Raw genomic sequence first — 57,671 nt, 5'->3', positions numbered from 1 at the left:
TCGCCGGTCAGGTAGTAGGGCTCAGATTCGTCGAGTGGATCGGCATCCTTAGCGAAACCGGGGATTTCTTCGGCTAGACGGTCGGCGGACCAGTTCGTTGTCGTGCCCGCCAGGTCGGGGGTCGCACCCGCATAAATTGTTTCGTGCAGGACCGCGTACATGGGTGTACCTGCAATTTCCGCCGCGATGCCTTCGAGGAACTGGTGTGACAGACGACGCTGCCCACGCACCGTCGTCCACGGGCCTTCGAGCAGGTAGTGCAACATGTCTGTGCGCGTTGTTGTTCCCAGGCCCATGCCGATCATGCGGAATCGTGCGGGGCTGAGGCGTTCTCCTGTTGGCAGTAGTTCTTCGGTGTCGCGCAGGTGAGCGGCGATTTCACGGATCGTGCGCTCGTCGGATGCGTAGCGCGAGAAGTAGGTCTGGTTACGCTTCGCCGTGGCGGCGTATGTCCGGCGATAGATTTCGTCAACATGTGTAAGGCCCGGCAAACCACCCGTAAGTAGTGACTTTTCGAGGCCCTCTGGGGCGAGCGACAGATAAGCGGTCGTGATGAATCCGCCGAAGCTCTGGCCCAGAGTCGACCACTGTGCGTCGCCAGCCAGCTCACGGCGAACATGCTCGGCATCCCAGACAATCTGATCCTGGCGGAAAAGCATCAGGTAATCAGCCAACGCCTGGTCGTTGATGGACCCATCCGGGTTATCGAAGCGACCGGACTCCACCAAACTGCGCGCATCAAGGCGTCCCGACTGGCCAGTGCCTCGTTGATCTAATAGAACCAAGCGGTGGTCGTCGAGCAGACGCCCAAGCCAGCCATCGCGGAAGTCACCCGAACGAGGCGCGCCAAAACCGGGACCCCCCTGCAAATACACCAAGTAGGGGAGGTTTTCGCCACCGGGGCGGATCACCTCGCGCGCGAAAACCTCGATCGTTTCCAGCGTCTGCGGAGTCGATGCGGGTGCGTTCAGCGTCTTCCGGTGATCCAACGGGACGACGAAACGGTGTTCATTGACGGTGCAAGAGTGCTGAATATACGAGTTCACGAGCATGAACCCACTGTATCGCGGGCGGGCGATCCAATTCGCATACCCGCAACGATGTCAGTGAACCGAGAGCAAGCTGGCTCTTTGCGGGAGTGCGGTTGCAGGCTGGACATCACTCAGCAAATCTTGCGCGTGGGTCGCTACTGCTCGTTCGAGGGACGCACCGTGGACGTCAGTGTGGCCTGCCTCTTAACCTTTCAAGGTTGTCTGATGATGAACCAGGCTCAGCCCACGCGAATTCTCACTTGGCTCCCAGACCGACAGCTCAACGCTGGCGCCGTTCTTCCATCGCATCTCGTAGCGAACAAGCCAAGCGCTTCCTGCGGGAGTCACCGTCATGCGACTGATCTTCGCGTCGAGGGGAACAGGGCCCTCCAACGTCGTGGTCACGTTCCCGTTCGGCCAAACGCGCGTGCAGTCCGAGGCTGCAATCTGCTTTAAAACCGATGATTCTCCTGTAAGCCAGGCGGTGAGGAACACCTTTTCATTCTCAATCAGACGCGACCTGTTGTCCGATCCGGAACCGTCACGCATCTCCATGAAAGAAGAGTCAGAAGAAGAAACCGCCGGCTCCGCGACTGCGCTCGCGGAATCATCGCCGAAATCACCGGTTTCGTTGGACTGCGAAGCGGGAGTTTCTCCCCCACTACCAGCAAATCCGGGGCCAGGCTTGGGGATGCGACCCGCCTGATATTCCTCGGCGCATCCGCGCGCGAAGTCATCGGCGAGCTCGTTCATGGTGTGCCCAGCGTGGCCTTTCACCCATTCGAAGGTTACGTTCCGCCCAGCGATGACACGGTCAATTTCTTGAATCAGTTCAAGGTTCTTGATCGGCTTCTTATCGGCTTTCACCCAACCGCGCTTCTTCCACCCGTGCATCCACTGAGAGATCACGTTGATCGCATACTGCGAATCGGCCAAGATATGGAGCTCACAGTCAGCAAACCCAGCAGCTTCCGTGGCCTTCAACAGCTCAAGAACAGCGGTGAGTTCACCCAGATTGTTCGTCCCCGATTCCCAGCCACCGGCATCCCAGCAAGTGGCGTCAACGACCCACGCCCAGCCGGCGGGACCAGGATTCCCAAGTGAAGAACCGTCAACGGCAGCAACGATACGGTTACCTGCAGGCGTCATCGCTGATCACCAGCCTTGTCCATTGCTTCGGATGCTTCAGACGTACCTAGTTCCGATGCTGCGGGCTCGCGAACTCCGACCTGCCCGAGCGCGAAAGCGAACTCTTCGGCGCGAGCCTTCCAGCGCCCTTCACGGCCAGACGGCCCAGCATGACCTGCAACCATCTGAGTACGCAGAACAATCGGACGCGAGGCGGCAAGGTCAGCATCTGCGTTCTGCCCTGACGCTTCTCGTAGGCGTTGGACCCACTTGGTCGGCTCAACAAATTCAACGCGTGTGTCATTCACTGACGTTGTTGCCATAACCGCTGGCAGAGTGACGTTTTCTGGCACGTTCTCGTACGGCGTGTAGCCCTTCATAATCCGGAAGATCTCCGGGCTTTCAATGGGGTTACCCCACTCTTCCCATTCACCGACCGTCAAAGGAAGACTCGGATCCAAGATTGTCGTCAGAGCGTCGACGAAAGGAACGCCAGCGATCACCGTTCGATACAGGTCGGGAGCCATATTCAACACGGCACCCATCAACAGACCACCGGCACTTCGTCCCTCAGCAATGAGGCGTCCGGGAGCAACCCACCCTGATTCGACCATCCAACGCCCAACGTCAATGAAGTCGGTGAAAGTATTCACCTTCACGGCTTCCTTCCCATCGTCATACCACGCGCGCCCCAGTTCGCCACCACCACGGATATGCGCGATCGCAAACACCACACCGCGCTCAAAGATTGGCAGGCGGAGCGTCTCAAACTCGGGGTCATAGGAGACCTCGTACGACCCATATCCCAATTCCCACCCGGGATGTGTGCCGTCAGGTCGCACATCAACCCCGTGAATCAACGTAACCGGGATCTGAGTCTTCCCATCGCGAGCCGTTACCCACACACGCTCTTCCACCATCGTGGACGGATCCCAGCCGGGAGCCTCTGCGACCTTCAGTACCGTCGTTTCGCCGCTGAATGGGTCAACTTGGATCGTTGTTTCCGGTTGAATCTGCGACTGAACACGCACGCGGAAGAAACGGTCATCAAAGCGCGGTCCCTCGACGGAGTTGATCGTGCGCACCGGAGCCTTTGCTTCCACGAAGTGCCCGTCGCCCCAGAGTTCGCACAGTTCGTCGCTCGAAAGGGGACGAGGCCGGACATCCCCGCTGACGTCAATAGCCGTGTTTCGGGTCCGGTACTCCACTTGTGTCAGAGCATTTGAACGCATAGAAAGCACGCAGAACGATGCCCTGGCTTCCACTTCGAGCAGGCGTTCGCCTGCGCCTGCTTCGCGCACAGTGACCCACGTTGACGGTGGAGCAAAAGGCACAGGTTCACCACCCTCAATCGCTGATCCAGACTCGCGATTACCAAGAACAGCGCGCGAATAGTCAGCATCGACGGGAGTTGCCAGCGACACAAGATCAGACGGATAAGAGGCAACGGCAAGCGTGCCCTCTTGCGACAGAGCAGTGTGCACCACAAGCAGGTGATCGCCAGCAGAATCCACCGCCACCATCACACGCTTTGCCAGACCGGTTATCGAGACCGGGCGCGTTGACGGATAATCCGGCAACCACACCCATGCCTGACCAGACGTCGACGACATGGAATGAATGAGGACATGGAACGGGTCCCCACCATCGGAAATCCCCATTTCAAAACGCTCGTCAGGGTCAACCAGAAGCAAACGATCCTGATCGCGACCTGTGCCAAGCTGGTGCCACCAGACTTCGCACGCGCGCCACGCGTCATCGACACCCATGTAAATAAACGAAGCAGAATCCGCTGCCCACGCCAGCCCATAACCAGCGTCAACGACAGCTTCATCAACGACTTCGCCAGTATCGGCAACCTGAACAACCCACGTGAAGCGCTCATCGCCAGCAGTGTCCCGCGCCCACGCGATCAAGCGACCATCGGGGCTCGGCTGAATATCAGCGACCTTAAAGAACTCCTGTCCCGTGGCCAGAGCATTCTCGTCCAAAATCAGCGTCTCACCAGGAAGAACACCATCAACACTGGGCTGAGGTGGAAGAATAGACGCATCAAAAATGCCCTTGCGATCGGCCGGCACACGATGATGCGTTGCATACGAATCGCCCTTATGCCACTTGTGGAAATACCAATAATCACCGTCCAAAACGGGAACCGAGACATCGTCCAGAGCCGTATGCCCCTTCACTTCGCCAGCAATCGCCGTAGCTAACGACTCAGTTGGCTTACACACGTGATCCGCCCAGTGATTCTCTGCATCCAGGTGCGCGACCACATCAGGATTCGACTCATCACGCAACCAGTCCCAGACATCATCAAAATGATCGCCGTGAATATCGCGGACGCGGTAGCCGAATCGACGTTCGGCCACGGGTGGAAGGGTGAATTCGCTCATGCACAGACTTTAACCCGCACCGTATACAAATGTTTTTACATACCCCGCACGGGTAAATGAGCCTGTGCCTCAACAAGCGAAAAACCTTAGAAACTCGCGCCAAAATACACGCCCCATGTCCAGAACGTCGAGCGTGGCCTCGTCAATAAAACCGCAGAACTACGACAAATTCGCGAGCGTCAACCGTGAGCGCACATGCTGGATCTCGGCGAGCATTTCGAACCGGGAGGGCATAGTCTGCAAACGTGCCTGAAATGCAAGAAACCACCGTTCCCACGCTGACGAATAACATCAACGACGTTGCCCTCGTCTTCGAAGGAGGCGGCATGCGCAACGCCTACACGGCGGCCGTCGTCTCGGAATTCGTGGAGCAAGGCCTGTTCTTCGACCATGTTTCCGGTATTTCCGCGGGCTCATCGCACACGGTCAACTACATTTCACGCGATCCGAAACGCTCCTACGAAACCTTCGTTGACGTCGCCGAATACCCTGAATTTGGCGGGCTCGACCACTTCGCCCGTGGCCGAGGATTTTTCAACGCCCAATGGATCTACGAAGAAATCGGCAAGCCTGACGGCGCCATGCCCTTTGACATTGACACCTTCAACGCCAACCCGGCAACCGCGCGCGTCGGCGCGTTTAATGCCTCCCGTGGCGAAATGCGCTGGTTCGGCAAAGACGACATGACGACGCTGGCTGACCTAGGGGCGCGCGTTCGCGCCTCGTCGACGCTACCGATTCTGATGCCGCCGGTCATCATCGACGGCGATACCTACGTTGACGGTGCGCTCGGTCCGAATGGTGGTATTCCACTGGATGCGCCCATGCGCGACGGCTACCGCACATTCGTCGTCATCGCGACCCGCCCGCGCGACTACGTCAAGGGAGCGATGCGCACCTCGGTCGGCGCAATGCTGAAGGCGAACTTCCGTAAGTTCCCCTCCATCTATGAAGGCGTCGCCCGGCGCCCGGTTCGCTACAACGCCACCCGCAAAAAGATGTTTGAACTGGAAGAACAGGGGCGCGCCTACCTCTTCTTTCCCGAAACAATCGACATTCAAAACACGGAAATGCGCCGCGAGCGCCTCGACGCCAACTACCAGGCAGGCCTTGAGCAGATCCGTCGCGAGATGCCCGCGATCAAGGCATTCCTCGGCTTCTGAGTTTCTCGCATCCGGCTTTCTGCCCTCCAGCTTCCGTCGGGGTTGTCGAGTGTGACTTGCTCACTTGTACTTTCTGCCTCGTCTGAATCGGGAGGAACGCCTGCGTATGTGATCTGCGAAATCGTCGCGACGAAGCCGATGAAGAAGAGGACACCCCTGAGAAGGACTATGGTGCAATGGCTGAGGGTTCTCACTGAAGGACTCCCTTGTCCTGCCCACGTCGGGCTGTGATAGTTCACCAATGTCCGGCGGATGAATATCTGTCGCGCATGGTGGGTGCGTCATTGACAGTCTGTCATGGTCCACGATGTGGATTGACGAGGTTCGGGCTTGAACGAAACTCGGGGTGCATCCGAATGGATGCACCCCGAGCCCCGTCACGGAGCCGTGTTACTCAGTCGCCAGTGCCTCCACGGGAGAGACCTTTGCAGCCTTGCGTCCGGGCAACCACGAGGCAATCAAAGCGGCCAACACGGACACAGCAACAACCGCAATCAGGGTTCCCCACGGCATGGCGATTGCAATGGTCACATCCTTTAAAGGCAGGGCGTATGTTCCCGCGATTCCAAAGATAATCCCCAGAATCACACCGATGGTTGACCCAGCCAACGCGATACAGACAGCTTCGACACTCAGCATTGTCTTAATATTCCGGCGGGTCATACCAAGAGCGCGCAACAGACCGTTCTCGCGGGTGCGCTCCGCAACCGACAGACTGAGCGTATTCGTCACACCGACCAGTGCAATCAGAACCGAAATACCGAGCATTCCGATCACGACCAGTAGGACTTGATCGATCATCCGGTTGTAGGTTTCGCGTTCAAGAGCAGTACCGTTCACCGAGTACTGGTCGTTGAGCGACAGCAGAGCGGACTGTACTTTGGTAGCACTCGCCTGGTCGTCCAGCTTCACTTGAATCGCGCTTAGGCCGGCTGATGAATCTAGTTTGCCGAGGGCGTTCGCAGAAATTGAAACGTAGCCAGCCTGGGAGTGTTCGTCGATGAGAGCGGTGAAGTCAGCACATTTTCCGTTCGAGGTACACACCTGAACCGTGTCGCCGGTCTTCACTGTGCTGCTCTGGAACTTTGCGGTCGAATCATCCAATACGTCAATCGTGGAGTGTGCGACCGGATTCAAGTCGGGCACGCCCTCGATGAAGACGTCGAGCGAATCAGTCCCCGCTGTCATCGTTCCGCTGGTCCCGTGAATCGCAACCGCCGCGGCAACACCTTGTGTCCCAGTGACCTCCGACAGAGCGGATGCGGGTAGCTCACCGCTGACAGACTGCACGGTCAGATCGTAAGGACGAGCAGAATCAACCTCGGAAGTGAGTGTCTCCCGCATTGATACTGCGCCCACGCTCATCATGGTGATCAGGGTGACGCCAATGGCGATAGCAACACCTGTTGCTGCGGTGCGACCAGGATTGCGAAGAGTATTTTCGCGTGCCAGCTTCGCCGTGGTTCCCCGTCCAAGACTGCCCCACAGACGTGCCAAGGCCGGGATGAAAACGATCGATGCGCACATCATGGCGACCAGCGCGACCATTCCGGAAAGGAATGCGAGCAGGAAACCGCTGGTCGACCCACGCATGAACAGGCCAACACCCATACCTGTGAAGGCAAGCGCCGCAATGATGAGAGAAACAATGAAGAACACGCGATGCGACTTCTGCGAGGATGTGGTTTCCGCTTGATTACCCAGTGCCTCGATCGGAGACATGCGAGCAATCGAGCGCGCGGGGCGCAGGTTCGCGGCGATCGTCATCAGCGTGCCAGCCGACCACGTGCCCGCCAAGGCGATCGGCGAGGCAGCCGAGGCAACTGCGTCAGAGAACGAGACAATCCCGAACCCGTTCAGGATTGCAAACCCGCCCAATGCGCCCACGGCGGTACCGACCGCCGACGAGATGAGGCCGATCAATGCGGCCTCGCGCATGACCAACGACCGAGTTTGCTTCTTCGTTGCGCCAATGGCGCGTAGCAGGGCGAGCTCGCGACGCCGCTGAGTCATTATCACCTGGAAGGTCGTCGCAACAACGATAATTGCGACAATCATCGAAATCACGGGGAAGACCAGGAATATCGCTGTGAGTGTTGCTGACCCGACGGCCAGTTGCTCAATCTCTCTTTCGTATGCCGCTTGGCCGGTCATTACTGTCAGACCGGTGTCATCGAGTGTCGTTGTCAGCGTGTTCGCCAACTTTTCTTGCTCAGCAATCGACGGGGAGGCGCTCGATGAGGCAACCAGAATGCTGGTCGTGTACTGCGAGTGATTGGACGCGGCAACCAAGCCGTCCGGTGTCATCATCGCAACACCTTGGCCCGTCGGCCCGGTTTTCACCAGGCCCGAAACGGTCAGGCTGGTCTTTGGAGCAGAAGCATCCTGCGTGTACGCAGCGCTTGCCTGAATCGTGTCGCCTACCTTCACGCCCAGGTTGTCAGCGGCGATCGTGTCGAGGAAGATCTCAGTGTCGCTGTTCGGAAGGGCACCTTCTGTTACTTCACTGCGGTGGAAAGGTTCCGGCTGGGTAGAGCGTGCCATGCGAACCGTGCGCTTAGCGCCATTCGACAGATTGAGGAAGGCCCGCTGTTGCGGTGCAATTGCCGTGACACCGTCGGTTGCCTTCAACTGATCGGTGACCTCTAAAAGATCCGAGTGGCCGGCATCGTAGAACTCGTCAGTAGCCTCGACCACCGTGGCAGCACCGTGGTAGGAATCGCGCGCACTCGCGGTCAGCGATGCGGTCATGCCGTTGCCGAGTGCCAGGAACACCATGATGAACGCGGTTGAAATCGCGACGGCGAGGCCGGTCGCCACGTAGCGATGACCGTGCGTCTTCACGTTGGCGCGGAGCAAGTGGCCAAGGGTTCCACGCGATGTGGAAGCGTCGGTACGAGGCTCGGATGTAGGGGCGAAATCGCTCGGTTGTTTAATGGAGCTCATCGTGCGGCCTCGCTCAGCTGAGCTTCGGTCGGCTTGGCCAGATCGGCCCGGATCTTTCCGTCGCGCATCACCAGGACACGGTCGGCAATCAGAGCGGCGTTTTGATCGTGCGTCACCATGATGACGCTCTGTCCCAGCTGATCAACGGTGGCGCGAAGAAGTTGCAGGACCTCGCGCGAGGAAGCGGAGTCCAGGTTGCCGGTCGGTTCGTCGGCGACGATCACTGCTGGCTTCGATGCGAGCGCACGGGCAACGGCGACGCGTTGCTGCTGGCCACCAGACATTTCCTGCGGGCGATGCTTCAAGCGATTCCCGATGCCGAGCACGTCGATGATCATGGAGAGCCAACGGCGGTCAGGCTTTTGTCCGGCCAAGTGAAGGGGAAGCTCAATGTTTGCGCGCGCATCAAGAGTGGGAACAAGGTTGAAGCTCTGGAATACGAAACCGATGCGGTCGCGACGAAGACGGGTCAACGCGTCATCATCCAGTTGCGACAAGGTTTTACCTTCGATCCGAACCTCGCCACTGGTCGCCAAATCGAGACCGGCAAGCATGTGAAGCATGGTCGACTTACCTGAGCCCGACGGACCCATAATGGCGGTGAAGGTGTGCTCGTAAAAGTCGACGCTGACGTCGTCAAGCGCTGCGACGCGCGTATCATCCTGACCGTAAATCTTGGATACGTGATCAAGCGCGACAACGGGCGCGGACGACGAAACGGATGAGACTGACTGAGATTGTGAAAGTGGAATGCTCATGCTTCAACTGTGCGCCGAGCAACGAGCTACGCACTATGGGGGAAGCGCCCATTTCCACCCCCATTTTCTTGTGGGGGATGTCCCCGATTAACCTCGAATAGAAGGGGGGTCAGTCCTTTTCCACGGAGTCGGTGGCGACAATACTGAGCCCGCGGAAACGGTTGATCGCGGCCCCAATGTCGACGCGTCGCGGGCGAGCCAAGAATGCCGGGTATGAGCGTGCCCCGAACTTTGTCAGCGCGTCCAAGCCTTCGGATGCGAACTGACGTTCAAGACGAGCAAGCAGTTCGACTAGCGCCATCTTGCCGGCAGCATAGTTTTCCAAAACTCCTCGGACCGCCCACGCGATTGCTTCGGTCTGACCCGGATCGACGATTTGCTCCACGTCCGTCAGGGTGATTGTCTGGCGGTCGATCGTGATTTCGTCCAGGCCCGCGGACTTTGTCTTCGGGCGGTCGGACGTGGGGCGCAGGCGATGGGGGATACGAGGCGCGGGCAACGCGAATTCCTGCTTGTCATTACGAGGCCGCGGCATTTGTGCAGCTACATCCTTGGCGCGGGCGGTGACGTCCACGCAACGGTAAGTGTCAAGCATGAGGACGCAGTCGGCAACGTCCAGATAGTCGCCAGAACCGCCCATGACCATAATCGTTGAAACATTCTGCTTTGCAAGAGCTCCGATACGGTCAACGAGGGGAGTGATCGGCTCTTTTTCGGTGGCGACGAGGGCGCGCATACGCTCATCACGGATCAAGAGGTTCGTTGCCGAAGTGTCTTCGTCGATCAGCAGAAGAGGAGAGCCGAGTTCCACAGCCTCCATGATCGCCGCAGCCTGAGAGGTTGAGCCTGAAGCGTTCGACGTCGAGAAGTTCGTCGTGTCCGCGCCGGCCGGCAAATGTGAAATAAAGGGAGAAACATCGACTCCGGTCACGGTACGACCATCGGCTGCGCGTACCTTCATGGCATCCGGAAGAGTTGCTACGAGTTCGCGACCGTCGTTTGGAACATGCGCGTACACGCCTCGTTGGATTGCTGATAATAGCGTCGACTTGCCGTGGTAGCCACCGCCGACGATCACGGTGACACCGGGAGCAATTGCCATGCCACTGACTTTGCCCGCGTGAGGAAGGTTCACCGTCTGACGCAGAGTCTGCGGGGACTCAAAAGTTACCGCGGTATCGGCGTCCATCGGAACCTGCGAAACCCCCGACTTACGGGCAAGCAACGAGCCATCGGCGATAAAAGACACCCAGTTGTTTTCCGCCAGAGAATCGATCAGAGCGCAATGATCCTCGTACGTTGCAATGTGGGTTTTCAGGGCAGAAGTCTTGGCGATGGTGATGTCATCGTCAGACACAAAATCAAACGTGTCCATCACAATGTTCGGAATATCCACGTCGAAAATACGGGCAGCTTCGCGGCCCATGATCGTTCGACCTCGCGCAGGCATCTGAACCTGGAAACGGATCTCAACATGATCGGGCATCACCTTCGCGCTTGAACGTTGCAGGATCTCTGGACCCGGGTGAGCGATCCGAATGGCACCACCACGAATGCGGTTTCTGATTGCTGCCTCGAAGGCTCGCGCCAGGAAGTCAGCCGTCGCCAGACGAGCCTGACCATTCGCCAATGCTTCAGGTGGCAAGCCCATTCGATCAGGTTTCGCAGTTGCGCGAATCTGCGACGGAGGAGCGTAAGGGTCGGACTGAATCCGATCGATGCTCAGCGAAAAATCGCCGTAATCCCAGTCGCCGATCACCGACTTATACGACCCGTAGGAGCGACCATCCAGACGGTCGAGGTCACGAATCAACTCTGCGTCAGAGCCAGAGCGTTTGTGGAACTTATCGTCGGTGTGAAAGCGAGGGACCATGCCCCTATCGTATCGGGTCGCTCCACCCCGGGCACAGGTCGCGCCGGCGGGCATTCCACGCACATAACGTGGTCGCTTTCCGATGCCCGCCGGCGCTATTCCTCACTCACACGGTTGAGGAAGCCTGCGCAGTACCCCGCACAGGGGCACCTCAGTCAGCCCTGCAAGACCTGCGTCGACAGGGGAGTGCGATTACCGAAACGATGGTTCGTGATCGACACTGCCTGCTCGTGAACGAACGGCAGAACCTCTACACGGCCAGAGTTTGTGACGGGGCCATCCCAGACGGCCACGTCAATCGAGCCGCCCACGGCGCAACGCAGGTCGTCGCCGGCCTCGTCAATGAGACGAATACGCTCGTCGTAGTTGAATTCCACCTGTGTCAGACGCATAGTGAACTGATCGAAGTCTTCGACAACAACCCCGATACCCATGTGCGCCAGTAGCGACGTGATCGACGTGGGTAGCGGTGTGGTCGTGGAAACGGTCAGCTCAACATCGCCCCAACCGCCGCCGGTGGTCTCGCGAATCATTCCCTCACCCAGTGGATTCGAAGCGAAGGAACCCGTTGCCACGCCAGCCGAGATGACGCGCAGAATATCGGTCAGCGAAGCGCCCGCTCCGGCACGAATCGTTGCACGTGCCGGAATGTAACGCAGAATATTGCGCTCCGCGGGCACCGCGCTCGGGTCATGTAAGACGTCGAATTCGGTGAACGCGGCCTCGTTATCCGACGAAATTGCCTTCGCCAAACGCTCCATCTCTTCGCCGTCAAGCACCTCGGACGCCGAATCGAGCAGATCACGCAACTGAGGCTTCAACGTGTGCGTCGACGGAGCGGAATCGAGTGGCGCGGACGCCAGCGAACCGAAGCCCAGCAGGTAGTTTGGGCCACCGGCCTTCGTGCCTTCGCCGACAACTGAACGCTTCCAGCCACCGAACGGCTGGCGACGCACGATCGCGCCCGTGATACCGCGGTTAACGTACACGTTGCCAGCTTCGACGTTGTTCAGCCAGTAGTTGATTTCGTCCGGATCCAGCGAGTGTAGGCCGGCGGTCAGACCGTACTCGACCATGTTCTGCGCTTCGATCGCCTCATCGAGCGTATCGACGCGGATAATGCCGAGGATCGGGCCGAAGTATTCGGTCAAGTGGTACTCGCTACCGACCTGGACACCCGAGCGGACACCAGGACTCCACAGTCGGTTCGTGTCATCGAGAGGCTTTGGGGTGATTTCCCACTTCTGACCTGGTTCCAACGTGGTCAGACCGCGCAGTAGCTTTCCGGTCGGCTCGGTCGCCAGCGGACCCATCTGAGCGCTCAGGTCATCCGACCAGGCGACATGCAGGGAACGAACCGCGTCAAGCAACTGGTTGCGCACGCGCTTCGAGAAGCCGACCGAACCGACCAGAATCACATAGGAGCAGGCAGAACACTTCTGACCAGCGTGACCGAACGCTGAGTTCACAACATCCTTTACGGCCAGATCAAGGTCGGCCGACGGAGTGATGATGATCGAGTTCTTACCCGAAGTTTCTGCCATGATCTTCATCGTCGGATCCCAGGAACGGAACAGTTCAGCCGTCCCAGCCGCGCCCGTCAGGACAACGCGACCCACGCGTGGGTGCGTGACGAGGTCCTTACCCAGCGTGTCCTCGCCGACGGAGACAAACTGCAGGACATCCTTCGGGACACCCGCAGCCCACAGGCACTCGGCAATAACGGCGCCACAGCGACCAGCCGGATCAGCAGGCTTCAAAATGACAGCCGATCCTGCAGCCAAAGCGGCCAGAACGCCACCGGCAGGAATTGCCAGCGGGAAGTTCCACGGCGGAGTAACCAAGGTCAGATCCACCGGAGTGAACTGGGCGCCATCGAGTTTTTCGAGCTCCAGAGCAAGCTGTGCGTAGTAGTGGGCAAAGTCGGTAGCTTCGGAAACCTCGACGTCAGCCTGCTCCAGGGACTTGCCCAGTTCGGAGCCGGCAACCTCGATCAGATCCGCGCGACGACGGGCCAGCTCAACACCTGCGCGGTGCAGGATATCGCTACGCTCTGCGGCGCTACGGGCCGCCCATTCCTTGCCGGCGTTCGCGGTCGCCTCGACGAGGGTGTCCAGGGTTTCGCGATCAGTGATCGTCCCCGCTTCAAGGGTCGAAGTTCCCAGAGTTGAGGTCGGGATACGCTCGGCGATTTCACGTGCCCACTGCAGGTTGACCGGAAGAGCCGGATCCGAATCCGCAGTGTTCGCGAAGACCCAGTTACCGTTCGAGTCCTTCAACGGTGCAGCCAGGTCGTCGGCAGTTTCCGACGTGCGGTCCTGGGTACGATTTGCGCCAACACGGCTGATTCCCTCGCGCTTCATCTGCTCAACTGCGGCAAGGAAGCGAGTCTTTTCCTTATCGAATGACACTTGCGAGGTGCCGATATCGAAGATCGACGCCATGAAGTTATCGTCCGCGGAGTTTTCTTCCAGTCGGCGCACCAGGTACGCGATGGCAACGTCGTATTCGTCGGGGTGAACGACGGGCACGTACAGTAACAGGTTGCCGACTTCCTGACGAACTGCGGCCGCCTGCTGCATCGCCATACCGGACAGCATTTCGAATTCAACGTGGTCGGTAACACCGCGTTCCTTCGCCAGCTCCCATGCGCAGGCGACTGTGAACAGGTTGTGTCCCGCGACGCCGATGTTGACGTTCTGAATACGATCGGGGTGCATCGCCCAATCCAGGACTCGCACGTAGTTCGCATCCGTCGACTGCTTCGAATCCCAGGTCGTCAGATCCCAGCCGTGCATCGCGGCATCGACGCGCTCCATTGCCAGGTTTGCGCCCTTCACGACACGCACCTTGATCGGTGCTCCGCCACGCGCTCTGCGTGCTGCTGCCCATTCCTGCAGATCCTTCATGACGTTCAGGGTGTCGGGCAGATAGGCCTGAAGCACGATGCCGGCACGCAGACCCAGGCATTCTTCACGGTCGAGGATTGTCTTGAACACGTCGACCGTCAGCTGAAGGTCGTGGTATTCCTCCATGTCCAAGTTGATGAACTTGCCACCGGCGCTGACCGCGTACTGGTAGAGCGGAAGCAGTTCGCGCACCGCGTGGTTAACGATCTGGTCGTATCCCCACGGGTTGTGCGGGCCGGTCACCGCCGAAACCTTCAGTGAAACGTAGTCAACATCCGGGCGCTCCAACAGACGACGAGTGTCGTCGAGGCGCTTGCGAGCTTCCTTCTCGCCCAGCACGGCTTCGCCGAGCAGATTCATGTTCAGGCGCGCGCCATCTTTACGAAGTCGCTCGATTGCTGGACCGAGCTTCTCGTCGGACACATCAACAACAAGATCACCAACAAGGCGTGCAAACACCTTGCGGGCGGCGGGAACAGCGATTGACGGAACTAGCGTGCCAACCTTACCGCCAACCAGTGCAGGGGTGCGCAGATACCACGGCAAGAACTTCGGGTTCTTCGCGCCGACCTCGGCAAGGTGGCGTGCGGCCACCTTCTGGTCTTCGGGGCGAACCACTCCGTCAACGAATGAAACGGTGTAATCCAAGCCCTCTTCGTCCTTCAACACGCCGGCCAGCAACTGTGCTGCCGGGTCAGTCGGGAACTGTGTCGATGATGTCGCCCAACGCCTCGCGGTAGCAAGCGCGCGGTCAACGATCGTTTCGAAATCCGTGGTGGGGTTTTCTGATTCAGACATTCTTCCTCGATTACTTTGTTCAGTGGTGTGTGAGTGAGTTGGAAAGATTCAGTGCGGTGATGTTCAGTCGACGAGGTCGCCCACCCCGTTTCAGGCCGTGGCGGTTCAGTGGGCGAGGTGGCCTCGTCAATTCTGAAATAGAGGGATCTGACTGCTTCGCGCCACCTGCATTCGTGGCGAAGTAGCGCGAAGCTGAGGCGTCAGATGCCCTGAGTTTCTGCGATTGTCTGGTCGAACTCGGCATCAATGTCCGGGTTTGGCTTCCACGTTGCACGCGACACGACGGCCGCAACGATGAGGTTCAGAAGGAAGCCGGGGACGATCTCGTACAGGTCGAAGATGCCACCCGAAATGTTGCCCCAGATGCCAACGACGACCGCGCCGGTCACCATGCCGGCGATTGCGCCTGCCGAGGTGAGTTTGCGCCAGTACAGCGACAGGATCACGATCGGACCGAATGATGCGCCGAAGCCGGCCCACGCGAACGCCACCAGACCCAGAATCGAGTCGGATCTTTGCCACGCCAGAAACGCTGCGATCAGAGCGATCACGCCAACCGCGATACGGCCAGCAAGAACACCGTCAGCGCCGTTCAGTTCGCGCTTCGTGTAGGCGCGGTAGATATCTTCGACCAGTGCGGACGAGGTCACCAGAAGCTGGGACGAAATGGTCGACATGATGGCGGCGAGGATCGCTGCAAGCATGAAGCCTGCGATGAAGGGGTGGAAGAGCAACTGCCCGAGGCTGATGAAGACGCCTTCGGGGTTCGCGAGCTTTCCTTCGTCATGCTGGTAGACGGCGATGCCGACAATTGCTGTCATGCCTGCACCAATCACGGACAGGAACATCCAACTGATACCGATGCGACGACCCTGCTTGGCCTCCGCGGTAGAACGCAGTGCCATGAAGCGGACGATGATGTGCGGCTGACCGAAGTAGCCGAGGCCCCACGCGAGCGCCGACACGATGCCGAGGATTGCTACGCCGGACAGAGCGCCTTCACCGTGAGTGAGCGAGAAGATCGTCGGATCGATGCGGTTCACTTCGCTCATCAGATTGGAGAAGCCACCAACGTGGATGACGCCCACAACCGGCACCAGGATGAGCGCGATCAGCATCATGATGCCCTGAACGGCGTCGGTCCACGATACGGCAAGGAAGCCACCGACCAGCGTGTACAGCACTGTCGTCGCAGCGATGATGACCATACCCAGGTGGTAGTCCATGCCGAATGATGATTCGAAGAACGCGCCACCGGCGACCATGCCCGATGAAACGTAGAACGTGAAGAACACGGTGATGACAAGGCCGGCAACGATACGAACAATATTGGAGGTATCGCGTAGGCGTTGGCCGAGGAACGATGGAACGGTGATCGAGTTCGATGCGATCTTCGAGTATGCGCGAAGCCTGGGGGCGGTGAACTTCCAGTTCAGCCATGCGCCGAGGGTCAGGCCAACTGCGATCCAGCCTTCGATGAGGCCGTTGAGGTAGAGCGCACCGGGCAGGCCCATGAGGAGCCAGCCGGACATGTCGGCTGCGCCTGCGGAAAGGGCTGCGACGCCGGGGCCAAGATCTCGGCCACCGAGCATGTAGTCGTCAAGGCTCTTAGTGCGGTTGTATGCGAAAAGACCGATCATGACCATCGCCAATAGGTAGATGATCATCGCCACGGCCTGGAAAGTAGTCTCAGTCATAAGGAGCTCCTAGCGTTGTCGCATCATCGGGGCCCGAGGTGGTGGGCTCGGATAGTGGTGCGAGTTGGGAGCCAGCGTGCTAGCTGGGATGCCCCGAAGCGCCGTTGCGTCGGGTTGTGTTGAGCATAACACCTCTAGGACTTTAGTCGCACATGTTTTTGGGACGAAATATTGCGCGAAAAAACGACCGCCCACTGCGACATTTTGGAGAATGCTTCCGAAATGTCGCAGTGGGCGGGAGAGTCAGTTCGGTGAATGCGGTGAGCTCACCAACAGAGCATCACGCAGCAAGCAGTGCGATGAGCGCGGCTATCAGGAATATCAACACGACAAACGCAATCGCAACGCCCCACAAGGCAACACCGACAATGCCGAGAATGCGACCGACCTTCGCGTTCGACACGATGTCGGCGCTGACCCCGTTTTCCTGAGCCTGGCGCAGGATCGAATTACCCCACAGCCACGCGGGAATCGAACCAAAGAGGCCGATGAGCACCAGTCCGAGAATGCCGAGGATCAGGACGATGGTCGAATTCGACTTCAATTCCTGCGCCAGAGGAGTCATCTGGAACGTCATCCCATACGGCGCCTGGCCAAAGCCGTTTGCCCCATACTGACCGCCGTTGTACTGGCCGTATGGTTGCTCGGGCTGGACACCCGGTTGCCCGTAAGGGTTCTGCTGATCGAACTGCGGTGCGGTGTAGGCACCCTGACTAGCGGTTGCCGGCTGCTCGCTTGTCGGCGATGCCCATGGATTCTGTTCCCACGTTGGCTGAGTCGGAGTTGAATCCTCGACTACTTGTGCTTCAACGTCAATCACTTCAGGGGCGGGTTCGCTGGCAAGTTCCGTCGTCTCAGCGGTTTCCTTAGCGGGAAGCACCGTGGTTTCCTCGACAGCGCCCACGGTGGAATCGCCAACGGGAAGCTCAGTCGTCTCCTCGGTCGGGAGCAGTTCGGTTGCCTCTTCTACCGGAGCATTGTTTAGTGCAACAGGCTCTGTTGAGTCAGTATCCGCAGGTGCTCCCTCTGCTTCTTCAGCGTTCGCTTCAACGACCTGCTCTTCAGCTGGGGTGCCTTCCTGCTTTTCGGCTTCTTCGGGGCTCGGCTGCTGATCCGTCATAATGTCTCCTCACCTTGATGTTGATACCAGTCTAAGAAAGGCGGGCGCACCTCGATAGTGGGGACTCCCCTGACTAACCCCCGATCAACCCCGTAATGTCCCCTTTCCGTCAGAGTGCAACAACCGAGCAATTCCCTAGTTGTCCGGGTAGCGCAATATGAAAGTGGGAAAAGAAATCCCGGCCTCGTGAATTCACATCAACGAGGCCGGGATTCTCAGTGGCCAACTACCACCGCGCCGGGGGACAGATGGCGGACTGAATGCTTAGAGCATGCAGGACACGCAACCCTGAACTTCGGTGCCTTCCAGCGCCATCTGACGAAGACGCATGTAGTACAGGGTCTTGATGCCCTTCTTCCACGCGTAAATGTAGGACTTGTTAATGTCACGCGTCGTTACGGTATCCGGGTAGAAGAGCGTGAGCGACAGACCCTGATCCACGTGCTGAGTAGCAACCGCGTAGGTGTCGATGATCTTCTCCGGGCCGATCTCGTAGGCGTCCACGTAGTACTCGCGGTTCTCGTTCGTCATGTACGGAGCCGGGTAGTAGACGCGACCGATCTTGCCTTCCTTACGGATCTCAATCTGAGAAACGATCGGGTGGATCGACGAGGTCGAGTTGTTGATGTACGAAATCGAGCCGGTCGGCGGGATCGCCTGCAGGTTCTGGTTGTACATGCCGTACTGCTTCACATCGGCGGCTAGAGCCTTCCAATCGTCAGCCGTCGGAATGTGGATCGTCGACTTTGCGAGCAACTCACGGCACTTGTCCGTGGTCGGTTCCCACGTGCCATTGATGTACTTTTCGAAGTACTCGCCGGACGCATACTGTGAATCCTCGAAGCCTTCGAAGGAGACGCCGCGTTCTTTCGCGATCAGGCAGGACGCCTTGATTGCTTCGTAGGCGACAGCCAGGAAGTACATGTTCGTGAAGTCCAGAGCCTCTTGAGAGCCGTACATGACGTGTTCGCGAGCAAGGTAACCGTGCAGGTTCATTTGGCCCAGGCCGATCGCGTGGCTCATCGCGTTGCCTCGAGCAATCGAGGGAACCGATTGAATATCCGACAGGTCGGAGACAGCGGTCAGACCGCGGATCGCCGTTTCGATCGTTGTCGAGAAGTCCTCAGAATCCATCGTCTTGGCGATGTTCAACGAACCCAGGTTGCAGGAAATGTCCTTGCCGACGTGGCTGTAGGTCAGGTCAGCGTTGTAGGTCGAGGCCTCGGACACCTGCAGAATTTCGGAGCAGAGGTTCGACATCGTGATGCGACCCTTGATCGGGTTCGCGCGGTTCACAGTATCTTCGAAGACGATGTACGGGTAGCCGGATTCGAACTGAATTTCAGCGAGGGTCTGGAAGAAACGACGAGCGTTGATCTTCTTCTTGTGAATGCGGCCGTCGTCAACCATCTCGCGGTACTTTTCAGAAACGGAGATTTCAGAGAAGGGAACGCCGTAGACGCGCTCGACGTCGTAGGGGCTGAACAGGTACATGTCCTCGTTGTTACGTGCGAGTTCGAACGTAATATCGGGGATCACAACGCCCAACGACAGGGTCTTGATGCGGATCTTTTCGTCAGCGTTCTCACGCTTCGTGTCGAGGAACTGCATGATGTCCGGGTGGTGTGCGCTGAGGTAAACGGCACCCGCACCTTGACGCGCACCCAGCTGGTTCGCGTAAGAGAAGGAGTCCTCCAGAAGCTTCATGACCGGGACAACGCCACTGGACTGGTTCTGGATCTTCTTAATCGGAGCGCCGGCTTCGCGCAGGTTCGTCAGCGACAGGGCGACGCCACCACCGCGCTTCGACAGCTGAAGAGCAGAGTTAATGCCACGGGCGATCGACTCCATGTTGTCTTCGATACGTAGCAGGAAGCAGGATACGAGTTCGCCGCGCGCAGCCTTGCCAGCGTTCAGGAAGGTCGGGGTTGCAGGCTGGAAACGGCCGGCCATGATCTCTTCCACGAACTGCTGAGCGAGCTTCACATCTCCGCGAGCCAAGTACAGGGAGACCATCGCAACACGGTCTTCGAAACGCTCCAGGTAGCGCTTACCGTCGAACGTCTTCAGCGTGTAGGACGTGTAGTACTTGAACGCGCCGAGGAACGTGGGGAAGCGGAATTTGTGCGCGTAGGCGCGCTTGAACAGGTCCTTGATGTCCTGGAACTCGTATTGGTCCAGAACAGCCTGCTCGTAGTAGCCCTCTTCAACCAGGTATTCCATCTTTTCTTCCAGGTCGTGGAAGAAGACGGTGTTCTGGTTGACGTGCTGCAAGAAGTATTGGCGAGCTGCCTTACGATCTGCGTCGAACTGGATCTTGCCATTGGCATCGTAGAGGTTCAGCTGGGCGTTCAGAGCGTGGTAATCGAGCTCTGGGTTACTGATTTCTTCTACGCCTGTGTCGGTGAGATTTTCTGCCAAAACTCTTTCAGTCCTTCTCGAACTCGTGAGACGTCCTCGGGGGTTCCGAGTAGCTCGAACTTATACATATGGGGGACACTCAGCTTCGTTGCAACGATATCGCCTGCGAGGCAGTACGCGGTGCCGAAATTCGTATTTCCTGATGAGATGACTCCCACGCAGTGAGACCTGTTACCCGGGTCGTTGAGGAAGGCGATGACCTGCTTGGGAACCGCGCCCTTGAGGTTGCCCCCGCCGTATGTGGGAACAATCAGCACGTAGGGCTGGTCGACGTGCAGGAACTCGTCGCTTTTCAGCAGCGGGATGCGCTGCGCGGGCAGGCCAAGCTTCTCAACGAACCGGCGAGTATTCCCGGTTGCTGAGGAAAAGTAAACGATGTTCACCATGATGGACCTGCCGTTTGTGCTGCTGTGGTGTGGCGCACCGTGCGCCTAGGTGCGATTCGATTGTATTGACGAGGCCGGACATCTCAGTACTGTTTGAGAATGTTGCCGGGGATCGTCATCGCGTTCGTGAAACTCTGTCCGTGAACGCAGTTCGCCCCGGCCACCTCTATCGGTAACCGGGACGGAAGAAAAGATCAGGCCTGGCCGACTGCGAGGGGCGTTGCGGCAGCTGCCGCAACTGCGACGGCCTTGATGCGGTCCGGGCGGAAGCCACTCCAGTGGGTGTCGCCAGCCATGACGACGGGAGCCTGCTGGTAGCCGAGGCCCTTGATGTAATCGAGCGCTTCGAGGTTTTCCGTCACGTCGATCTTCGTGTAGTCAAGACCCTGCTTGTCGAGAGCGCGGCAGGTTGCGTCGCACTGGGGGCAACGGGGCTTCGAGTAGACGGTGATCGTCATGGGATTCTCCTAATTAAAGAGATGGAAACGCGTATCTTCAGGGGGTATCCCGAAGACCTCTTAACACTACACCTTGTGGGTGCTTGAAGGAATAGGCACAACATGTTGTGGTCGTAACGTTGTGTGACTCAGACTGTGGATAGAGGGAGGCGGATCTGTGAATACGGTGTGGATGGGCTTACTGTTCATATAAAAATTGTCCGTTGAACCGTGGGTAAATCGTTTTACAGAGCACCTCGAAGAGGGCATGATTATGCGGAAATCACACGATTGTCATTCTTCGGTTCCAGGTCCACACGCATGTGCATGGAGGCGAACACATATGTGCCTACCTGTGGATAACTTCGGATGCGAATGGAAAAAACTGCCTCAAAATTCGTGTGCGTCATCGGCGTGTCGCATATGCCAGACCCCTACATGTAGGGGGTGGATTGCGCACACCCTCCCTATATGTAGGGGTCGTGGTAGATGAACCACTACTACTGGTGGCGCGCCTGTTGGGTACCGCTACGAGAGGTAAATGTCCCTATCGAGTGGGAGCAAATGATGTGAGCTCAGCATTCGACGACGTTCACGGCCAGGCCGCCCGTCGACGTTTCCTTGTACTTCGACAGCATGTCGTTGCCGGTTTGGCGCATCGTTTCAATGACGGCATCCAGCGACACCGTATGCCGACCATCACTCCAGAGGGCCATACGTGCCGCGTTAATCGCCTTCACCGCGGCGATCGCATTGCGTTCGATGCAGGGGATTTGAACCAGGCCAGCAATAGGGTCGCAGGTCAGCCCCAGTGAATGCTCCATCGCAATTTCCGCGGCATTCTCAACTTGTTCGGGGGTTCCACCCAACGCTTCGGCCAAGCCTGCGGCCGCCATCGCGGACGCTGAACCAACCTCGCCCTGACAGCCAACTTCAGCACCAGCAATCGACGCGTTCGTCTTAATCAGCGAGCCAATCGCCGTTGCTGCAAGCAAGAAATCATGGACTGCCTTACGCCTGCGCGCCCACGCCTCCCCGTGAATGTCGGAAGAGCCGAAACGCACATGAGCAAAAGGAGCCTCAGGTGAGTCGAACAGCGCCGGAGCCGATGCGGCACCAATCGTTGCACCAGCTTCAGGGCAGTAGGAGACCAGGTAGCCGAGGACCGCAGGAATCACGCCCGCAGCGCCATTCGTCGGCGCGGTGACGATGCGGTGGCCGGCAGCGTTCTCTTCGTTGACCGCCAGCGCGAACAGGTTCACCCAGTCCATCGCGCGCATCGGGTCGTCGGGACTCGAGGCCCAGGGAGCACCGGGAAGCGGTTCGCAGCTGGTACGAGCACGTTCGGACAGTTTTGCGCTCAGTGCTTTCGCGCGACGAGGGACGTCCAAACCACCCGGAAGAATGCCACTGGCACTGGTTCCGGCATCCACGCACTCAAACATCGTGTCCGCGATCGCATCCAAATACTCATCGAGATCTTGAGCAGTTCGCACAGCTTCTTCATTACGACGAACCAACTCGGAGATGCGCAAACCAGACTGCTTACACTCGTGGAGCAGGCGTGCGCTGGTCGTAAAGAGGAACGGCGCAGGAGCATCAATTGTCGCGGCGCTCATGCCGGTCGCCAGCGATGCGACCTCCGGATTATCCACGTCATCATTCATCTGCACCATCACGAAGCCACCGCCCACCGAGTAATAGGTGTGCTCCAGAATTTTCTCGTGGCCATCAGTTTCGCGCCACGCCGTGATCGTCAGAGCGTTCACGTGATACTTCAACACCGTGCGCGGAACGAAACGAATATCGCGCGCAATATCAAAAGGAACCTGACCGCACGGAGTCGGCAAGAAACCGGTCGCGGCAATCGCCGGGAAAATACCCTCAACCGTATCGATCTCAACGCTCTCCGGGCTGTAGCCCGCAAGGCCCAGCAAGACTGCGCGGTCAGTGTTGTGCCCGCGACCCGTCGCGCCAAGCGAACCAAACAGGTCGATCGTAATACGGCACGGCGCCTGCGACTCCGCCTCTTCTTCGGGGGAGCGTTGAGATGTGGAGGCGGCCTCGTCCCCTTTATCTCTGGCGAGCAACGACGCCAACTCGCCTGTAAACGCAAGACCGGCGCGCATCGGACCAACCGTGTGTGACGACGATGGGCCGATACCGATGCGGAACATGTCGAAAACCGACAGGGGGTGCGCAGCCTGAGAAGCGGGAACCTCACCGGAAAGCACGGCAGCGGGCGTTGCCTCGCCAGCGTCGAAACGATCTGGCGTCACCTGAGCAAGTGGAAGAGCGGTCGGAGAATCGGCGGCGTCAAAAGTCATGCGAACTATTGTGCGCTTTCATCACCGTAAGAGCGAACCGTAGACTGGGCGCTATGACAACCAGCATCGAATTTCCTGCTCGTCCGACCGTCGTCGCTATCATCCAATGCGCCATGGAAATGGAAGCGGCACCCCTGCGCGCCGCGTTGCACCCCTGCGCCGGTAGTGACACGGTCACCGAACTCATCGTCGGAATGGAGGGCCACGCACAACAGCGTTTTGCGCTCGGTGCTCTTGACGGTCACGACGTTCTGCTTGTGCAAAGCGGAATTGGTCTGGCGAACTCCGCGTCCGCGACCGCGCGCGCCCTCACGCTGGTTGATAGTCCCATCATCATCGCAGCGGGCACCACCGGTGGACTCGCCGCGGACATCAACGTCTCCACCATCGCTGCCGGCACCTCGACCATCTACTCCCAAGCCGACGCCACCGCCTTCGGCTACGCCATGGGCCAGATCCCGCAGATGCCCGAAGACTACCGATCCTCCGACGAAACCGTTGCTCGCGTCGCCCTGCTTGCCAAGTCCGACACCCTCACCGTCATGACCGGTCGCGTCCTGTCCTCCGACTCGTTCATCACCGCCCCCCTCGCCCAGCCCATGCGCGAAAAATTCCCGGACGCTATTGGCGCCGACATGGAAACCTGCGCCATGGCGGAAGTCGCCTGGTCCAGCGGTGTTGACTGGGTCAGCCTGCGCGCCGTCTCCGACTTGTGTGGCCCCGCTGCCGACCAGGACTTCCACATGGACTCCGAAAAGGCAGCCGGCATTAGCGCGCTCGCGGTCCGCACGTTCCTGACGCTCTGACCTGCATTTTTTAATTGGAAGGATCCCAGTGAAACGAGTTCTGATGGTCTGCACCGGCAACATCTGTCGGTCGACGATGGCTCACCAGATTCTGCTTGAAGCCGCGCGCGATGCCGGCGTTGACATCGTCGTGGATTCCGCAGGAGTTTCCGACGAAGAAGAGGGCAACCCGGTCGACCGTCGCGCTGCCCGGGTCTTGCGCGAATACGGCCACGAGGTCCCCAACCATCGTGCGCGCCAGATCCGCATGAGTGAACTGGCGGACTGGGACCTGATCCTTGCCATGACCGGCCATCACCTGTCTGCATTGAACCGCCTTCGCGATCGCGCCGGGCTTCGTGCCGATGCGGCTTCTGATTCACGAGGCTCCGCTGGGCCTGATATCCGTTTGTTCCGTGATTTTGATCCGCAGGCCACCCCGTCAGACCATGATGTCCCCGACCCGTGGTACGGCGGATATCAGGACTTCGTCGAGACGCTCGAGACGATTGAGCGCACGACGCCGTTCATCGTGGAAGAGCTGTCGAAGTAGCGAAGCGACTAGGCAGTGACTGGTTCATCGTCACGCTGAGTTGCGGGTTGCCCGCTCATCTTCAGGACCTCGCGGCCGGGCTCAGCCATGAATGACACAACCGTGAATCCGAACGCGACGATGCCACTGATGATGAAGATCCACTGAATCGAGAATCGGTCAGCAAGCGGCCCGAACGCGATCATGCCAATTGGCATACCCAGCACTGCAACGATGTTGATCAGCGAAAACACGCGACCCATGTACGTCTGTTCGACCGTGGTCTGAACCAGTGTCATGACCGGCGCGGAGAAGAACGGGATCAGTAGAGCGATGATGAACATCAGTACGAACAGGGCAAACAGGCCGACGGTCGTCCCCAGGAATGGCGTCAGGCCAAGGGCGGCGGACAACAGGCCGAAGCTCCCGCACGAATAGAGAAGCATCCGGCTCTGATTCCACTTCACGGCAAAGGTCGCGATCGCCAGACCGCCTAGCGCCATGCCCGCTGAGAATGAGGTTTCCATGACCGTCAGCGGCCAGACAGCGTCGGTGAAGTCGCGCGCGATCATCAGTGGCACCATGAAGTTCGGTGCGACGATCAGCGTGAAGATTACTGTGTAGAGGACCATCAGCCAGAGGATCGTGCGGTGTCCCGCAACGTAGCGCAGGCCGTCCATCAGATCGTGAGCGAACGACTTTCCATCTTCGCCACCGCTTCGCACCGTTGCAACGGGGATCGTCAGGACAATACCGACGCCGATCAGGGCAGTGACAACGTCGATCCAGAAGGTCGGAACCAGGCCACCCCAGCCGTAGACCGCGCCCGCGATCACCGGAGACAGCAGTGCCATCGCCGAGTTAATTGTCTGATTAATGCCGTTTACGCGCATGAGCTGACTGGTCGGGGTCAGCTGTGGTAGGAGAGCGCCAACCGCGGGTTGTTGGAAGCCGGCGCCTACGGAGCGAATGAAGACCGCGCCGTAGATCAGCCAAAGTGAGGTTTCGCCCGCAATCATTGCTATTGCCAACCCTAGGGTGACCAGCGCAATGATCGAGTCGGAAACGGCGATCACCGTTCGACGGTTCATTCGGTCGGCAAGCGTGCCACCAAACAAAGACAGAATCGCTTGGGGGACGAAAGCGACAACGGCGTACAGGGTGATGACCCACCCGGTCTTGAGCGTCAGCGTCAGATACCACATGATCGCGTACTGCACGATCGAGGAGCCGAACAGGGAAATCGCCTGCGCGATCAGGAATAGGGTGACGCGACGCTTCCAATGCGAGTCGGTTTCCGCGGGTGCGCTGGGGGTTTCGTTGATCGACGAGGCTACCTCCACGGGATCCGCGTTCTCCTGGTCTAAAGGACGGGTCTCATCGGCGTGAGGCGAGGTGAGGCTGTCAGTCATGTGATGAACGCTAGCAATACCAAGGGTTATTGTGTGCGCCGAGCGCACGATGTCACAGTTACTCTCCTGTTTGGGGCGAGACGATCGCATCGGCGCGCGATGCGCATTCGGCGACCAATTCAATGTTGGGGGCGTCCACGGTGCGCACCCAGTGGGCGGCATCTGCGCGGCATTTTCCGAATGCTTCGTGGCGGGTGACGAGGCGCCGCATGACAGCGTCTGTCGGCGTATCAATGTGGACGAGGAAGTCAATGTGCCCGCGAGCCTCGCGCCACCCCGGTTTGTCGAATGCCAGGTAGTTGCCTTCGGTGATGACGATGCCCTCAGTTGGAATCAGGATGGACGCTGCGACAGGTTCGTGCAGGCCACGGTTGTAGTCGGGAGCAAAAACGGGGTGCTCGCTCGCTTGAATGCGTGCCAGCAGGGTCTCGTACCCCCAGATGTCAAACGTGTCGGGAGCGCCCTTGCGGTCGTGGCACTCCAAGTCGTCCAGCACGGCATTCGACATGTGAAAGCCATCCATTGGCGCGATGCCAGCCACCGCAACATCGGCAGTTTCAAGGATTTCTGCGACAAGGGCTGCAACGGTGGTCTTCCCGGTTCCGGGAGGGCCGGTCAGACCGAGGACACGAATGTTTTCTCCATTTGCCAGCCGGTGAAGGACAAGGTCAACGACCTGTTGAGCGACGGACAGCGACGCGGACGCGCGTTCAGAGTAGATGGCGTAGGGTGCGGATCCGCTGATGGAGCCAGCGGGTTGATTGTCTGCGGTGTCAGTGTGTGTGCTCATGGCCGAAACCTCGTCGTTCTGGGGCGGAGCGGAAACGGTAAATGAAAGAGCCGGCTGCGACGCGCGCAACCGGCTCGACACAATCAGGCGTTTGCTGTGATCGTCGGCAGTGTCGACCAGGGGAAGTTGATCCACTTGTCGGTTTCTGCCCAGATGTAGTCGGGGGTGATGATCGAGCGTGATTTCTTGTAGATGCAGACGCTGCGCGCGTCAACTTTCACTTGGTTTTCACCGTCGAGGGACAGGCCGTCTTCGGCGATCATGTCCATGACCATCTTGAGGGTCTTGCCGGAGTCTGCGACGTCGTCAACGACCAGGACTCGCTTGCCTTCCATCGCGGAAATATCCATGAGCGGAGGAAGTAGGATCGGTGCTTCGAGGGTTTCGCCAACGCCGGTGTAGAACTCGACGTTCATGGTGCCGCATGCCTTGACGTCCATTGCGTAGGAGATGGCGCCCGCAGGGATCAGGCCACCGCGCGCGATGGCGACGATCAGTTCGGGGATCCAGCCGGAGTCAACGATCTGCTGAGTGAGTTCACGGCTTGCAACGCCGAAACCTTCCCACGTGAGAACCTCGCGATCTGCAACGTTGGGAACGTCCGTGGACTGAGCAGTGGTGGTGTTCGGCTGATCCGTCATGTCACTCCCTGGGTAGCGGCTTTATGGTGGTCGGCTATGGGTGGGCCGTCTCAATAAACCAGATAAAGAACTTAGGGACAAGAGTAGTACTCCGCGCGCGGTGGGTGATACCGAAATTGGGTGCGGAAGTGATGGTCTCGTCACTGTTCGTGTTCAGTTGCGCAACTTCGTGCGCGTGGGGGACGAGGCCGCGCTCGATTGCTCAGCCTGCCAGCGTGCTACCGGCGCGGTTTTGGGTGGTCTCAGGCGCGTTCGATGCGTCGCAGTTCTTTGAGGTAGGCGGTGCCGGGGTTACGTGGATGTCCTTTATATGTCCAGGTCAGAATGCGTTCGACGTCGAAGCGTCGCGCGCAGTGTCCGCAGGCGGTGACGCGACGCGGTGGCCGGTAGAGCTTGCGTTGTGCTCCGCATTTGGGGCAAGTTCCGACCCAGGGTTCGTCCGGGGAAGGCAGATGCGAGGGGAGCTTTGCGTCATCGGGGGCGCCCAGACCGCGAGCAACCTTCCGCCACGTTGCATCGTGGTGATGGTCTGGGCCGACAAGGGCGTGCGCGATTTCGTGGAGGATGACGCCACGAACGGTGTCCTGATCATAGAGATCGGTGAGCGGTCCGGACAGAGTGATCGTCTTCGTCCGGTAGGCGCAGGATCCTGCTCGGCGTTTTGCTGTGTCGAATTTGAATGTCCAGTCGCCCAGTTCGGCGGCGTCCATCAGCATGCGCGCTTCTTTTCGTGCGATTCGTCGATCCATTTCAGATCGTCTCAATCAGGCCGAGGACGCGTTTCGCCGACACCTTGTTGGGTGTGCCCAGCTGTTGGGCGAAGAAGGAGACGCGCAGTTCTTCAATCAACCATCGCACGTGCGAGATCGTTGTAGCCGACTTCGCGTTGTAAGGGCGCGCGCGAGCGCTCTCTTCGGCTTCGCCCAAAGCGTCGAGGATGTCGTGGATTCGGTCCCTATTCTCCAGATCGCGATCGAGTGCTCTGGGGGATGAGGCTGCGCGTTCAATACGCATCGCTCCGGCTTTCAGATAGCGCGCCAGGTGAGGCATCGCCGATAGGGGCGTATCAAGAACAAAACCCGGATACATCAGAGAATCAACGTGATCTCGCTCGTCAGCAACTGTTTCGCGCATGGATTCTTCCGTGTGAGAGCGGATCGCGGACTCAATATCGCCGTGGGCTTCCATGGCTCGTACAACGTAGCTGAGAATCTCGTAGACCCTGTCCTCGTGCAGGTTTCGTGCGCGATTGGCGAGGTCTTCGAATGAGGCTGCGTCTCGAATCGATCCGGGACCGGCCTGGCCTGACAATTCATCTACTAGCGAGAGGGCGGAAGCCAACTGAGTGTCCGCAATCAATGCAGTGGTATCCGGGTAGGGTGATGCGGCGAGCATCAGAGCTTGGCGTCCCGTCCAACGTGTCGTCACTCGAGTCTGTTGCAAGCGAACTCGGCGAACCAACAGGCGCGCAAGGCCCTCGCGGTGATGGCGGTCAGCGTCGCTCGAATTCGCCATGAGTCTTACGCCAGCGCTCGGATCTGTGGCGCTACCTTGAGCGACAAGCGCGGGGAAGCCGCGCAGTGTTATCACCTGGATACCTTGCGAGCTGGATGTTTGACCGGGAGAGTCAATCGACCGGGGAAGCGGGTCAGCTGGGAAATCTGTCAGCCCATCAACGTGCAGGTGGGTAGCAACCTCGGGGGAACCATCGGAATCTGAATGCGCATGACCAGCGTTGTTCTTCGCTTCGCTGAAGCTCGCGCGCGAACTATCTGTGCGCGAACTGGGGTGGCTTCGTCGATTGGAGCGATCCTGTGTGGCGTCGAGAAGAGCCTCGGCGACAGCGCCTCGCACCGCGTCACGAATCGCATTGTCTGCTGACGATGCCAACGTGCGTTGCAGGTATGTGAGGTCGGTGCTCGAACCGAGTTCAGCGCCGTGCGAATCAACAACGCTGAATGTCATCCGCAGATGCGTGGGTAGGTTGTCGTGAGCGTGTGCAAGGTGAGAATCGCTCAGATCGATTCCGCGCAGAATCCTCACTGCGGTGCGGAAAGCCTCGCTGAATGAAGGGCGTTCTCTCGACCAATCAATCACCGTCGACTGTGGTGGGGTCGCGGGTGTCTCTTCAGCCTGAGGTTCTGGCATCGGCGCAGGCTTTTTTCCACGATCCTTCTGCTTTGCATTCCCAGTCGTGGCACCCCAGCGAGCAAGACGATCCATCGCTGCCGTCAGGCTCATCGGATCGACCCCCGTAGAAGCCTCGTCACCGTTCTTGGACGACGTGGCTGCGCCGGAATGCTGCGAAGCGACGCCGGACTCGGCTTCGGTCAAGGTTCCTGCGAGCGCGCGCTCCATCCATGCTCCGGCCTGAGCGCCGACCTCGGGCGCGGGGGCAAGTAGACGACGCTGAGCCTTCGGCAGAGCGCGAATCGACTCAGTAATGAGCTCGATCAGCATGCCGGGAACCAACCAGTCCGTGCCAACATCATTGACGCGTTGCAGGACTTCGACCGGGATTATCATCGTGACGCCGTCGCGCGCACTGCCGGGCGTGAACGCATACGACAGATCAAGCTTCAGGCCATTCGATTCCCAGGTATCGGGGAAACCGTCAGCATCTTGGCTGATCCCTCGCGGAAGAAGCAGGGAAGAAGTGTATGTCAGCAGGTCAGGATGCTTTTGGCGCGTGTGTTTCCACCAGCGATTGAAGTGCCCGGCGGACACAATATCGTCGGGAAGCAGGTCGTCGAAGAATGCGAAACGCGCGTCCTGGTCAGCAACCAAACCGTGGGTGCGTGAACGTCGTTCGACTTCGCGCGCCTGCTCCAGTAGCTCATCGTTCGTCTTTTGGAAGCGGTGGCGTTCGCGCCATTCGCCGTTCACCAGCGCGTGGCGGATGAACATTTCGCGGGCGAGTATTCGCGCCGTCAGCGCAGTGTCAATGGTCGACGAGGCCGGGATCTCCACCTTATCGATCGGCGGGGTGGTGCTCGACGAAGATGCCCCATTCGACTGCTCGGGTGTTTCATTGCTGGGAGCCAAGTTCGCTAAGTCGTCACCATCGCTGGATGTATCGAAGCTGGTCGACGGCAGATTGAGGGCACCAGCCAATGCCATCGCGAGGAAGTCACGACCAATAGAGCCTATCTCGGTACGAGAACGACGATCCGACGTAGGTACACCCAGCAGGCCCTGAGCGATTCCGGCCAAGGAACCCGCCGTGACCACGCGAGACGAGCGCGAATCCGAACCCGCGTCAATCACGTGGTCACCCAAACGACCCAGTAAGACAGGACGGTCGGCAACTAAAGTCAGCCCGTAGAGAAGGACCTTTTCCTTCACCATTGCCGCACCCTTGGCGCTCGACCAGAAGGGCTCGGAATATACGCGCTTCAACAGTGGGCGAGCCACCGGCTCAATCCACGCCGGATCAATCCGCGCAACAGTGCGAGCAAAGAGGCGACTGGTCTCAACCAATTCAGCGGTCATCACCCACGCAGGATGTGAGCGCGCTAAACCTGAACCCGGCCAAATCGTGAAGTGAGTACCGCGGGCACCCTGATAATCACGTTTTGCCTGATCCCACGAACCCAAGTTCGACAGGAAACCAACAAGCAGTGATCGGTGAATCTGGTCGGCATCCACACTGCGCGAACCATCCGTGAACGCCACAACCGCACGCGCTACCGCATCAGTCAAACCGCCCGCTTCCGCCGCATGAACAACATCGCTAGACGACGGAATATCAATCGGATGCACATCCAACCCGAGCGGACGGGCCATCTGCTGCAACTGAACAACAACGTCACGCCACTCGTTAAAACGCAGGTAGTGCAGGAACTCGGCCCGACACATGCGACGGAACGCCGCACCCGATAGATCCCTCTGCTGGACTGTTAAGTAGCGCCACAAATTCAAGTAGGTGACGAAGTCAGACTTCGGATTCGCCAAGCGAGCATGAGCAGCATCGGCAGCCGCCTGATGTTCAGCGGGGCGCTCGCGGACATCCTGAATTGAAAGTGCTGCCACGATGACAAGGACTTCGGAAGCACAGCCGTTTGCGTCGGCTTCCAGAAGGATTCGTCCCAGCCTGGGGTCAATCGGCAACCGCGCCAAATCCCGACCAATTGCGGTCAAGCGGTGTCCAAAGGAACGCCTTGAACTTGCGCCACCAGCACTGTTTGAATCCGCGTCCTTTGCGCTCGAGGGCGAAGACATGTGCGTGGCCTCGTCATCTTCTACGAGAGCGCCAATCTCCACCAGAGTCGCGATGCCATCGCGAACCGCGCGATGCTCGGGCGGGTCGAGGAAGGGGAAGTCGGCAATTGAACCGAGGCCCAGCGCCGCCATCTGTAGGATGACCGACGCGAGCGAGGTGCGCAGGATTTCCGGTTCGGTGAAGCGAGGACGATTCTCGTAGTCGCGTTGCGAAAAGAGGCGGATTGCGATGCCGTCAGCGACGCGACCACAGCGTCCAGCCCTCTGATTAGCGCTGGCCTGCGACACCGCTTCGATCGGCAGTCGCTGCACCTTCGTCCGGTTGGAATAGCGAGAAATACGCGCAAAACCAGGGTCGATGACATAGCGAATGCCCGGGACAGTCAGCGAAGTTTCCGCAACATTGGTTGCCAGAACAACGCGACGCAGTCGGTGGTCCTCGAACACGCGATGCTGCTCGGCTGCACTCAGGCGCGCGAACAGCGGAACGATTTCAATATCCGTCGGGCGAGCCTTCGCAGTCTCACCCGCTTTTACCCCGCGCGGACCTAGATGGTCGAGTAATGCCTGTTCGGTATCGCGGATGTCGCGTTCGCCCGGCAGGAAAACAAGGATGTCCCCCTCGCCCTCACCAGCAAGTTCGTCAACGGCGTGACAGATCGCGGTCTCAACATCAGTGTCCTCGCCGAGCCCGTACCCAAGCGACGGCAGATCATCGTCAGGGTCTTCCAAGACCAGCTGTTCTGCGCCCAGGTGCAGATTATCGTCTTCGATTGACAAGGCGTCGCCCGGTTCCTGCTCAGTGCCCGGAGTGGACGACGAGTAGTGCGTCATCACGTCAGCGGTGAGGGGGCGATAGCGGACTTCGACGGGGAAGGTGCGACCCGAGACTTCAATAACAGGTGCCGGCTGCTTCAACGTCCCACGACCGGGCAGACCATCCCACACACCGAAGTGCTCAGCGAAACGCTTCGAGTCGATCGTCGCCGAGGTGATGATGACTTTCAGATCCGGGCGCGCCGGAAGCAGACGAGCCAGATAGCCCAAGATGAAGTCAATGTTCAGGCTACGTTCGTGGGCCTCGTCAATAATCAGTGTGTCGTAGCGACGAAGCAACGGATCGGACTGGATTTCCGCCAGCAGAATGCCGTCGGTCATCAGCTTGACTAGGGTGGTGGGCCCGACCTTGTCCGTGAAACGCACCTGATAGCCGACAACCTGGCCAGGTTCGCGTCCAACTTTTTGCCCGAGTTCTTCAGCGATGCGGTCAGCGACCGAACGCGCTGCGATACGCCTGGGTTGAGTGTGTCCGATCATTCCGGAGACGCCACGACCCAGTTGCATACAGATTTTCGGGAGCTGCGTGGTCTTACCCGAACCCGTTTCACCAGAAACGATAACAACCTGGTGGTCACGTATCGCCTGAGCGATTTCGTCGCGGCGAGCACTGACCGGCAGGTCAGGGAAAGTCACGACGGGGATTGCGGCTGCGCGCGCGGCCAGCTGTTCGGGAGTGAACGGCTTAAACGTGTGTGCGTGTTCGTATTGAGGACTGCGCCTACGACGAGGCTTGTGGTGTGGCTGGGTGGCAGAGTGCCCGTTGCGCTCGCGGGAACCTATGGGAGTACGAGGCTCCTGCCCGACGCGGCTTTTACGCTGCTGCCCCTTGCGCGGAGTGTCCTTTTTGGACGTGCCAGAATTTTGCGGGCGCGCTCCACCGCCACGGCGGCCGTGCTGAGACGACCCCGATTCATTGGAACGCACTGGTTTTTCTGGCACCCGCCTAGTCTAACGAGGCACGTTCACACGTGCGGAGCGAGAACAGTGCGCGTGTGGATAAGTGCCACGACCATAGCTACGTGTGGATAAGTAGCCTCGTATTCGCGCCCTACAGCAAGGACTGTCATGCCGTTCGGATCCATCCGTAGCGAAATGAGAGATCCGTCAATGGTGCTGATCATTGAACAGCCGGCGAGTTTTGCTCCCTTGCGGCACAGGTTTGTTCGAACCGTGTTCTGTTCGATTTGTTCTGCGATCTGAGCCGGCATGCCACACACGTTGAAGCAGCCGTTGTGGAGCCCGTATATCAGCCTGTCGGAAATATAGGGGGCAGTGAACGCATCATTCTTAGTCGATGCGCCATCGAAGACCCTGTCATTCTTCCCGCAAAGATGCGAGTGTGAAGCGTTGTGGGCAAGATTGAGTTATGCACGCACTTTTCGCTGGCCTGACGACGCTTGACGTCATCCATGCCCTCGACCACGAGCCAAATATTGCCACCAAAACAACCTCCACGGATCATGTGATGGCAGCGGGAGGCCCGGCAACGAATGCTGCGGTTACCCTTTCCGCCCTTGAGAAAGCCGCGGGGTGCGCGAGGGAGGCAGCCTCGTCGATCAGTCTGCTGAGCGCCATCGGTGAGGGGATGATTGCCAGCGTGATCAGCGCGGACCTCGCCAGCGCCGGCGTGCATCTGCTGGACGCGACCAGCGTGGATTCAGCGCAGAAGACGCCCGCGATTTCCTCCATAGTTGAGCACCCGGGTGGCAGGATGGTTGCTTCCACCAATGCGCGGATCGACATCGACGTGCACGAGGCCACCCACCTGCTCGACTCTGTACTGGTCCAGGACGGAGCTCCGGACGTTGTCCTTATTGACGGCCACAATCCTGCGATTGCCGACTGCGTGTTGCGGGTGGGGACGCTGGGGGAGCCCGATCCTGATGAGGATCCTTTCGCGCACCTAGAAGCCAAGCCGTTGCACCAACGGATCCTTGATGGTGGGTCGTGGAAGCCGTGGCTCGCCCCGTTGCTGGGGTTCGTTGATATTGCGGTGGTGTCTGCTGACTTCTGTCCGCCGTTGCTGAATGAGCCGACCGGACCCGAGGTTGCCAGCTTCCTCGCCGGTTTCGGAATTACGCGGACGATCCGCACGCGAGGATGTGAATCGGTGCAGTGGTATTGGGATGGGCGAGAAGGTGAAACCGAGGTTGATCAGGTGGATGCCATCTCAACCCTGGGTGCGGGCGACGTTTTCCACGGTGCGTTCGCGTGGGCGGTGGGCAGATTGCACGTAGCTGATGTGCCAATGCCCAAGGACCCGAGTGACTTGATTCGTTTTGCGTCGCTTATCGCCGGGTTCTCGACGACGAAATTTGGTACACGTTCGTGGTGCGAGGCACCGGAAGTGGTGACCGCGGTCGAGGAGTTCCTCGGCTCGTTTGCCTCAGGTATGGTCAAATCCTCGCGTTAGGTATGGCTAAATCCTCGCGCTCTGATCCATATTTCCATATGGAAACCGCAGTAGTTCGCCATTTGAGGCCGGTGTTGTTTGGGTGGGGCGCTAAACTGTCGATGCCGGATTTTTCGGTGTTAACTCAACGGGGTCCAGACACGCCGACCTTGCTCCGTGCAGTCACGCTAGCGACGAACTACGGGCACCCACCGGGTCGCCCATTCGAGCGATGGAGCATCTAGGGCCTCGACCTTTTCACCCATGCCAAATGATGCATCAGAGACGATTTCGACGCGCGAGCCGTCGGGGAGCAGGTGGAACACATCCTGCGTGGCGGCAAGCAGACCGAACTCGGCGTCGACGCTGTCATGGATCACCAAGGTCGGCTGTTCCAAGCCGGCCAGAAGCTTGTCCGAATCGGTCAGCGACAAGTCGATCAGCGTCTGCTTCGAGATCGTGAACTGTCGGCGAATCGAGGGTGAGTCGTCAGCGATCGTGGTAGCGCCGATCTCTTCCAAGTCACGCAACTGGTCATCAGAGAAAATCTGTGTCCAATCGACCGACATGGGACCAAGCGATGGTGAGGACAAAACGTAGGCGAGCACATTGACCGGCCGAGCTGCTAGCGCCACCGTCGCGCCGAATGAATGCGCATGAATGAGTTGGCGAGCAAACCCCTGGTCGGCAAGCCAACCGGACGCTGCACGCAGGTCCTCAACCTCAGCGTCCAGGGTAATAATTTCGTCGCCGGACTCACCGTGACCCGAATAATCGAACTCGAGCGTGGCGTAGCCTGCCGCGCGGTAGAGACGAGCAAGACGATCGAAATGCTCAGCCGAGTGACGATCAGCAAGGAACGAATGCGAGAAGAGAACCGCTGCGTCACCAGTGTCAACGGGGTTAATGAACGTCCCCGCCAGCGAAACGCCACGAGGGGTCATGATTCGGATCTCACTCACGCACTCCAACGTAGTGGGAATGGAGCAATCAAGCGACCCCAATCCCGCTAGGTGTACGTTTGTGAACTTCTCAATTGTGATCGTTGATTGGATTGTTCTGCCTGTAGGGTTGAAGTAATCAGATCGCGTCGGTTTTTCGCCGAGCGTCACGACAAACAGGAGTTTTCATGGGAACCAGGTTTGGATTGCTTCTTGGTCTTGGAGCCGGCTACGTGCTGGGCACGAAAGCTGGTCGCGAACAGTACGAGAAGATCCGCAGTGGCGCATCGAAACTCCGCCGATTCCCGGTCGTCGCAAAGCCCCTCGATGCAGCGGGCGAAAAGGTGTCGGACATTGTCCGCGAGCAGGGGGAGCGCGTCACCGACACGGTTGCTGACGTTGTGAAAGAGCGACTCTTCGGTGCTCCGGCAACTCAAACTCAGCCGGCTCCTGTCGTCGACGATGACATCGAAATTCACGTCGTCGGTCGCGAAAATGGCTGATTCTTATTCGTTCTCCCCTTCTTGAACGAATAGTGAAAGAACGTTACGGAGTCATTGAATGACTAACGCGTATCCCACCCCGCAGCCTCCGAAGAACGTTTCGAAAGCACAGATCAAGCGCTGGCGTCGCCACCTTGCTGACGAACGCATGGAAGCGCGCACCTATCGCTCCCTCGCAGAACGCCGTACCGGCTCTGAACGCGAGGTTCTTCTCAAGCTTGCCGAAGCTGAACGCAGACACGAGGAATACTGGCTGTCCCTGCTAGGAGATAAAGCGCTTCCAGCGCCTCGTCCGCGCCTTCGCACTCGCCTTGGCGCGTGGCTTGCGCACATGTTCGGCACCATTTTTATTCTGGCGATGGCCCAGCGCGCCGAACAGCGCACCACTTACGACGCCGACGATGATGCGACGGCTCAAATGGCCGCTGACGAGCACATTCACGGCGAAGTGATCCGTGGACTCACTGCTCGCTCCCGTGAAACTCTGGCCGGAACTTTCCGCGCCGCAGTCTTCGGAGCAAACGACGGCTTGGTTTCGAACCTTGCCCTGGTGCTGGGTGTGGCCGCAACCGGAATGGAACCGCACCTCGTCCTCGCGACCGGCCTTGCTGGTCTGCTGGCCGGCGCGCTCTCCATGGCAGCCGGTGAATGGGTCTCCGTCACCAGCCAACGTGAACTGCTCGATGCATCGATCCCCGATCCCGAAGCACACCAAGCTGTCCCGGACCTCGACGTTGACGCGAACGAACTGGAACTCGTGTTCCGTGCTCGTGGCGAAAGTCCCGAAGAAGCGCGTGCTCACGCCATAAAGGTATTCACCCAGGTCGCCCGCCCCGCCGGCTCAGAGTCCGGTGTCATCGCGGTGCGTGCCGCACTCGAAGGCGGGCTACCAGCTCACGCTGGCGCCACCGAACAGGTTGGTACACCGTGGCAGGCAGCGGCCTCGTCCTTCTTCTTCTTCGCGATCGGCGCTTTCTTCCCCCTGATTCCCTACCTCTTCGCTCTCTCCGGTCTGACAGCAATCGCCATCGCCGCCGCGATCGTCGGTGTCACCCTGCTCTGCACCGGCGGAGTCGTCGGTATCCTCTCTGGTCAATCGCCCGCCCCTCGCGCGATTCGCCAGCTGGCAATCGGCTACGGTGCTGCGATTATCACCTACCTGCTGGGCCTAGCATTCGGCACCGCGATCGCCTAGTACGCGCAATAGATGATGCCCCGCAGGAAACCAGACGCCTTCCGCAGCGGACCCCCAACCAGCAGATCCGTATCCGTCCGAGTCTCACAATGCGCCTCAGCATGCGCCGTCTGGTGAACACGCGCGCCACGGAAAGCCAAGATAGTCCACAATGTCCGTGTGCTTGAAACCCTCAACCATGCGTTACCGGACCTGTTTCGCGCCATCGACCTGATTGGCGTGTTGCTGAATGGCATCATCGGTGGTCGACTGGCACGCATGAAGCGCTTTGATGCCGTCGGTTTTGCGGTCCTCGCGATCATGTCGGCGCTCGCGGGTGGCATGCTCCGCGACGTTCTGCTCCAGGTGGGGCCTCCGGTTGCTTTAACTGACCCCTTTTATTTGGGGACGGCACTGCTGGGTGCAGCGATCGCGATGCTCTGGAAGCTGGACTCGCGTCCGTGGCGTGCTGCCCTGCTGGTCGCCGATGGAACTGTGCTTGGATGTTGGGCAGCAACCGGCGCGTTGAAGACTCTCGACGCGGGGTTTGACGTTCTTCCCGCGATCATGCTGGGCATCATCACCGCAGTTGGTGGCGGTGCAATCCGTGATATTTCAGCCGGAAACGTCCCCCAAGTTTTTGGCGGGAACAACCTGTACGCGACGCCGGCGTTCGCGTCCGCTGTGATTACGGTGATTTTCTGGAAGTACGATCTGCCGATCATCGGAATGCTCGCCGCAACGATTGTCGGCATGGGCTTCACTGTTTTATCCCACTGGCGTCAGTGGCAGCTTCCCCAAGCGGGGGACTGGACGCTGACGGTCACGTCGTCACAGTTGCGACGCCTGATGTCACCGGCAGCAAAGAAAGCTCTAGCAACGGCAGTTCTTGAGGAACAGGCTCAAAAGGCGAATGAAACTCACGAACAGTCGACGGGATCTTCAGATTCTTCAGGGAGCACTCCCAGCTCTGATTCAACGAAAGGCGCATGAAAACCATGAGCTCACCGGCAACGACCGCCCCTAACGCGGGTGGCGAAGCAACGATGCCCGTATCGGGGCCTCGTAAGACATTCAAAACGCGCCACCTGTCGATGATGGCGTTGGGCAGCGCGATCGGCGCCGGTTTTTTCCTCGGCACCGGCGTCGCGGTCTCGGAAGCGGGCCCGGCCGTCCTGGTGTCTTACGTTCTTGCGGCATTGATTGCCGTGTCGGTGATGTTCGCGCTGTCGGAGTTGGCAAGCTCCCTGCCGTCGACCGGTTCCTTCTCCACCTATGCCGAGGTCGGTATCGGCCGCTGGGCAGGTTTCACGTCCGGCTGGTTGTACTGGGCGATGCTGGTGATGGTGCTGGGTCTCGAAATTACGGGTGCGGCAGCGATTTTCGTCAGCTGGTTCCCATCGGTTCCGCAGTGGGTTGTGGCTCTGGCAATCGTTGTTGTGCTGGGTGGCGTGAATCTGATGGCCGCGCGCGACTTCGGTGAAGTTGAAGCGTGGCTTGCCGGCATCAAAGTCCTGGCAATCATTGTCTTCCTGCTGATCGGTATCGGTTTGGTGACGGGAATCGTTCCCGGTCGCACCGAGCCAATCGGTCAGACGATTCTGGGACATGGCGGTTTTGCGCCGACGGGTCTGGCGGGTATCGCGGTCGCGCTTCTTGCGATTATCACGTCGTTCGGCGGTATTGAGATCGTGACGATCGCTGCCGGCGAAGCCGAGAACGCGAAGGCCGCAATCTCCGCCGCAATTCGTTCGGTGATCAGCCGAATCCTGATCTTCTACGTCGGTTCGGTTATCCTGTTGATCTGCTTGTTGCGCTGGGATTCGAAAGAAATGTCGACCAGCCCGTTTGCCGCGGTGTTGAACATGGCAGGTATTCCCGCGGTCGGTGTGATCATGGAAGCGGTCGTTTTCGTCGCCCTCGTGTCCGCCTTCTCCGCGAATCTCTACGCCTCGAGCCGCATCGCCTACTCGCTGTCCGCGCGTGGCATGGGCATGAAGTGGCTGCTTGGCCGCGGTGTGTCTTCGTCGAAGATGAACGAGGCTGGCCACGCTTCATCGACCACCTCGGCTACCCTTGTGGCCGATGAGGAAGCGGAGTCGCTTCAGGACCGCGTAGCCACCGAAGGGGCGAGCGGTGACATTGCTGAAGGACGCACTCCTCGTCGAGCTGTCTCGGTCTCTATCTTCTTCGCCCTGGTGTCGGTGGCGTTGAACTGGTTGCTCCCCGCATCGCTCCTTGGAATTCTGCTGAACTCTGTCGGCATGGTTCTGCTACTGATCTGGGTTTTCATCTTGGTCGCTCAAATTCGCCTACACCCCAAGCTTGAAGCTGAAGGATCAATTGCCCTGCGTTCACCGGGCTGGCCCTGGCTACCTCGCCTCGTTATCGCGTCGCTGGTGTTGGTTGCCGGCCTGATGGCATGGAACCCCGAGGCCCGCCAGCAGCTGATCGCAATGAGCGTCCTGACGTTGATCATCATCGCGATCTACTTCATTCGTGAAGCTATGGCACAGCGTTCTGCGAAGTAGTCGATACACGCTGGTCAGAGAGATTGAGGCTCCTCCACTGAAAAGTGGTGGAGCCTCAATATGTCGAGGGGGCCTCGTACCTCGCAACAATCCGATTACTCGATGGTGGACGTGGCACCCAGATATTCGACCCAACGCTCGAAATGGTCGAGCACGTCGTGAGCCACCTGATCTGCCGTCCAGTCCATGATGTCGTAGCCTTGACCGCCACCGTGCGGGCGAACTTCAAGACGGACAGTCGTGTCATCCTCATCCGAGAGTGTGACACCAAACGTAGGAACCGGCATGACAACCATGCGCACCACGTATCTAAAGGACTCAGCGTCGATCGTTGCTCCCGAAATCGGGACATCAAGCAGGCGCGCAATCAGCTGTTCCATGACCTCAGGCGTCGCACTCACAACAAGAGAAGCTCGACCGAGGAAGCGACGATCGTCGTCGGGATCGTGAGCTTCGGGGCCTTCGATCACGATTTCAGAAACAAGCCCTTCTTCCTGCAGGCGCGTGCCAACCGCTTCAAGGGCAGGCACAACACGGTTGTCGAGTGCTCGCTTGGCGCGCGTCGGGCTGACGGCATCGAACGTGCGACTCAAGCGGTCCTGCCATGACAGTCGGACGCGACCGGCTGCCGTGCCACTCATCGAAATCAGGCCGGATGTGATGGTGCGGGTGCGCGCAGTTGCCTTCGAGGCCTCCGAACGCAACGCCTTCCAGAGGGCGGCTGCGATCAGGATAAGAACGAAGGAGAATGGCAAAGCCATGACGATCGTTGCTTGCTGAAGGATTGAAATACCACCCGCCAAAAGCATGGTGATCGTCAGAGCGCCGGTCAACGTCGCCCAGAAGACTCGAAGCCAGGCGACGCCATCCTGACGGTCAGGCAGGTTCCGCATCGACAGGTTCGCCATGACCAGTGCGCCGGAGTCGGAGCTGGTCACATAGAAAAGAACGCCGACGAACAGAGCAATCGCAATCAGGATTTTGCCAAGCGGGAGCGCGTCCAACAGGGCGTAGAGACCACCTTCGGGGGTGGCGTACGCGATCTTCGTGAACGCTACGTTACCCGAACGAATCAGGTCGATGGCGCTATTGCCGAAGATGGACACCCACACCAGAACGTAGGTGAAGGGCAGGGTCAGCGTGCCGATAACGAACTGACGGATCGTGCGACCGCGCGAAATGCGGGCCAAGAACATGCCAACGAATGCGGCCCACGTGATCCACCATGCCCAGAAGAACAGGGTCCACGCGTTCATCCACTCATCGGGGCGCTGGTAGGGGAATGTCTCCAAAGTGAGGACGGGGAACTGCGTGACAAAGTCACCCACGTTCGCGACCAGCGCATCCAGAAGGAACGTCGTGTTTCCGGTGATCAACACCCAGAGGGCAAGGAACATCGCCAGGAAGACATTGATCGACGAGAGCATTCGAACGCCCCTGTCGACTCCGCTGACAGCGGAGACTGTCGCCATGATGACAGAAAGGGAAACGAGGCCGATCTGCGCAACAAGGCCCTGCGGGATCCCGAAGATGATCGTCAGGCCAACGTTCAGCTGGACAACACCAATACCAAGGCTGGCTGCGATGCCGAACACGCCACCAACAAGGGCGAACATATCGATGATGTCACCGAAAATACCGTCGACCTTATCTCCTAGAAGCGGGCGGAGAGTGGATCGAACGGTCAGACGATCGTGCTTGCGGTACGCGAAGTAGCCAAGGGCAATGCCAACAAGACCATAGAGAGCCCAGCCGGAAATGCCGTAGTGGAACAGTGTCCACGTCACGGCCTGTCGAGCAGCTTCAATCGTTTCACCTTCGCCTGTTGGGGGAGCAATGTACTGTCCAACCGGTTCGGCGATCGCGTAGAACATGATTGACGTGCCGATACCCGCGGCGAACAGCATCGCTGCCCACGAGAACGTTGAAAAGTCTGGCGTCGAGTTATCCGGACCCAACTTGATGTTGCCGAAACGGGTGAGGGCAAGAACGATGACAAAAACGATCGCCGCAGTGATCAAGAGAATGTAGAACCAGCCGAACCACTCACTGGTCCACGTCACCGTCGCGTCAAAAAGAGACTGCACCGTGTCGGGAGCAAAAATCGACGCCAAAGAAACAGCAAGAATGACCACGGCCGAAATGCCGAATACCGTGACATTCAGCGAAGGCTCCACTCCCTGAACGTCTCCGGTCAGATCCGAGGTTTCAAGCGGCACAATTGGCGCTGCGTCACATGAGGATGATTCTGTTTTCGCTGATATGTCAGGCGAACTCATAGAGTACTTTCGGTCGACGATGGGACACACGCGCCCGTGAAATGCACGTAAAAAAGGTGCGCGCTTTTTGTTCAGCGTTTCAACGATTCCCTATACCTGCAACTTTTTTGGCTGAAATCCCTCATTTATACGCGCAGTTCTCCCGCTAGATCATGGGCGTCGGAACCTGTTCATGTTAAATGACCCACACTTTTAGTTGCGATGGGGTGATACGGGGCAAACCTTGGCCATTCATCATTCCTGAGCGAGAATATCCGCGATTCCCTTTGCCAACTCGAAACCAGAATCGTCACGAAGATCCGTGTCAGGTTCTGCGGGGTCAGGTCGCTGAGTGGTTTCTTCTTCAAGCGTGACGTCGTCAAAGTCCATGAATGCAAGATCGTATCCGTCTGGCACATCGCAGGACTCGGTCCACTTCTTCAAACCATCCAACGTCGGTGCATCCGCGAAGGACCCCATTGTTTCCGTTGATCGAGCAGATGCAAGCAGAGCCATCGACACGGCCCCCTCGGGGGAAAGTCCCTGCATTCGCGCCCACACAAGAGCCGCGGAGAACGCGTGTCCCGCCGACGTCGTATCAATCGTCTTCGCCGGGGCTGCTGGAAGCGAGAACTCTTCGCCTTCAATAATGGCTGTTGCGCCCTGCGCTCCCTGCGTCACGATGACACCCGGAACATGCCATGCCAATTGGCGAGCCGCCTGACGCGCATTTTCTTTATGCGTGTAATTCATTGCTTCGCGCTCGTTCAGCGTGAAGACATCAACGTTATCCAAAGCATCAAGGTCGGAGCTCTTCCACTGACCAGTTGAATCCCAACGGCACTCCGAGAGAACCCACGTTGGAGGAATCGGTGCTGCGGGCGGAGCTTCAAGCATGGTGATGGGGGGAACCGGATTCGAGCGCCACTTTTCCACGGTCTCACTGTTAGCTCCAAGCACATGGAGCTCTGCCACAAGCGCGTGAGGAGCTTGGCGAAGGGTCGAAAGCGATGGAACCGTCAGATCTCCAGATGTGGTGAGTGCGCGATCCCCGTCAAAACCAAGAGAAACCGTGATCGCCTGATGAGGCACACGAAGCGCATGACTCAAATCAACCCGGCTTGTTGTGAGCATCGAACGAACAATGGCCCCGGCCTCGTCGATACCGATCGAGCACAAGAACTGAGTGTTTAGACCAAGGCGAGCAAGGGCAACAGCGCGATTCGCTGAGCCGCCGGGGGAGAAGGAAGATGCCGGCGCGATCTGTTCTTCACCAAGGCGAGGTTCGTGCTCCAAAGGGCCCATGACCAGCGCTAAAACAAGAGGACCGGCAACGCAGACGCGTGGCGCAGTATTTAAAGGTGACGTCATAATGAGTGGTCCTTGCATGCATGTAGAGACGATGGTCAATGCTGATGTAATCCTAGTCCGAAGCGGTATTTTCGGCCGTGAATAGAGCCTTAAGTAATGTCTATATAGACAAGTCTTTACCAAAACGTGACCATTTGTGACCAAATAGCAATGTCCACTTTATGGTCTGGGAAAGACTTTCACGGCGTGGCGGGTTAGGCTCGCAACCGTAACCCGCGACTGGACGTTACGGGTCTAACCCATCAATTTGGAGGAGTCTTTCATGAACCTCAAGAGGACATGGCTGGCAGTTCCGGCCGTTTTTGCCCTCGGTCTCGCGGCCTGCTCTGGCGGTGGCGACGCTAACTCAAGCGCTTCCGGCGTAGCTGCGGGCTCGTCGACCGGCATCATTTCGACCAACGGCTCCGAGCCGCAGAACCCGCTGATCCCGGCAAACACCAACGAAACCGGTGGCGGCAAGATCCTCGATGCCATCTTCGCAGGCCTCGTTTACTACGATGCATCCGGCGCAACCCATATGGACATGGCCGAATCCATCGAGCCGAACGAAGATTCGACCGTGTGGACCGTCAAGCTGAAGGAAGGACAGAAGTTCTCCGACGGCTCCGAGGTCAAAGCGCACAACTTCGTTGATGCATGGAAGAAGGGCGCATCCGAAGCGATGCTCTCCTCCTACTTCTACGAGCCGATCGCTGGCTCCGATGATGAAGGTGCCGGCGATCTGACCGGCCTCGAAGTCGTTGACGACTACACCTTCACCATCACCCTTAAGGCCCCGGCAGCTGACTTCTCGCAGCGCCTCGGCTACACCGCATACTTCCCGCTTCCGGACTCGACCCTGGAAGACATGGAAACCGGTGGCGAGCAGCCCATTGGTAACGGCCCCTACATGGTCGCCGAAGGCGGCTGGGAGCACAACGCTCAGATCCACCTGATCCCGAATCCTGAGTACAAGGGTGACAACGTTGCCAAGAACGGTGGCGTGGACGTTATCTTCTACTCCTCGCTCGACGCCGCATACCAGGATCTGCTCTCCGGCAACCTTGACGTCCTCGACGCACTTCCGGACTCGGCATTCGCCACCTACGAAGCAGACCTCTCCGGTCGCGCCGTGAATCAGCCGGCAGCAATCTTCCAGTCCTTCGCAATTCCGTTCGCCCTGGAACACTTCTCCGGTGAAGAAGGCAACCTGCGTCGCCAGGCAATCTCCTACGCGATCGACCGCGACACCATCACCGACACCATCTTCTCGGGTACCCGTACCCCGACCAAGGACTTCACCTCCCCGGTCGTCGATGGCTACAACGACTCGGTCCCCGGCTCTGAGGTCCTGACATACAACGCTGACAAGGCCAAGGAACTCTGGGCAAAGGCAGACGCCATTTCCCCGTGGTCCGGCACCTTCTCGATCGCTTACAACTCTGATGGTGGCCACCAGGCATGGGTTGACGCAGTCACCAACTCCATCAAGAACACGCTCGGAATCGACGCCGTTGGCGCCCCGTACCCGGACTTCAAGTCCCTGCGTACTGAGGTCACCAACCACACCATCACCTCCGCCTTCCGTACCGGCTGGCAGGCTGACTACCCGGGCAAGTACAACTTCCTTGCACCGCTCTACGGCACCGGCGCCGGCTCGAACGACACCGAGTACTCCTCGGCCGACTTCGACGCCCTCCTGAAGAAGGCCTCCTCCGCGACCTCCACCGAGGAATCCAACAAGATCCTCGACCAGGCGCAGGAGATCCTCTTCAAGGACCTCCCGGTCATCCCGCTGTGGTACGCCAACGTCGTGGGTGGCTGGTCCGAGAACGTCGACAAGGTCGTGTTCAACTGGAAGTCCGTGCCGATCTACAACGAGATCACCAAGGCTGAGTGAGTCTGGCCAGGCGCTAGTCATCACTGACTACGCCTAGAGGACGTGCCAATGGTGGCGGGTGGGAGCTTTCCTACCTGCCACCATTGCGTTTGCAAGGCCTCGTCACCGCGCTCTCTTACCGTGAGTTTGGGCGGGGCCTGGTGAATCATTGATAATAATTCTGTTCTTTTTCTTACTGTCCATTTAGTGGGTGACGAGTTAATCAAACTCCCGTTTGCCGAGTTTTTACCCTATGATGGCGTAAGTGCGTCTTTGCCACAGGTGGGCTGTGCCCGCTTGCTTGCTAGTTTTCATAAGCAAGGCGGCGAAGACTCTAGTTCCTAACCACATCTCAAAGGACTGTCCATGTTGCGTTACATCGGACGTCGACTCCTTCAGACCATCCCGGTTTTCTTCGGAGCCACGTTCCTGATCTTCGCGATGGTGTACCTCATGCCTGGTGACCCCGTCGCAGCCCTTGGCGGCGACCGAGGGCTTTCTGAAGCTGCGTACGCTGAAATTGCTGCGAAGTACAACCTCGATAAGCCGTTCTGGATGCAGTACCTGCTTTACCTCAAGGGCGTGTTCACGCTTGATTTCGGTACGACATTCTCCGGACAGCCGGTAACTGCAGTGATGGCGCGTGCCTTCCCGATTACGGTGAAGCTTGCACTGTACGCCATGGCGATTGAAGCAATCCTCGGTATTCTTGCCGGCGTCGTTGCCGGTGTTCGCCGCGGTGGCATCTTCGACTCCACCATTCTTGTCTTCTCGCTTCTGCTGATTTCCGTCCCGACCTTCGTCCTCGGCTTCGTCCTGCAGTTCGTCCTCGGTGTGAAACTAGGAGTATTCCCGACTACAGTCGGCGCGCACGTCAGCCTTCAGTCGTTGACCATGCCGGCAATCGTGCTTGGTGGCGTCTCGCTGGCATACGTGATTCGCCTGACTCGCCAGTCTGTTTCTGAGAACGTGTCTGCTGACTACGTCCGCACCGCTCGCGCGAAGGGCCTGAAGGGTGGCACGGTTATGACCCGCCACATCCTGCGCAACTCGCTGATCCCGGTTGCAACGTTCCTTGGTGGCGACCTTGGCGCCCTCATGGGGGGCGCGATCATCACGGAAGGCATCTTCAATATCTCCGGTGTTGGTGGCACGCTCTGGCAGGCCATCGTCAAGGGCGAACCCGCCACCGTCGTTTCCGTGACTACCGTTCTGGTGCTCGTGTACATCTTCGCCAACCTTGTTGTTGACTTGCTGTACGCCGTGCTCGACCCGAGGATCCGCTATGAGTGATTACATTCCCTCCGCAAACATCGAACGCACCCGAACCGGTCAACGCCACTTCGTTTCCGATATCGACGAAACCGGTCTTGGTGCAGTTGACGCCGTTGCCGACGATCGCGCGCCTTCATCGCTCTGGGGCGAGGCATGGAAGTCCCTACGCAAGCGCCCGCTCTTCTGGGTGGCTCTGACCATCATCGTGATCGCGATCGCGATCGCAGCATTCCCGAACGTGTTCACCAGCCAGGACCCGCGTTTCTGCGAGCTTTCGAACTCGCTGAAGGGTCCGTCGGACGGCCACCCCTTCGGTTTCAACCGTCAGGGTTGTGACATCTACGCTCGCATCGTCTTCGGTGCCCGCGCATCCGTTTCCGTTGGTGTTCTGACGACCATCTTCGTCGTCATCATCGGTGGCGTGATCGGCGCGATTGCCGGCTACTTCGGTGGCTGGTTCGATGCTCTGCTCTCGCGTATTACCGATATCTTCTTCGCAATCCCGTTGCTCCTGGCAGCAATCGTCTTCATGCAGATGTTCAAGGAAAACCGAAACATCTGGATGGTTATCTTGGTTCTGTCCCTCTTCGGCTGGACTCAGATCGCGCGTATTACTCGTGGTGCCGTGATGTCGGCGAAGAACGAAGAGTTTGTCACCGCTGCCCGCGCCACCGGCGCATCAAAGGCTCGCATTCTCATGAGCCACATCATCCCGAACTCGATGGCTCCGATCATTGTGTACGCGACGGTTGCTCTGGGTACGTTCATCGTTTCCGAAGCGTCCCTGTCCTTCATGGGTATCGGTCTTCCGTCAACGGTCGTTTCGTGGGGCGCCGATATTTCGGCCGCACAGGCGTCGTTGCGTACGAACCCGATGGTTCTTTTCTACCCGGCTTTGGCTCTCGCGATGACCGTCCTCAGCTTCATCATGATGGGTGATGCGGTCCGTGACGCCCTCGACCCGAAGGCACGCAAGTGAGCGAAGAGAATATGACTACTCCGAACGAGGACGCCATCGAAGAGGCCATCAACACGATGGTGCTCGGCGAAGGCAAGGCTGATGCTTCTCAGACCGTTAGCGAATCGGCTGCTCCCGAAGAGGTTCACCCTGAGGACGCCAACCCGCTTCTGAAGATCACTGACCTTGAGGTCACCTTCACCACGTCGACCGGTATCGTTCCGGCTGTCCGTGGCGCAAACCTGACCATCTACCCCGGCCAGACGGTCGCTATCGTGGGCGAGTCCGGTTCCGGTAAGTCGACGACTGCTGCTGCGGTCATCGGCCTGCTCCCGGGCACCGGTAAGGTCACCGGCGGTTCCATCGAATTCGACGGTGAAGAGATCACGAACCTCACCACGAAGGAATGGGTTCGTTTGCGAGGCTCCGGTATCGGCCTGGTTCCCCAGGATCCGATGTCGAACCTGAACCCTGTTCTGCGCGTTGGTACGCAGGTCAAGGAAGCTCTTGTCGCCAATAACGTTGTTCCGAAGTCCCAGACTGGTGAGCGCGTGGCTCAGCTTCTTGAAGAGGCCGGCTTGCCGGACGCAGAGCGTCGCGCCAAGCAGTACCCGCACGAGTTCTCCGGCGGTATGCGTCAGCGCGTGCTGATCGCTATTGGAATGGCGGCTCGTCCGAAGTTGCTGATCGCTGACGAACCGACGTCCGCTCTGGACGTGACCGTTCAGCGTCGCATCCTCGATCACCTTGGTTCGCTGACCCGCGAACTGGGCACCGCTGTTCTGTTCATTACGCACGACCTTGGCCTTGCTGCTGAGCGTGCCGAACAGCTGGTGGTTATGCACCGTGGTCGCATCGTTGAATCCGGCCCCGCGTTGGAGATCCTGCAACACCCGCAGCACCCGTACACGAAGCGTCTTGTTTCGGCTGCTCCGTCGCTGGCGTCGGCTCGTATTGAGTCCGCTCACGCTCACGGTATTTCTGTGACGGAGGAAGAGCTGACGGGCGCAGGTAAGGGCGCAACGTCGACCGAGGAAATCGTTCGCGTTGAGCACCTGACCCGTGAGTTCGATATCCGTGGATCGAAGGGTGAGGCTAAGAAGCTGATCGCCGTTGATGACGTGACCTTCGGTTTGCGTCGCGGTACGACCCTGGCGGTTGTGGGCGAGTCCGGTTCCGGTAAGTCGACCGCAGCGAACATGGTGCTGCACCTGCTGTCGCCGACGTCCGGCAAGGTTTTCTTCGACGGCAAGGACACGTCCGAGATGAGCGACAAGGAGCTCTTTGCTCTGCGTCGTCGCCTGCAGGCAGTATTCCAGAACCCGTACGGTTCGCTGGATCCGATGTTCTCGATCTTCCGTATCATCGAAGAACCGCTCCGCGTCCACGGCTACGGCACGATGGCGTACGCCGAGCAGGAGTTTGCTCGTGCGATGGCGACCGGTCGTGAGCCTGAAAAGTGGATCTCGGCTCTGATGGAAGCAAAGAACGCTGGACGTTCTTTGACTGCCGCGGAGAAGAAGGAATTCAATCCGAAGCATCTGCGTATCGAGCGCGTGTCTGAGCTTCTGGACATGGTTGCTCTGCCACGTTCCGCGATGCGCCGTTACCCGAACGAGCTGTCCGGTGGTCAGCGTCAGCGTGTGGCCGTGGCTCGCGCGCTTGCCCTGAACCCCGAGGTCATCGTTCTTGACGAGGCAGTTTCGGCTCTGGACGTTCTGGTTCAGAACCAGATCCTGTACTTGCTGAATGATCTTCAGGCTCAGCTAGGTCTGTCCTACCTGTTCATCACCCACGACTTGGCGGTTGTTCGTCAGATCGCTGACGACGTGGTCGTTATGGAAAAGGGCAAGCTGGTGGAGCAGAATTCGACGGACGCGCTGTTCAATAATCCGGTGCAGGATTACACGCGCGAGCTGATCGAGGCGGTTCCTGGACGTCAGATTCAGTTGAACCTCTGAGGCTCGCCGATCGTGCGCCTGGGTGCGCACGAACCCAGTGAATAGTTGACGAGGCCGGGCGGGGCGACAAGGGTTGCTCCGCCCGCCTTGTTATATCGACGACCCTGATCGCGGTAGCTATGAGGCCTTACAGCCTGCTAGAACGCTTGCCATCTTTGATTGCTCAGCAGAGGTAATGGTGAGCCCCCACGTGTATTTCACGTTGATCTGCTTCGTGACGTAGGCACACCGGAAGTCAGCGTTTGGGGGTAGCCACTTGTCGGCGGATGCTGCACCCTTGTCTTTATTCGTTTGACCGTCGACGGCTAACAAATTGTTCTGGTCATTCCCGAAGCGTTGACGCTGGGTGTCGTCCCACTGCCACGCGCCCGACCTCCATGCGTTTCCTAACGCGACAACGTGGTCAATCTGTACGAGAGCGGATGTCTCTTGTCCGCGCTGGAAGTTGATCGTGGAACCTGTATACGGGTCGTCCAAGGTTCCCGTCAGGACAATGCAGTCACGTGTCTTCGGCTTATACGTCACGTTCGTGAGATCGCGCGCGAGCACGTCGTTCCGAGTATCGCACCCGTTATGGTCCTCGTCCGCCCAGGCGTGCCCGAACTGGTCGCGATCGTAGTCGGGTGCGTCATCATGATCGAGAACGGTGAGTGCTTTCAGTTGCCTCGCAGCTTCGCTGGGAGGCAGATCGTCGACGGAAACTGAGTGGGGGACGAGGAAGCCAACATCGTTCCACAGGCGGCCGAGCATAAAACGGAACGAGGGAAAAACACAATACGACCCGATACAGATGATGATCAACGCGACCGCGATGTCACCGATGCGGAGGGCTCTTCCATGAACCCTGCCACGACCGCGTGACGAAGTACGTCGTTTTCCCACGTGCTGCGCTCCTTTCTGCGGGCTGATCTCAGTCGCATTGGCGAGGCGAGGTGCAAGTCCAGCAAGCATCGTCGGCGACTAAAGAAGAGTATGTGGTCCTTACTAGTGTGACGCACGCTGAGGACAAAGGGAGGTTATCCACAAGCAGGCGTCTACGGTGAAGACGACTTGAAGATTTCTTCGAGCCGGCAATTCCGGTGTCATCCATAAGGAGGTACGTGCAACCGTTGATCAGCGCACGATCATGCGTTAATAAGTGTGATCCCTACCATGTAGAAACCAAATTGCACAACGCGCTCAAGGCCGAAATTTTGCTTTAAATCAGCCCTTTGCGCTCCAACCATGAGCGAGCAATGGTAGCCGCCGGCGCGCCATCTTTGGTCGATTGACGGTTCATCTCCACCAGATCCGCGCTCTCAAGGGTCGCGGACACGCGATTGATCACGGCAGTCGCGGCCTCGTCGATTCGCGGGGAGACGATCGGCACCACGTGGGAGGCCAGGAATAACCCCTTCGGGTCCTCCAAGACTGTCAGATCTGAACCCGCCAGCGACGGGTCAGCCGAATAGATGTCGACCAGTTGCACGTCGCCGTCACGCAGAGCCTTCAGCGTGAGCGCGCCACCCGAGTCCTCGATCGGCGTGAACGTCGCGGTCACGCCGTACATGGACTTCAGTCCAGCCGGACCGTAGGGGCGCGTTGCCAACTCCGAATTGCCGCCGATCTTTACCGATCCCACGGATGCGAGGTCGCCGATCGTCGTCAGCGAGTGTTCGTTCGCGAACTCGGTCGTCACCACGTACGAATCCTGGTCGGCAGCAGGCGTGGCGTTCAGCACGCGCAGTCCGTCCGGCAGAGTGGCGCTCAGAGCCTCGTACACCTCGTCTGCGCTGGTCTGCGTCGCATCGGCATCCAAGTACTGCAACAGTGAACCCGTGTATTCGGGGAACACGTCGATCGCGCCCGCCTGAATTTCTGGCATGTAGACCTCACGCTGGCCGATGCGCAGTTCACGAGTGACCGCGAATCCGGCCTCCTCGAGGGCGATGGCGTAGGTTTCGGCGATGATTTCGTTCGAGTAATAGTCCTGCGATCCGACGATGATCGTCTCGCGCCCGTTCGATTGTGAGCTCGGGTCGAAGGTTGCTGCGGTCGCACACGCGCTGGTCGTCAGAGCAGTGGCGCCGAGCATTGCGGTGACAGCTTTGCGCTTGCGTTTTACCGCCGAGCGAGTCGCGACGCGCGCATTGCTTTCGTTCTTCGTTGTGCGTCGTCCAAAGAATCGACGAGGCCGCTCAGCGTTCCCAGTGCCTTCGCCATTCAGGCGCGGGTTGCGTGATGCTCGCACCCACAGGGCGTCCAGAATCAATGCGAGGGCGACAACCAGGATCGCGCCACCAATCATCTGCCCGTAATCGCGGGTTTTCAGACCTGTGTAGAGGAAACGACCCAGCCCAGCGTCCGCGGTGTACGCCGCGAGCGTTGCGGTGGCGACAACCTGCAGGGTCGTCGAGCGCAAGCCACCAATAATCAAGGGAAGCGCGGCGGGCAGTTCAACTTCGCGTACGACTTGCATTTCGGTCAGGCCGATAGCTCGAGCAGCGTCCACCGTTGTCGGAGAGGCTGACCTGATACCGGAATACGTTGCTGACAGCATCGGAGGAACCGCCAAAATCAGAAGCGCTAAGAATGGTGCTGACAAGCCAATACCCAGCCACAAGCCGATTAAAGTCAGAACACCCAGCGTCGGGATCGCTCGCGCCACCCCGAACGTCGCGCTCATTAGCGTGACAAAACGGCCGGTGTGCCCGATGTAAATACCAATTGGCAGCGCAATCAGGCCGGCAATGGTGACAACGCCGACAGTCACGCCAAGATGTTGAACAATACGAATGAGGATCCCCGTGGACCCCGTCCAATGGCCACCAGCAAACAGCCATGTCAATGCATCCATGAGCAAGCTCATGCGGCCACCTCCGCCTTCAAACATGGGTTAGAAACAGGGGAGCGATGAGGCGCGGATCCCGGCCTCGTCCATGGGGTGAGCAGGGCGCCCACGGCGATGGTCAGCGCATCCAAAACAAGCGCGACCAGAACGGTTGCAACCAAGCCGGCGCATACCTCGGACACCAGACCTCGCTGGAATCCGTCGGTGAACAGCGTGCCCAGCGAGCGAATCCCGATGAACGCACCTACGGTCACCAGCGACACCGTCGACACAACGACCACGCGTACGCCCGCGATGATGACGGGCAAGGCTAGTGGGAGTTCGACTCCGATGAACTTACGCCATGAGCTCATGCCAGCGGCGTCCGCAGACTCGAGAACCGAAGCTGGCAGAGAGGTAAACGCATTCGCGACCTGACGGATCAGCACCGCGATCCCGTAGAGCGCAAGAACGATGATGATGTTCAGCTCGCTCCGGAGCGCAATTCCTACGATCACGGGGATCACAACAAGCATTGGCAGTGAGGGAATCGCATACAGCAACGACAGTGCGGTCAATAGTGGGCTACCCCAGCGCTTCGAACGCGTAGAAGCCCAACCGACCGGGATTGAAATGATGACCGCGGCCAGAATTGCTGGTATCGCGATGCGTAGGTGCGCGACAGTAAGCTCCCAGAGTAGTAAGTAGTTTTGCGACAGCCAACTCATCGGAGTTCGCCTTCCGGCAACAGGCCGAGCGGACGGCCATCCGGGTCAGAAACGAGTGTGCCTGCGGGCGTGGACTTCATACTCAGACGGCGCTGGCCGGACGACCCGACGAAGGACGCGACAAAGTCGTTCGCGGGGTTCGTCACGAGGTTCTCGGACGTGCCCACCTGCGCTAGGACGCCACCGGTCTGCAGAACAGCGATCTGGTCGCCGAGCATGAACGCCTCATCTAAGTCGTGCGTAACGAACAGGATGGTCGTGCCCACGCGGTCACGCAGGTCGCGGAGCTCCCGTTGCAGGTCGGCGCGAACCAGCGGGTCCAGTGCGCCGAAAGGTTCGTCCATCAGCAGAATGTCCGCTTCGTTTGCGAGCGCGCGAGCAACACCCACGCGCTGACGCTGGCCACCTGACAGCTGCGCCGGATAGCGTTTCGCGAGGCCTCGATCCAAACCAACCAGGTCCATCAGCTCTAGCGCGCGTTTCGCCGATTCTCTACGCGAGGCACCCTCAAGACGCGGAACCGTCGCAATGTTGTCAACAATGCTGCGATGCGGGAAAAGTCCAGCATCCTGGAGCACGTATCCGATCGAGCGACGCAACTTCACCGGGTCCACATCCGCAACATCCTGCCCGCGCACAACCACGCGCCCAGACGTGGGGGAGAGCATCCGATTCACCATCCGCATCAGCGTCGTCTTGCCCGACCCCGACGTGCCCAGCAGGACCGTCGTCGTATGAGGCTCAACGTACAGAGAAACGTCATCCAACGCCGTCGTCCCGTTCGGGAACACGTGCGAGATGTGGTCGAAAGTAATCACCGAGATGTCTCCTTTCGACGAAGACATGGAAGAGGAGGTGCGCAGGACATTACTGACCCTAGACACCGTTCAAAGGTCTACCGGTATGAACGCCAAGGCTTCCCAAGATATTCAACCAATGTCAGCGAGTTTTAGTGACCTTGCGCATCTTCACTGTGGGAATTGCATGAAAATAGCCGGTGAGTGCCCCGCAGGGGGCAGTCACCGGCTATTCGCTCTGTAACTGGCCTCGTCAATTGGTGCTTACTGGATGTGCACCGAGGTCGTAGTCGGACTGAGCCGACTTCGCGTCAATCACGCTTCAGTTGAAGGTGCCTTCCGACGCTTCGCGTAGGGGTCGGACTCGAGTTCCGTGCCAGCGGGAACCGATGCGGGCGAAACCTGTTCGAGGTTCGTACCACGGGCCTTCGAGATCCAGCGCATGACGTGGTAGATGACAATCGCTGCAACGGAGCCGAGCGCAATACCGGAGAAGGTCATCTTGCCAGCAATCAGCGTGTAGTCGGCGATGGCGACAACCATGGCGACTGCAGCGGTGTTCAGGTTAACCGGATCGGAGAAATCAACGCGGTTCTGAACCCAGATACGAACACCGAGCATGCCGATCATGCCGTAGAGGATCGTTGCCGCTCCACCGAGGACGCCGGCCGGGATCGTTGCGATGATCTGGCCGAACTTCGGCAGCATCGACAGGGCGAGAGCGGTGAAAGCTGCGACCACGTAAGCGGCGGTCGAGTAGACGCGGGTTGCGGCCATAACGCCAATGTTCTCGGCGTAAGTCGTCGTACCGGAGCCGCCACCGAAGCCTGCGATCATCGTGGACAGGCCGTCGGCGAAGAGTGCGCGACCGGTGACATCATCCAGGTTCTCGCCGGTCATTGCGGACACGGACTTCACGTGACCGATGTTCTCAGCCATGAGGACCAGGACAACCGGGACGAACAGGCCTATCAGCGACAGGTCGAAGGCCGGGGCACGGAACGCCGGGGCGCCAACCCAGTCGGCGTTTGCGATGGCGGAGAAGTCGACCTCGCCACGGATGCAGGCGGTTGCGTAGCCAATCAGAACACCGATGAGGATCGCGAGGCGACCGATGATGCCCTTGAATAGGACCGTGATCAGCAGGATCGAAACGATCGTGACGGTTGCGGTCAGCGGGGCGGTCTTCACGTTGTTCCATGCGCTAGGCGCAAGGTTGAAGCCGATCAGGGAGACGATTGCGCCGGTCACCACCGGGGGCATCAGCTTGTCGATCCAAGCAGCACCCGCGAAATGAACGATCAGGCCGATGATGAAGAGCGAGCCACCGGCCATGATGATGCCACCCTGTGCCAGGGAAGCAAGATGGTCGTCGATGGTCTGGCCACCGCCGGCAACGTAGCCGGTCACCGCGCCGATCGGTGCGATCAGCGCGAAGGACGAGCCGAGGTATGAGGGAAGGCGTCCGGCTGTGATGAGCAGGAACAGCAGGGTTCCGAAGCCGGTGAAGAAGAGAGTTGTTGACGGGTCGAAGCCGGTCAGCAGTGGAACGAGGAAGGTTGCGCCGAACATTGCAACAACATGCTGAATGCCGATGCCGATTGTTCGAGGCCACGTGAGTCGCTCGCTGGGGGAGACAACCTCGCCGGGGGCAATGGAAGTGCCGTCACCGTGCAGGGTCCAGCGGAAGAAGCCACGGGAATTATCGCTCATGGAAGAGCTCTCCGATCTGATCAGTTGATGGGCAGGGCCGTTTCACCGGTCAGAACACCAGATTAGCCCGCAGTGATATTGCGCCGGTAGTTTGGCGTCCGTTCTGTGACCGGATAGGCGCGAAGATACAATTTGGTGCAAGGTTGGGACTGCGTATTTTCATCTGCGGTGTGGTGACGAGGCTCCTTGCGGATCGACAGTCTTCATTCTGAGAATTGTTAGACCATTTCCAAGTCTTTACCTATCCTTGACGTATGAAACCTCTCTTGCTGGTGTCGACACGTCCCGAAGACGTTGAAGTTGAAGCGGAATACCGTTCGTTTCAGCGAACGACCGGCCTAGCAGAAACCGAGCTTGAACAGGTCAGACTCGACATGCTCGGTCTGCCTGACATTGATGTTGAGGCCTATTCCGGCATCATCGTTGGTGGATCTCCCTATGGGACGACAACGTCCGACGTCCACAAGTCGGCGACGCAGAAGCGCGCTGAAGCTGAACTGTTCCACCTTCTTCACGATGTGACGACCGCTCACGTTCCCTGTTTTACAACCGGGTATGGAACGGAAGTTGCGGCTGTTCTGATGGGTGGTCAGGTGACGACCAAGTGGGCTGAGCCCGCGCAGATCACCGAGATTTATATGGTTGCCGAGCATGCGGATGATCCGATCTTGGAAGGGGTTTCCCGCACGTTCTACACCTATGTGAACCACACAGAAGCCGTTGAAGAGCTCCCCGAAGATGCGGTCTTGTTGGCGAAATCGCTGACCTGTCCCGCTGAAGTCATGCGGTTTTCAGACAACTTCTACGCGACGCAGTTCAATCCGGAAATCGATTCCGATGCGATTCGTGCTGCCCTTGAACGCTATGAAGATGCGGGTTATCCGGGCACCGATGATGTGGAATCGCTGATGCTTGCCGGGCGCCTAGGGGCGTGTGACCATCAGGCGGGCAAGCTGGTTCGCAATTTCGTTCGCCTTTTTGGTGCGTGACCTATCCCATTAGGGTGTTCGATGTGCTGAGTTAGCATTTTTAGACCGTTTCAGCCTAAGATAAGCAAGCGCACTGATGTGCGTGCTGGAGGATTCGCCTAGTGGCCTATGGCGCACGCTTGGAAAGCGTGTTGGGTGCAAGCCCTCGGGGGTTCGAATCCCCCATCCTCCGCGGTTGTCCCGTCATCCTTTGGGTGGCGGGACTTTTGTTTTTCCGAATCGCCTTTGTGTGGTGGCGTGTGTAAACTGGGGAGCGATCCTCCGTGTGACGGTATCATCTGAACCTCCCCAGGGCCGGAAGGCAGCAAGGATAAGGGTGCGCTGCCGGGTGCGCGGAGGGTCCTTTTATTTTCCGCTTATATTCCGCACAGGCGCGGAATGGGAACGAAAACATGACGAACGCTCCTTCGTGGCATCGCTCGTGTGATCCTGCTCGACGTATCTGACTCAGATCGCGTCGACTACGCGTTGAGAGGGGGCCTCGTGCCCCGTTTTCCGTACGCGAAAAGCGCGCGACGGTGGTACGAGGCTCCTTCTTTATGTGGTTTCGGTCATTCACAGGGAGACTAAAATAGGAATAAATGGCTTGAATGAGCCCGCAATGGACTATTGATGTGATGCAAGCCCCATCTGCGAGTTTGTCATTGCGGGGTCTCGCGCGTAAAGTTGTTTTCAGCCAAACGGCGATGCGCTCGTAGCTCAATGGATAGAGCATCTGACTACGGATCAGAAGGTTGGGGGTTCGAGTCCCTTCGAGCGCGCAGCGGCCCCCCTCGGTGCGATCCACCGGCGGGGGTTCTGC

General features: G+C 58.8%; 40 protein-coding genes, 2 tRNA genes, 1 other RNA gene and 1 pseudogene (1 of these 44 running past the window's edge). 16 read left to right on the top strand and 28 right to left on the bottom strand.

Features of this window, described 5'->3' with window-relative positions; genetic code table 11:
* From QP503_RS03410 to QP503_RS03400, 3 genes are all read right to left on the bottom strand, one after another.
* Positions 1–1,052: the 5' portion of an alpha/beta fold hydrolase gene (locus QP503_RS03410; protein WP_103632837.1), read on the bottom strand. Its footprint begins 307 nt before the window's first position; 1,052 of the gene's 1,359 nt are visible here — the first part of the coding sequence; its start codon is at positions 1,050–1,052; the stop codon falls past the left edge of the window.
* Between the two features lie 183 nt (positions 1,053–1,235).
* Positions 1,236–2,180 (bottom strand): ribonuclease H family protein, encoded by a 945-nt coding sequence (locus QP503_RS03405; protein ID WP_103632836.1) that lies wholly within the window; start codon positions 2,178–2,180, stop codon positions 1,236–1,238.
* The gene (locus QP503_RS03400) at positions 2,177–4,555 is read right to left on the bottom strand and encodes a S9 family peptidase (RefSeq protein ID WP_103632835.1); all 2,379 of its coding nucleotides are present in this window, start codon (positions 4,553–4,555) and stop codon (positions 2,177–2,179) included. The genes QP503_RS03405 and QP503_RS03400 overlap by 4 nt, the downstream gene beginning before the upstream one ends.
* Positions 4,556–4,809: 254 nt before the next feature.
* Here QP503_RS03400 and QP503_RS03395 point away from each other — a divergent pair, with 254 nt between their 5' ends.
* A complete protein-coding gene (locus QP503_RS03395; protein ID WP_103632834.1) occupies positions 4,810–5,718 on the top strand; it encodes a patatin-like phospholipase family protein in 909 nt (302 codons plus the stop codon).
* Between the two features lie 390 nt (positions 5,719–6,108).
* Here QP503_RS03395 and QP503_RS03390 read toward each other — a convergent pair whose 3' ends face one another.
* From QP503_RS03390 to QP503_RS03345, 10 genes are all read right to left on the bottom strand, one after another.
* Positions 6,109–8,664 carry an FtsX-like permease family protein gene (locus QP503_RS03390; RefSeq protein ID WP_103632833.1) on the bottom strand — a complete coding sequence of 852 codons (2,556 nt, stop codon included), beginning with the start codon at positions 8,662–8,664 and terminating at the stop codon, positions 6,109–6,111.
* Positions 8,661–9,422, bottom strand: coding sequence for an ABC transporter ATP-binding protein (locus QP503_RS03385; protein WP_179370099.1), 762 nt, complete (start codon positions 9,420–9,422; stop codon positions 8,661–8,663). Before QP503_RS03385 ends, QP503_RS03390 begins: the two co-directional genes overlap by 4 nt.
* Before the next feature lie 109 nt (positions 9,423–9,531).
* Positions 9,532–11,295, bottom strand: coding sequence for an ABC-ATPase domain-containing protein (locus QP503_RS03380; protein ID WP_103632832.1), 1,764 nt, complete (start codon positions 11,293–11,295; stop codon positions 9,532–9,534).
* Between the two features lie 155 nt (positions 11,296–11,450).
* On the bottom strand, positions 11,451–15,002 hold the full coding sequence (locus QP503_RS03375; protein ID WP_103632831.1) for a proline dehydrogenase family protein: 3,552 nt from the start codon (positions 15,000–15,002) through the stop codon (positions 11,451–11,453).
* A 200-nt stretch (positions 15,003–15,202) separates the two neighbouring features.
* A complete protein-coding gene (gene putP / locus QP503_RS03370; RefSeq protein ID WP_103632830.1) occupies positions 15,203–16,699 on the bottom strand; it encodes a sodium/proline symporter PutP in 1,497 nt (498 codons plus the stop codon).
* Between the two features lie 280 nt (positions 16,700–16,979).
* A complete protein-coding gene (locus QP503_RS03365; protein WP_103632829.1) occupies positions 16,980–17,819 on the bottom strand; it encodes a hypothetical protein in 840 nt (279 codons plus the stop codon).
* Between the two features lie 264 nt (positions 17,820–18,083).
* On the bottom strand, positions 18,084–20,240 hold the full coding sequence (gene nrdE / locus QP503_RS03360) for a class 1b ribonucleoside-diphosphate reductase subunit alpha (protein WP_103632828.1): 2,157 nt from the start codon (positions 20,238–20,240) through the stop codon (positions 18,084–18,086).
* Entirely contained in the window at positions 20,210–20,626 is a 417-nt protein-coding gene (nrdI, locus tag QP503_RS03355; RefSeq protein WP_103632827.1) for a class Ib ribonucleoside-diphosphate reductase assembly flavoprotein NrdI, read from the bottom strand. The genes nrdE and nrdI overlap by 31 nt, the downstream gene beginning before the upstream one ends.
* 194 nt (positions 20,627–20,820) lie before the next feature.
* Positions 20,821–21,084 (bottom strand): glutaredoxin-like protein NrdH, encoded by a 264-nt coding sequence (gene nrdH / locus QP503_RS03350; RefSeq protein WP_101628451.1) that lies wholly within the window; start codon positions 21,082–21,084, stop codon positions 20,821–20,823.
* A 554-nt stretch (positions 21,085–21,638) separates the two neighbouring features.
* Positions 21,639–23,390 (bottom strand): L-serine ammonia-lyase, iron-sulfur-dependent, subunit alpha, encoded by a 1,752-nt coding sequence (locus QP503_RS03345; RefSeq protein ID WP_285101248.1) that lies wholly within the window; start codon positions 23,388–23,390, stop codon positions 21,639–21,641.
* Between the two features lie 53 nt (positions 23,391–23,443).
* On the opposite strand from QP503_RS03345, the gene mtnN reads away from it, so the two are divergent.
* Positions 23,444–24,196, top strand: coding sequence for a 5'-methylthioadenosine/S-adenosylhomocysteine nucleosidase (gene mtnN / locus QP503_RS03340; protein ID WP_285069530.1), 753 nt, complete (start codon positions 23,444–23,446; stop codon positions 24,194–24,196).
* 43 nt (positions 24,197–24,239) lie between these two features.
* On the top strand, positions 24,240–24,728 hold the full coding sequence (locus QP503_RS03335; RefSeq protein ID WP_040318353.1) for a low molecular weight protein-tyrosine-phosphatase: 489 nt from the start codon (positions 24,240–24,242) through the stop codon (positions 24,726–24,728).
* Between the two features lie 8 nt (positions 24,729–24,736).
* Here the strand turns inward: QP503_RS03335 and QP503_RS03330 are convergent, their stop codons facing one another.
* The 6 genes from QP503_RS03330 to QP503_RS03305 form a co-directional block, all read right to left on the bottom strand.
* Positions 24,737–26,119, bottom strand: a complete 1,383-nt coding sequence (locus QP503_RS03330; protein WP_285069529.1) for an MFS transporter — start codon at positions 26,117–26,119, stop codon at positions 24,737–24,739.
* 58 nt (positions 26,120–26,177) lie between these two features.
* Positions 26,178–27,044: a nucleoside/nucleotide kinase family protein gene (locus tag QP503_RS03325; protein WP_336619944.1), complete on the bottom strand. Its 867-nt coding sequence runs from the start codon at positions 27,042–27,044 to the stop codon at positions 26,178–26,180.
* On the bottom strand, positions 26,993–27,550 hold the full coding sequence (locus QP503_RS03320) for a phosphoribosyltransferase (protein ID WP_103632824.1): 558 nt from the start codon (positions 27,548–27,550) through the stop codon (positions 26,993–26,995). The genes QP503_RS03325 and QP503_RS03320 overlap by 52 nt, the downstream gene beginning before the upstream one ends.
* 242 nt (positions 27,551–27,792) lie before the next feature.
* A complete protein-coding gene (locus tag QP503_RS03315; RefSeq protein WP_040318354.1) occupies positions 27,793–28,299 on the bottom strand; it encodes a SprT-like domain-containing protein in 507 nt (168 codons plus the stop codon).
* A gap of 1 nt (position 28,300) precedes the next feature.
* A complete protein-coding gene (locus tag QP503_RS03310; protein ID WP_442953362.1) occupies positions 28,301–33,550 on the bottom strand; it encodes a DUF3418 domain-containing protein in 5,250 nt (1,749 codons plus the stop codon).
* A gap of 23 nt (positions 33,551–33,573) precedes the next feature.
* A complete protein-coding gene (locus tag QP503_RS03305) occupies positions 33,574–33,819 on the bottom strand; it encodes a hypothetical protein (RefSeq protein WP_006680672.1) in 246 nt (81 codons plus the stop codon).
* Positions 33,820–33,977: 158 nt separating this feature from the next.
* Here QP503_RS03305 and QP503_RS03300 point away from each other — a divergent pair, with 158 nt between their 5' ends.
* Positions 33,978–35,024 (top strand): PfkB family carbohydrate kinase, encoded by a 1,047-nt coding sequence (locus QP503_RS03300; protein ID WP_103632822.1) that lies wholly within the window; start codon positions 33,978–33,980, stop codon positions 35,022–35,024.
* Between the two features lie 167 nt (positions 35,025–35,191).
* Here the strand turns inward: QP503_RS03300 and QP503_RS03295 are convergent, their stop codons facing one another.
* Positions 35,192–35,965, bottom strand: a complete 774-nt coding sequence (locus QP503_RS03295) for an alpha/beta hydrolase (protein ID WP_040318355.1) — start codon at positions 35,963–35,965, stop codon at positions 35,192–35,194.
* Positions 35,966–36,132: 167 nt separating this feature from the next.
* Here QP503_RS03295 and QP503_RS03290 point away from each other — a divergent pair, with 167 nt between their 5' ends.
* The 4 genes from QP503_RS03290 (at position 36,133) to QP503_RS03275 (ending at position 40,152) form a co-directional block, all read left to right on the top strand.
* A complete protein-coding gene (locus QP503_RS03290; protein ID WP_006680675.1) occupies positions 36,133–36,447 on the top strand; it encodes a hypothetical protein in 315 nt (104 codons plus the stop codon).
* A 58-nt stretch (positions 36,448–36,505) separates the two neighbouring features.
* The gene (locus tag QP503_RS03285; RefSeq protein ID WP_006680676.1) at positions 36,506–37,642 is read left to right on the top strand and encodes a VIT1/CCC1 transporter family protein; all 1,137 of its coding nucleotides are present in this window, start codon (positions 36,506–36,508) and stop codon (positions 37,640–37,642) included.
* Positions 37,643–37,801: 159 nt separating this feature from the next.
* Positions 37,802–38,614 carry a trimeric intracellular cation channel family protein gene (locus QP503_RS03280; protein ID WP_103632820.1) on the top strand — a complete coding sequence of 271 codons (813 nt, stop codon included), beginning with the start codon at positions 37,802–37,804 and terminating at the stop codon, positions 38,612–38,614.
* Complete coding sequence (locus QP503_RS03275) at positions 38,611–40,152, top strand: amino acid permease (protein ID WP_219810957.1); 1,542 nt, start codon at positions 38,611–38,613, stop codon at positions 40,150–40,152. Before QP503_RS03280 ends, QP503_RS03275 begins: the two co-directional genes overlap by 4 nt.
* Before the next feature lie 95 nt (positions 40,153–40,247).
* On the opposite strand, the gene betT is transcribed toward QP503_RS03275, so the two are convergent.
* Together betT and QP503_RS03265 are read right to left on the bottom strand one after the other, a co-directional pair.
* On the bottom strand, positions 40,248–42,431 hold the full coding sequence (gene betT / locus QP503_RS03270) for a choline BCCT transporter BetT (RefSeq protein ID WP_285069528.1): 2,184 nt from the start codon (positions 42,429–42,431) through the stop codon (positions 40,248–40,250).
* 234 nt (positions 42,432–42,665) lie between these two features.
* On the bottom strand, positions 42,666–43,781 hold the full coding sequence (locus QP503_RS03265; RefSeq protein ID WP_285069527.1) for a carbohydrate kinase family protein: 1,116 nt from the start codon (positions 43,779–43,781) through the stop codon (positions 42,666–42,668).
* A 262-nt stretch (positions 43,782–44,043) separates the two neighbouring features.
* On the opposite strand from QP503_RS03265, the gene QP503_RS03260 reads away from it, so the two are divergent.
* The 4 genes from QP503_RS03260 to QP503_RS03245 all read left to right on the top strand — a co-directional run bounded on the left by QP503_RS03260 (position 44,044) and on the right by QP503_RS03245 (position 49,833).
* Positions 44,044–45,660 carry a peptide ABC transporter substrate-binding protein gene (locus QP503_RS03260; protein ID WP_006680681.1) on the top strand — a complete coding sequence of 539 codons (1,617 nt, stop codon included), beginning with the start codon at positions 44,044–44,046 and terminating at the stop codon, positions 45,658–45,660.
* A 345-nt stretch (positions 45,661–46,005) separates the two neighbouring features.
* Positions 46,006–46,932 carry an ABC transporter permease gene (locus tag QP503_RS03255; RefSeq protein WP_006680682.1) on the top strand — a complete coding sequence of 309 codons (927 nt, stop codon included), beginning with the start codon at positions 46,006–46,008 and terminating at the stop codon, positions 46,930–46,932.
* Positions 46,925–47,893: an ABC transporter permease gene (locus QP503_RS03250; protein WP_006680683.1), complete on the top strand. Its 969-nt coding sequence runs from the start codon at positions 46,925–46,927 to the stop codon at positions 47,891–47,893. Before QP503_RS03255 ends, QP503_RS03250 begins: the two co-directional genes overlap by 8 nt.
* Entirely contained in the window at positions 47,890–49,833 is a 1,944-nt protein-coding gene (locus tag QP503_RS03245; RefSeq protein WP_219810956.1) for a dipeptide ABC transporter ATP-binding protein, read from the top strand. Before QP503_RS03250 ends, QP503_RS03245 begins: the two co-directional genes overlap by 4 nt.
* Before the next feature lie 117 nt (positions 49,834–49,950).
* Here QP503_RS03245 and QP503_RS03240 read toward each other — a convergent pair whose 3' ends face one another.
* The 6 genes and pseudogenes from QP503_RS03240 to QP503_RS03215 all read right to left on the bottom strand — a co-directional run bounded on the left by QP503_RS03240 (position 49,951) and on the right by QP503_RS03215 (position 55,880).
* A complete protein-coding gene (locus QP503_RS03240) occupies positions 49,951–50,715 on the bottom strand; it encodes an HNH endonuclease family protein (RefSeq protein ID WP_103632995.1) in 765 nt (254 codons plus the stop codon).
* 316 nt (positions 50,716–51,031) lie between these two features.
* Positions 51,032–51,907 (bottom strand): ABC transporter substrate-binding protein, encoded by an 876-nt coding sequence (locus tag QP503_RS03235; RefSeq protein ID WP_285069589.1) that lies wholly within the window; start codon positions 51,905–51,907, stop codon positions 51,032–51,034.
* A gap of 171 nt (positions 51,908–52,078) precedes the next feature.
* A pseudogene (locus QP503_RS08905) lies at positions 52,079–52,669 on the bottom strand (ABC transporter permease); the annotation flags it as partial.
* A gap of 8 nt (positions 52,670–52,677) precedes the next feature.
* On the bottom strand, positions 52,678–53,370 hold the full coding sequence (locus tag QP503_RS03225; RefSeq protein ID WP_285069526.1) for an ABC transporter permease: 693 nt from the start codon (positions 53,368–53,370) through the stop codon (positions 52,678–52,680).
* A complete protein-coding gene (locus tag QP503_RS03220) occupies positions 53,367–54,188 on the bottom strand; it encodes an ABC transporter ATP-binding protein (protein WP_179370109.1) in 822 nt (273 codons plus the stop codon). Before QP503_RS03220 ends, QP503_RS03225 begins: the two co-directional genes overlap by 4 nt.
* Before the next feature lie 294 nt (positions 54,189–54,482).
* On the bottom strand, positions 54,483–55,880 hold the full coding sequence (locus QP503_RS03215; protein ID WP_285069525.1) for a uracil-xanthine permease family protein: 1,398 nt from the start codon (positions 55,878–55,880) through the stop codon (positions 54,483–54,485).
* 254 nt (positions 55,881–56,134) lie between these two features.
* Between QP503_RS03215 and QP503_RS03210 the strand changes: the two genes are divergently transcribed.
* The 4 genes from QP503_RS03210 to QP503_RS03195 all read left to right on the top strand — a co-directional run bounded on the left by QP503_RS03210 (position 56,135) and on the right by QP503_RS03195 (position 57,630).
* Positions 56,135–56,869 (top strand): glutamine amidotransferase-related protein, encoded by a 735-nt coding sequence (locus tag QP503_RS03210; RefSeq protein WP_285069524.1) that lies wholly within the window; start codon positions 56,135–56,137, stop codon positions 56,867–56,869.
* Between the two features lie 87 nt (positions 56,870–56,956).
* Positions 56,957–57,041, top strand: a tRNA-Ser gene (locus QP503_RS03205).
* 80 nt (positions 57,042–57,121) lie between these two features.
* Positions 57,122–57,217, top strand: an RNA gene (gene ffs / locus QP503_RS03200) — signal recognition particle sRNA small type.
* Between the two features lie 340 nt (positions 57,218–57,557).
* A tRNA-Arg gene (locus QP503_RS03195) sits at positions 57,558–57,630 on the top strand.
* Positions 57,631–57,671 lie beyond the last annotated feature (41 nt).

The sequence above is a fragment of the Pauljensenia sp. UMB0895 genome, assembly GCF_030218905.1.
GTDB classification, from domain to species: Bacteria; Actinomycetota; Actinomycetes; order Actinomycetales; family Actinomycetaceae; genus Pauljensenia; species Pauljensenia turicensis_A.
This window is presented reverse-complemented; position numbering and strand designations above follow the sequence as displayed.

Bases quoted from the DNA above. Each gene is read 5' to 3' on its own strand.
- mtnN (WP_285069530.1), top strand. From the start codon at position 23,444: ATGACAACCAGCATCGAATTTCCTGCTCGTCCGACCGTCGTCGCTATC.
- QP503_RS03255 (WP_006680682.1), top strand. From the start codon at position 46,006: ATGTTGCGTTACATCGGACGTCGACTCCTTCAGACCATCCCGGTTTTC.
- QP503_RS03315 (WP_040318354.1), bottom strand. From the start codon at position 28,299: ATGGATCGACGAATCGCACGAAAAGAAGCGCGCATGCTGATGGACGCC.
- QP503_RS03210 (WP_285069524.1), top strand. From the start codon at position 56,135: ATGAAACCTCTCTTGCTGGTGTCGACACGTCCCGAAGACGTTGAAGTT.
- putP (WP_103632830.1), bottom strand. From the start codon at position 16,699: ATGACTGAGACTACTTTCCAGGCCGTGGCGATGATCATCTACCTATTG.
- QP503_RS03385 (WP_179370099.1), bottom strand. From the start codon at position 9,422: ATGAGCATTCCACTTTCACAATCTCAGTCAGTCTCATCCGTTTCGTCG.
- QP503_RS03260 (WP_006680681.1), top strand. From the start codon at position 44,044: ATGAACCTCAAGAGGACATGGCTGGCAGTTCCGGCCGTTTTTGCCCTC.
- QP503_RS03215 (WP_285069525.1), bottom strand. From the start codon at position 55,880: ATGAGCGATAATTCCCGTGGCTTCTTCCGCTGGACCCTGCACGGTGAC.
- QP503_RS03285 (WP_006680676.1), top strand. From the start codon at position 36,506: ATGACTAACGCGTATCCCACCCCGCAGCCTCCGAAGAACGTTTCGAAA.
- QP503_RS03380 (WP_103632832.1), bottom strand. From the start codon at position 11,295: ATGGTCCCTCGCTTTCACACCGACGATAAGTTCCACAAACGCTCTGGC.
- QP503_RS03395 (WP_103632834.1), top strand. From the start codon at position 4,810: ATGCAAGAAACCACCGTTCCCACGCTGACGAATAACATCAACGACGTT.
- QP503_RS03405 (WP_103632836.1), bottom strand. From the start codon at position 2,180: ATGACGCCTGCAGGTAACCGTATCGTTGCTGCCGTTGACGGTTCTTCA.
- betT (WP_285069528.1), bottom strand. From the start codon at position 42,431: ATGAGTTCGCCTGACATATCAGCGAAAACAGAATCATCCTCATGTGAC.
- QP503_RS03320 (WP_103632824.1), bottom strand. From the start codon at position 27,550: ATGACGGATCAGCCGAACACCACCACTGCTCAGTCCACGGACGTTCCC.
- QP503_RS03365 (WP_103632829.1), bottom strand. From the start codon at position 17,819: ATGACGGATCAGCAGCCGAGCCCCGAAGAAGCCGAAAAGCAGGAAGGC.
- QP503_RS03265 (WP_285069527.1), bottom strand. From the start codon at position 43,781: ATGACGTCACCTTTAAATACTGCGCCACGCGTCTGCGTTGCCGGTCCT.
- QP503_RS03330 (WP_285069529.1), bottom strand. From the start codon at position 26,119: ATGACTGACAGCCTCACCTCGCCTCACGCCGATGAGACCCGTCCTTTA.
- QP503_RS03275 (WP_219810957.1), top strand. From the start codon at position 38,611: ATGAAAACCATGAGCTCACCGGCAACGACCGCCCCTAACGCGGGTGGC.
- QP503_RS03225 (WP_285069526.1), bottom strand. From the start codon at position 53,370: ATGAGTTGGCTGTCGCAAAACTACTTACTACTCTGGGAGCTTACTGTC.
- QP503_RS03345 (WP_285101248.1), bottom strand. From the start codon at position 23,390: ATGACTTTTGACGCCGCCGATTCTCCGACCGCTCTTCCACTTGCTCAG.
- QP503_RS03290 (WP_006680675.1), top strand. From the start codon at position 36,133: ATGGGAACCAGGTTTGGATTGCTTCTTGGTCTTGGAGCCGGCTACGTG.
- QP503_RS03375 (WP_103632831.1), bottom strand. From the start codon at position 15,002: ATGTCTGAATCAGAAAACCCCACCACGGATTTCGAAACGATCGTTGAC.
- QP503_RS03250 (WP_006680683.1), top strand. From the start codon at position 46,925: ATGAGTGATTACATTCCCTCCGCAAACATCGAACGCACCCGAACCGGT.
- QP503_RS03235 (WP_285069589.1), bottom strand. From the start codon at position 51,907: ATGCTCGGCGCCACTGCTCTGACGACCAGCGCGTGTGCGACCGCAGCA.
- QP503_RS03390 (WP_103632833.1), bottom strand. From the start codon at position 8,664: ATGAGCTCCATTAAACAACCGAGCGATTTCGCCCCTACATCCGAGCCT.
- QP503_RS03400 (WP_103632835.1), bottom strand. From the start codon at position 4,555: ATGAGCGAATTCACCCTTCCACCCGTGGCCGAACGTCGATTCGGCTAC.
- QP503_RS03335 (WP_040318353.1), top strand. From the start codon at position 24,240: ATGGTCTGCACCGGCAACATCTGTCGGTCGACGATGGCTCACCAGATT.
- nrdI (WP_103632827.1), bottom strand. From the start codon at position 20,626: ATGGTGAACATCGTTTACTTTTCCTCAGCAACCGGGAATACTCGCCGG.
- nrdH (WP_101628451.1), bottom strand. From the start codon at position 21,084: ATGACGATCACCGTCTACTCGAAGCCCCGTTGCCCCCAGTGCGACGCA.
- QP503_RS03305 (WP_006680672.1), bottom strand. From the start codon at position 33,819: ATGCCGGCTCAGATCGCAGAACAAATCGAACAGAACACGGTTCGAACA.
- QP503_RS03300 (WP_103632822.1), top strand. From the start codon at position 33,978: ATGCACGCACTTTTCGCTGGCCTGACGACGCTTGACGTCATCCATGCC.